The organism is Mesorhizobium sp. WSM4816 (assembly GCF_055811535.1).
The window spans coordinates 235,579-293,249 of sequence record NZ_JBVVQR010000001.1 but is presented as its reverse complement, the minus strand read 5'-3'; the positions used below and the strand labels follow the sequence as shown (position 1 = coordinate 293,249).

The following is a 57,671-nucleotide window of genomic DNA, read 5'->3' as shown; positions in this document are numbered from 1 at the left end:
CGGGCTTGGATCCTTTCGCCCCATTTTGCGGTACAACGATGCCCTGTCCCGACGCAGCGGCGCCCCGCCTCAAGAGCGGCGCGGATCCGGTGATGTCGACCCGATCACCAGAGAAGTTGCAGGCCGCAGAACGCACGCTCGGTTCAGATAGCCGTGTGAGAGCCCCCGCTGCGGACATGACGAGGGAGCGGAATTGTCGTGCGTCGCTTCGTCGACAAGGCAGAAATGCCAGGTTGACAGGTCGCCTCCCCAGAAAAACTTCAGCCGAAGGGAACCTCACGTTCGCAGGCAAGTTCGGTAGGCAGTGTGGGGGAGATTGCGCGTGTCGGTTCATCTCATCGGTTTCATAGTTGTCGTGCCCGCGATCTTCTCCTTCTTCGGATTCCATCATCCAGCCCGACAACGATTGGCGAGGCGCGGCTTCAGAGCGCCGGCCTGCCATCCTGAGGTCAACGTCTGCTCACCGACAACAGCTGGACTCGGCTCCCTCACGCTTGCTTGCTCAACATTCTACGCTTGCACGGCATTTACCGCTCAGGGGACCACCGTGATGGAGGCCCGAAGGAAATTGTGGCGGTCGAGACCGGCAATGGCCGGTCGCCTGGCGGGAGCGTCGGCGCGAGCCTGGACCGACGGGTCGCGCGTATGAGCGGCGATCCGGCGCGTTCGCCAGGCGAGTACCGGTCCGCGTTTGCCAGCTTCTTCATGGCTGGTTTCGAGTGTTCATCGCATCGGCGCGGCGACGGAGTGCGCCTCGATTTGATCCGCGCGACCGCCCACGACACGCACGCCCTCGGCGACTATCGCAGTTGTGCTGCCCTTGGGCTTCGCACGATTCGCGACGGCTTGCGCTGGCACCTGATTGAAACAGAGTCAGGAGTTTTCGATTGGTCGGGTTGGATATCGATGATCGAAGCAGCTCAGGCCGCCGAGGTGCAGGTCATCTGGGATATCTTTCACTACGGCTCGCCGGATCATGTCGACCAGGGTGGCTCAGGTTTCACCGAGGCCTATGTGCGATTCGCCGCTGAGGCTGTCCGGGTTCACCGCTCCGTTGCCGGGACAGCTCCCCTGGTATGTCCCATCAATGAAATCTCGTTCTTCGCATGGGCGATAGAGGTCGGCTATTTCCCGCGCGTGGGGCCGAAGAAGCGGGGATGGTTCAAGCGGCAGCTTGTGAGGGCAGCGGTTGCGGGCGTCAAAGCCATGCGGGATGCCGAACCTGATTGCAGGTTCATCTGGGCTGAACCGCTAATCCACGTCGCTCCTCGCGACCGCACTCGCGCCGAGCAGCGGCGCGCAGAAAATGTTCGTCAGGGCCAGTTTGAAGCCTATGACATGCTGACGGGCCGTGCCGAGCCCGAACTGGGCGGCAGCGAGGACTGTGTCGACGTCATCGGGCTCAACTTTTATCCGCACAATCAATGGTACTTTCAGGGGCCAACGATACCAATGGGTCACCACGAATACCGGGCACTTTCGGACATGTTGGTCGAGGTCGCTGAGCGCTACAGGAAACCTATGTTTATCGCCGAGACGGGTGCTGAAGGGTCAGGCCGGCCGGCATGGCTCCATTATGTCTGCGATGAGGTCCGCGACGCGATGAGCCTTGGTACGCCGGTCCAGGGCATATGCCTTTACCCGGTGACCGCGTATCCCGGCTGGGACAATTCGCGCCACGCGGAAGTCGGCTTGTTCTCGACGATACATGCCGACGGTTCGCGCAGCCTTCGCCAGCCGGTTGCAAATGAATTGGAGCGCCAGCGCGCATTGTTCGCGGCTTCGTAGCCGTTAAAAAAGGCGCGACGTGACGTTGGCCACTTCTCGCGGCGGATCACGGCAAGGCGCGACTTGACTTGGCTGCCGCTATCCGAGATCAGTATTGATGTTCGCCGCGAGCCGTGCCCGACGAACCGAGCATCGCTCGGTGCGTTGGCATCTGCGCGGCGCCGTTCGCCGGCAGGCTTTGTTGAATTCGCGCGAACGTCGCCAAGGCCTGACCGACGACCTGATCCATGTTGTAATAGCGGTACGTCGCCAGGCGCCCAACGAACCAGACGTCGGGGCACGCCGCAGCCAGTGCTTCGTAACGTTTGTACAGCGTCTCGTTTTCCGCCCGTGGCACCGGGTAATAGGGATCTCCGATATCGGTTGGATATTCGTAGGTCAGGCTGGTTTTCGGGTTCTGCTGGCCGGTCAGATGCTTGTACTCGGTGATGCGGGTATAGTTTTTCGTCTGCGGATAATTGACTACCGCGACCGGTTGAAACTGCTCGCAGTCAAGCGTCACGTGCTCGAACCGCAGTGATCGATAAGGCAGACGACCAAGGCTCCAATCGAAATATTCATCAATTGGCCCGGTGTAGATCATGCGCTGAAAGGGGATCGTGTCGCGAATTTCGCGATAGTCGGTTTGCAGCATGATCTTGATCTTTGGCTTGTCCAGCATGCGCTGGAACATGCGTGTATACCCGCCAGCCGGCATATTCTGGAAGATGTCGCCAAAGTAGCGGTCATCGCGGTTGGTTCGGGTAGGAACCCGCGCCGTCACCGACTTGCTCAACTGGGCCGGATCGACACCCCACTGCTTCCTTGTATAGCCGCGAAAGAATTTCTCGTAGAGTTCCCTGCCGACCGTGCTCACAACCACGTCTTCGGCGGTGCGAACTTCTTCGACCGTTTCCCTCCGGGAAACGAAGAACTCCTCCAACTGCTCGGAATTGAATTCAAAGCCGTACAGGCGGTTAATGGTGTCGAGATTTATCGGTATCGGCAGCAGTTTTCCGTCGACCGAAGCCAGTACGCGATGTTCGTAAGGCCTCCATTCGGTGAACTGCGACAGATAGTCGATTATCGATCGGGCGTTGGTGTGGAATATATGCGGCCCATAGCGGTGGATCAGAATTCCCGCCTCATCATAGCAGTCATAAGCGTTGCCGCCGACGTGATTTCGACGGTCGATGAGCAGAACGCTTTCATGCCGTTGCGATGCGATGCGTTCAGCAAGCACGCTGCCGGCGAAGCCGGCACCGACAATGAGCCAATCGAACATGGTCAGGCTCCCCTGCGCAACGGCACAATGCTCTTCATGGCATAGGCGCGCTGGATGTGGGCAGCCATTGCCTCCCACGTCCGCTCCCACGACATGTTGGCGAGGTAGGCGTCGACTTTGTTCAGCAGGAAGTCGCGCGGGCGCGATAAAACAGACCGAAGCTTGGGTTCGAGATCTTCGGCGTCGACGATATCGACCAGGCCTTCCGCACCATAGGTGCGCACGACATCCACAATCGCCGTGGACACCACCGGCAGTCCGGCCGCCAGGAACTCGGGAGTTTTGGTCGGGCTGATGTAGCGTGTCGCCTCATTGAGCGCGAAGGGCATCCAACCGGCGCTCCAGTGCCTGAGATAGCGAGGCAGATCGGCGTAGGACTTGGCACCCAGCCAATGCAAGTTAGCTGCGCGCGGCAGGCTTAGCGGGTCGATCTTGACCACCGGGCCGAGCATGACGAAATGCACGTCGGACATTGCCGCAGTCGCCTGCGCGATCATCTCGATGTCGAGCCGCTCGTCGATCACGCCGAAGAAGCCAACTCTCGGGTGAGGTATGTCGACCTGATCTACAGGGTCATCGCCGGGCTGTCTTGCCTTGTGAAAATGCGCCACGTCGATGCTGCTTGGGAAGGGAAAGATCGACTTGTGGAGGCATCGTTTGGCCTCGTACAGGCTCAGTCCGCCCGTGAACACGACATCGGCGCGTTGAAACAGCGCCTTTTCCATCTGCGTCAACTCTGCCGGCGCGTTCTTGAAGGCGGAGAGTTCATCCATGCAGTCGTAGACGCACACGTCGCAGCGGAGATGATCGCTGAAACGCAGCGCCATCGGCGTGTAATACCATACGGTAAGCCGGTCGTGCGGGGCTGAGGTGAGGATCTGGTCGACGAACCTGCGCTGGATGGCGTCCGCCTTTGTTGCGGAGATCCCGGCCGGAAGAACCGGGGTTACGGTTCGGATCATCGGCGTCTCATCATTCACCCGCATGAAGGGGTAGTGTCTTTCCTCGAAGACCGGTTCCTCAAAGTAAATTAGCTGCTGCTGTTTTGAAGCGAGCGTCAGAATGTGCTGTGGGCGTTGGTGTACGAAATTCCATCTTAGGTGAGAAAAGCAAAGTAATATTGACGATTTTACGGGTATGTTAGGTGATATTTGCTTGCCGCCCGCCATTTCCATACAAGTTATCCCTTCGTTATAGTGCGCTATTCACTCGAAGTAACATATGTTAATCGAGGCTCGTTGGACCTAAGGCCCGTAGGCGCACATCTAACTTCCATTGAAGTAAGTTGTTCCACAGAGTTGAACTGCGTGCGTGTCTGAGCAGTGGCGCCGCACTTGCGCGATTGATCCACCGATGAATGGAGCGGCCAGCCACAGATGCCCGAACCATCCTGACCACGCGGGCGCCTCGGCCACGCGTGATCTCAACAAATGTGGCGCATTGCCACAAAACGGTTGAGAACGTTTGGTCGTTCAACAAGCGTTAATCGGGGGAGCTATAAGTTAACGGTCTGTGAATCGATTCGGCCGAGTGGCGCACGGGCCCGCGACCGCCGACCAAACACGCCGTGAGCGAGCCAAGAGATGAAATTCAACTTCGAAACCGACGTCTTTCCGCTGTTTCACCCGCAGGCCGTGGATGATCTGAAGGATCCTTGTCCGGTGTTCGACGGCACGCTTTGGCACGTCTTCGGCTCGAGCGGCACCGTGACGACCGAGAGCTGGAAAATACTACATGCCACGGCTCCGGACCTTTATGGGCCGTGGACTGAGCATGAGGCGCTCGACTTGGCGGTAACCGGATCGGGCATAGCGGCACCCGGCGTCATTCATGAATGCGGCGTCTTCCATATGTTTATCCAGACCGAATTCATGAAGTCGGGCGGACGTTGCGAACATGCGGTTTCCAATGATGGCTTCAACTGGGTGGTGCTGAATCCGGCGATATTGTCGCTGCCGGACACCGATGAGGACGGTATCTACGATCCCCATCCGGCGGTTATCGGCGGCAGGCGCTACATCGTCTATTCAGGCATGCCTAAATTCACCAGGGTGCCGCAGCCTGACGTCTATCTGGCGCGCAGCCAATCCGATTCCTGGTTCGGGCCATGGAGACGTCTCGGCAAGATATTGGATCATCTCGACGTTCCCCATCACAATGCGCGCGAGCATCCGGACTACGAATGGGGGATCGAGGGCGCCCAACTGGTCGAATTGCCTGACGGTCGCGTGCTTCTCAACGCCACCTGCTTCCTTCCCGACGGTCCGCGCGGAAGTCGTCAGCGCGTATTCTTCGCCATAGCCGAGGACGTCCAGGGTCCCTACGTCTCGATCGGCCCCGTGCTCGATCCTGGTGAGCCTGGGGAAAACGGCCATTCGACGGTGATGATCGAGGGCGGGAAACTGACCTTGTTCTACCAGAGCAGACGTGAGGCAACGAACCATCGCTGGCGTTTCGGACTGGCTAGATGCGACCTGGATCAGCAAGCGGTTTCGCGAGTGGCCTAGCAGAAACGACCGCTCTGTCGCGCTTTGCCATCATGGTCCAGAGGACGAGGTGCCATGACGAACTTCAGGGCGATTGGGGGTTCTCGTCGGCCAGCTCTTGCTCTCGCCGCTCAAGCTCCTTCTGAAGCTTCAAAGCTAGTGCGGCAAGCCTCGGCGACAGGGTTTCATCTCCGTCCAGTCCTAATCGCTTGCGTAGTCTGCGACGATTGTCTTCCGAACGGACCAGCTCTCGGAAGCCGCGTTCGCTCTCTCGAGTTGCCATGACGGTCACCTTTAGCTCTGAACGCAACTCGCCGATTGCTAAAGGGTTCCCTTAGGGGGCGGATTATTTCGCTAGACCTTCCGAGCGGTGATCGGATTACTAAGCGGGATTGAGCGGATACTGCTCGTGCTCATCGAAAGCCACCAACAGGCCCAGGGCAGCAGCGACTTCGAGGATAGCTTCGGTCAGATCGTCATTGGATGCGACCAATCCAGGTGCAGCCTGCCGAACCTGGTTCAATGCCGTTGTGACCGAGACGGTGTCGCCATAGCCGGCCCTGTTGAGGACTGCGGCAATCGCCTGATCTAGAACTGGGCCGACCCTATGGACGATGCTCATCCACCTTCCCCCCCGGGAATGCGAGAAGGTGATAGTAGCGTGTCTGGGGCGGCGATGCAACCGACGCGCGAAATGGGAATTTTCAGCTTGCTGCCACTGATCGTTTAAAGACGATGGTGACCTTCGTCCCTTTGCCGGCGCTCGAGTCGACCGCGAGCCGCGCCTTGGCGTTCTCGGTCAGCGAGTGCGCGATCAGGGCTCCAAGCTTGCCTGGCTTGGGCCACGTCTCGCCTTCCGGCAGTCCAATTCCGTCGTCAGCCACTATGACCCGGCAGCCGTCGCCATCGACGATGCTGTGCAGCGTTATCGTGCCGCCTTCGCGCCCCTGGAAAGCATGTTTTAGCGAATTGGTCAGCAATTCGTTGACCACCAGTCCAGCCGGCATGGCGACGTTGATTGACACCGGATATGTGTCCACCCTCATATCGAGGCGGATCCCCTCGACTGCATGCGAGCTCATCACCGCGGACGCGATCTGGCTGAGATAGACGCCAAGATCGACCTCTTCCTTCTGCTCGTCGGCCGTCAGCGTCTGGTAGAGGATCGCCAGGGCGTCGACGCGACCGGCGAGCCGTTCAAACCGTCTCCGGTCGGCCTCAGTCGCATTGCGGCTTTCAAGCCGTATCAGGGCGGTGATCATCTGCAGGTTATTCTTCACCCGGTGCTGCAGTTCGCGCAGCAGCGTGTCTTTCTCGCTGACACGCTCCTCCACCGAGGGCTGATCCGCCGCTTCGCCATGGGCGGATACGTCGACCAGCGCCACCAACCGGAAGCAGATCTTGCCGTTGTCGTCCTCGATGACATTGGAATAAACGTCGACGATCGGCAGCTTGTCCTCGTTGTGCTCCAGCCTGTAGGTGCCGACCAAATCGGTCTCCCGGACCACGGCCTCGGCCAGCGGGCGGTCCTTCTGCTGGTAGAGGCCTGTGCCCGAAAGGGCCGACCAGTTTTCTCGAGTTAGCCTAGCGACCGTCAGGCCTGACAGTTTCTCGAACTCCGGATTGGCGTAGACTACACGCTCCTCAGCGGCCAAGTCTGCAACGGCTATGGCGATCGGCACCTGGTCAAGGAATTTCTTGAACTGTTCGCTTTCCAGTGCGGTTGCGAGTTCAGGTGTGTCAAGCAACTGCTCGACCGCATCGGCCTTGTCTGAAGTGGATGTCATTTGCGCGCCTGTTCTGGGCGTACAATATCAATAATGCAGTGCGCCCGCCATCGCCAAAGCTGGAGCTGCATCGCGCCGTGTCAGGCATCTGACCATAGGACGTGCCTCGCGCGACGGCCCCGGGTAAAACGACATCTTCCGATCGGCCGGCTCCGGCATGCTGACGGCGGGCCAGCGGCTCCGCGAAACGCACCGCGCAGCCGGTCCAGCCCGCCGAGTGAATCGGGTCCCACGTTCTGCTCAGCTATTCGAAGGAATAGGTGAAACCTCCTTCGGAGGCTCCGACCGTCACCTTCGTCATCTTTTCGCCTTCGAGCGACCGGTTCAGCACGCCACGGCTCAACTCCGGCAGAAGCGTGTTAGTCAAAATGGCGTCGATCATTCGCCCGCCGGATTCGATCTCGGTGCAGCGGGCTTTGACCAGATCCATGACACCGTCACCGATCACCAACTCGGCATCGTTGCTCGAGCGCAGGCGGCGGGCGATCTTGGCGAACTGATGGCGGGTGATCGCTTCGATCATCATGTCCGAGAGCGGGTAATAAGGGATGGTCACCACCCGGCCAAGAAAGGCCGCTGGGAAAACCTTCAGCAGCGGGGCGCGCAATGCCGTGTCGAGATCGTCGAGCCCCGCCCGCACCGTGCCGCTGCTGGTCCGGTCCATGATGACTTCGGAGCCAACGTTCGAGGTGAGCAGGATCAGCGTGTTCTTGAAATCGATCCGGCGGCCTTCACTGTCGTCCATCATTCCCTTGTCGAAGACCTGGAAGAAGATTTCGTGCACGTCCGGATGCGCCTTCTCGACCTCGTCAAGCAAGATCACCGAATAGGGCTTGCGCCGGACCGCCTCGGTGAGGATGCCGCCCTTGCCATAGCCGACATATCCGGGTGGCGCGCCCTTCAAGGTTGAGACGGTGTGCGCCTCCTGGAACTCGGACATGTTGATCGAAATGAGGTTCTGCTCGCCGCCATAGAGCGTCTCGGCCAGGGCCAGCGCGGTTTCGGTCTTGCCGACGCCCGAGGGACCGCAGAGCAGAAACACCCCCACCGGCTTTTCGGGCGCGCCGAGCCCGGCGCGGCTGGTCTGCACGCGCTTGGCAATCATTTCCATGGCGTGATCCTGACCGACCACGCGCTCGGACAGCGTGACGGCGAGCCGCAGCGCCTTTTCGGTCTGGCTCGACAGCATCCGGCCAGTCGGGATGCCGGTCCAGTCCTGCACCACCGCCGCCACGGCGTTGCGGTCGACCGACGGCAGGATCAGCGGCGTCTCGCCTTGCGCATCTGCCAATTCGGCCATCAGCTCGCGCAGCCGCGCGAGATCGGCAGCCGGATCGGGTGGAGAAGGATCGGCAGTGGCCGTCGCTTCCGCATTCGGTCCGGGCGCATCGGGTTCAGGCGCATCGGTTTCAGGCGCTTTGACCTCGGGGGCATCGGCGCCAGCGGTGTCGGCGACCACCCCCGGAGGCTCCACGGCGTCGAGCGGCACACCCTCGCCGCGCAGCCTGGCGCGCAGTTCGAGTATCTCGCCAACCAGCGCCTTTTCCCGATCCCAGCGTTGCTGCGCGGCAGCAAGCGTGAGTTCGGTCTCGGCAAGCCCGGTTTCGACCCGGGCCTGCCGGTCGGCCACGTCGATGCCGATCGCTGCCTCGCGGCCGATGATGGCGCGCTCGACCTCCAGCGCCTGGCGGCGGCGCATGATGTCCTCGACCTCGGCCGGGGTGGCATGCTGCGAAATGGCGACACGGGCGCAGGCGGTGTCGAGAAGGCTCACGGCCTTGTCGGGCAGTTGCCGTGCCGGGATGTAGCGGTGGGACAGGCTGACCGCCGCCTCGATCGCCTCATCGAGTATCTGCACCTTGTGATGCTGCTCGAGGACACCGGCGACACCACGCAGCATGAGAACGGCGACCGCTTCCGACGGCTCATCTATCTTGACGACCTGGAAGCGACGGGTAAGCGCCGGGTCCTTCTCGATGTGCTGCTTGTATTCGGCCCAGGTCGTCGCCGCGATCGTGCGAAGCTCGCCGCGCGCCAGCGCCGGCTTCAGCAGATTGGCCGCATCACCGGTTCCTGCCGCGCCGCCGGCGCCGATCAAGGTGTGCGCTTCATCGATGAAGAGGATGACCGGCGTTTCCGAGGATTGCACCTCGTCAATGACCGCCTTCAGCCGTTTTTCGAATTCGCCCTTTACGCTGGCGCCCGCCTGCATCAGGCCGACATCGAGCATGCGCACGCTGACGCCCTGCAGCGTCGGCGGCACGTCGCCCTCGGCAATGCGCAAGGCAAAGCCCTCGACGACCGCGGTTTTGCCGACCCCCGCCTCGCCGGTCAGGATCGGGTTGTTTTGCCGGCGCCGCATCAGGATATCGACGATCTGCCTGATCTCGGGATCGCGGCCGACGACCGGATCGATCTTGCCGTCGCGGGCGCGCTGGGTCAGGTCGGTGGCATATTTGGCCAGCGCCGAATCCGCACCCGGAGCCCGCCGCGGTGTTTCGGCGGCGACAACCGCAGTCGAGGCGCCGGCTTCGAGCGAACCCTCCATGACGTCCGCGAACCGCGCAATAACGGCCTGCGCATCGATCTTGTCGAATTCGCCGCTGATCTTCGACAGCAGGCCTTCCAGCACCGGCGTCTTCAGGCAGGCGAGCAGAATATGCGCACCGCGCACTTCCTCGACGCTGAATTCCAGTCCCGCCAGGCCCCAGGCCTCCTGGATGGCGTGAAAGATATGATCGGAAAATTCCTCGATCGAAGTGGCGCCGTAAGGCAGCTTGTCGACGGCGCGGGTCATATCGGCCGTGAGCCGGCTCGCATCCACCCCGGCGTCTGCCAGTATCAGCTGCACATCCGAGCGCTCTGAAAGCACCAGCTGCTCGATGAAGTGAACGAGCTCGACATAAGGATTGCCGCGCAGCTTGGCGGTGTCGGCCGCAGCCTTGAAGGCGCGCAAACAGATGGGATTGAGCTTGCCGACCAGTTCCTTGCGTTTAAAGCTCTGCGACGACCGGCGCTGTTCCATCGAACTTGCCCCTCCAATCTGCCAGCCAACAAACTGCCACATAAGCAGCGACTTGACAAAGAGCGTTTATGAGCGGGCCGTCCGAGTGTTCGATTCAGTCGATTTTATTCCGTCCCGGCAGGCGCCAGCGCCATCGGCTGCAACGCCATCGAACGCCCCGCCTGTCGGCGATGCATTCACCGACAGGGCTCGACAATCGAGCCAGCGCTTTCGAGCCCAGCGCGCCGGTTGCAGGCGCGTATTGAGATTGAGCATCAACTAAATTGTGGTAAAGTGTCGCAGTGTGGTAACGTTTGGTCAGGCACGGCCCAAGAGCCGCGCGCTGGGGGATGGTGTGCTTGATCTCGCACTCTGGCTGAATCCGCTGGACGGTGAAAATCCGTCAGGGGAGGATTTGCGCAACGATCCAGCCTTTCATGAGCTGGAGCGTCTCACCGAGCCGCAGGTCAAGGTCGTCCATGGCGGCCACAACCAGCCCTCGTCGCAAAGCACCATTCCGGTCGACTGGCCTGCCGTCCTCGACAAGGCGGAGGAATTGCGTGCGCATGGCCGGGATCTGCGCCTGCTCGTCATTGTCACGCGCGCGCTGGCCAATGAGCAGCGGCTCGCCGGGCTCGCACATGGCCTGACCCTTCTTGCGCGGAGCTTCGATCAGCATTGGGAGAGCATGCACCCGGCCCTGCGGCCCAGTGCTTCACCACGCGACGCCGCCTTGCGTCGCATCAACGCCCTGCTCGACCTCCAGAACGGCCAGGACGGGCTGCTGGCGGACTTGCGGCGAATGATTTTCTTCGCGCCGCGCCCTATGGGACCGATCAGCGGACGCGATCTGGAACAAGCCGCACTCGACGAACGGGTCATGCTTCTGGAAGCGGCTTCGGGATTGAATGCGGCGGAAAAGGCAACGCTGGCCAGCGCGCACGGTCAACTGCTGAACCGGGTTCATAGCGGGTGCAAGGCGCAGGCCGATCAAGCCAATGCGGAGATGATGTCGCTCATTGCCGATGCTCATGCGGCGATCACGGCTCTTGATGCGGTCGAGACGGCTCTCAACGGCCGTCTGCAGGGCGGAGGCGCCGCTGTTCCGGAATTGAAACGGTTTCTGCAGCGTTTGCTGTCGACCCTCGAACGGAATTCGGCAATCGAAACGGCGACGAACGGCGCGGCCGAGCCAGCCCCCACGACTGCAGATCCGGAAATGCCGGCTCGAAACGGTCAAATGCCTGCAAAGGGCCATGGAGCCGATACTATGGCAAGTGTGGCGAGTTACGCGGAACCGAGCACGAGGCTGCCGGAGCGGATTTCCTCGCGCGACGACGTCGTGAAATGCCTCGACCTCGTCGTCGCCTTTTATGACCGCACCGAACCGTCGAGCCCGATCCCGCACCTGGCCCGCCGGGTGCGCCGGATGGTGCATATGGATTTCGTTGAACTGATGGAAGATCTCGCCCCGTCGGGGCTGAAGGAGTTCCGGCTGCTTGCCGGCGTTCCCGATGCCAAGAAGACGGCCCAGAAGGATGAAAGGTAACGAGCCATGGCAGCTGAAAGCAAAGCGAAAGTCATCGAACGGAACCGCGCTCCGCGCGTGCAGATCGCCTATGACGTGGAAACCTATGGCAGCCCGACGACGATCGAATTGCCGTTCGTCATGGGCGTGATGGCCGACCTCTCCGGCGCTTCACAGACCAGGGAAGCGATGAAGTCGGTACTGGACCGCTCCTTTGTCGAGACTGACGCCAACCGCTTCCCCCGTTTCATGGAGGCGCTCGGGCCGCGCGTCAAAGCCCGTGTGAAGAATACGCTGCCCCAGGCTGAGGGCGCCGAGCGAGACGAAGAGCTAGCACTCGATCTTACCTTCACCAAAATGGGCGATTTCGCCCCGGACAAGATCGCCGAACAAGTCCCGCAATTGGCCGAGATCCTCAAGATGCGTCGTCAGCTCGAGGAGCTGCTCGGTTTCATGGACGGCCGTGTCGACGCCGAAAAGCGCATCGCGCAACTTCTGAACAACGAGCCGCTTCTCGGCAAGATCGCCAACCAGGCATTATCCGACGACGACAAGGTTCAGGAGTAAATCATGGCCGAACAACAAAAAACCGCAGCCGTCGCCGCTGAGGCGGAAGCCATAGACCTCGGAGAATTCAGCGGGCTCCTCGAGAAGGATTTCAAGGTCAAGAAGGACGACAGCGAGAAGCTGCAGCAGCTCGTCCGTAATCTCGCGCTGGCGGCGCAGTCCCGCTCCGATACCACGACCATCTCGTCCAACGCGATCAAATCGATCAAGTCGCTGATAGCAGGCATCGACAAGATGCTGACGACCCAAGTGAACGAGATTCTGCATGCGCCGGAAGTGCGCGAAATGGAAGGCACATGGCGCGGCCTATGGTATCTCGTCAACAACACCGAGACGGATCAGAAGCTGAAGATCCGGGTGATGAACATTTCCAAGGTTCAGCTTGCCGACACGCTTGAAGACTACGAAGGCCAGATGTGGGATCAAAGCCCGATCTTCAAAAAGGTCTATACGGACGAGTATTCGATGCTGGGTGGCGAGCCGATCGGCTGCCTGATCGGCGCCTACGAATTCTCGAACCATCCGCGTGACGTCGGCCTGTTGCGCAACATCTCGGGCATCTGTGCCTCCGCGCATACGCCGTTCATCGCAGCCGCCGACCCGCGGCTGTTCCGCATGGACAGCTGGCAGGAACTGCCGAACCCGCAGGACCTGCAGATGATCGTCTCCAACCCGGCCTATGCCTCGTGGCAATCGCTGCGCGAGAGCGAGGACGCGCGCTACATCGGCCTGACCATGCCACGTGTTCTGGCGCGACTGCCGTATGGCTCGGAAACCGTTCCGGTGAAGGGCTTCACTTTCGAGGAAGAAGTGCAGGGCGACCACAACAAATATGTCTGGATGAACGCCGCCTTCCCGATGGGCGTCAACATAAACCGCAGTCACAAGCTCTATGGCTGGGGCACGCAGATCCGCGGAGTCGAGAACGGCGGCACAGTGATCAACCTGCCGGTGCACTCCTTCCCCACGGACGACGGATCGATCGCGATGAAATGCCCGACGGAAGTTGCCATCGACGACCGGCGCGAGGCGGAACTGGCCAAGCTCGGCCTGATGCCCATTCTGCACCGCAAGAACACCGATCTCGCAGCCTTTATCGGTGCGCATTCGCTGCAGGACGACGAGACGCGCGCCGGGCGGCTGGTCGATCCCGACGCCCAGTCGAACGAGCGGCTGAGCGCCAACCTGCCCTATCTGTTCCCGGTTTCCCGGTTTGCGCATTACCTCAAAGCCATCGCGCGCGACAAGATAGGGTCGTTCAAGGAGCGGTCGGACATGCAGATCTGGCTGACCGAGTGGATCAACCGATACGTGCTGGCCAACCCGGCCTTTGCCGACGACAAGGCGCGCGCCAAGCGCCCGCTTGCCGCCGCTGAAGTCCAGGTGGACAGCGTCGAGGGGCGGCCGGGCTACTACAACGCCCGCTTCTACCTGCGCCCGCATTACCAGCTGGAGGGCATCAACGCCTCGCTTCGACTGGTGTCTGAACTACCGTCTGTAAAGGCATGATTTGCAGCAACATAATCCTGTTTGTTTTGAAAACGCTGGAGGAAGACAATGCCCGTGAAAATTGATGGTTTTCTAAAAGTTCCGGATATCAAAGGGCCAAGCGTTCGAGACGGCCATGAGGACGAAATCGAAGTCCACGGGGTCGATTACAAGATCATCGCGCCATTCGATCCGAATTCGCTCTCACGCCGCGGTCGCGTGTCGCTGGGGATGATCAAGTTCACCAAGCACTATGACAAGTCATCGCCGTATCTGAAAAAGGCGCTGTTCGACAACAAGGCGCTGGACGAAGTGGTGTTCTCCGCACGCCGGACCATCGATGGCGAGACCAGCGACTATCTGGTCGTCACCCTGACCGAGGCCTCGATCATGGAATACGACATGTCGCAGGCCAAGGACGAGGAAGACCTGATCGAGGAGGAGGTTAGCTTCGCCTACAAGAAGATCAAGTTCGTCTATGACAAGGATGACGAAATCGAAATGGATGTCTATGTCGGCAAGTGAGGCGCGGCGGCCCGGCGCCGACAAGCTGCAGGTCACCGGCAGTTCGCGGGCAAAACGCGAGGCGGTCCAGCCCTCTCTTTGGGACCGCCTCGTCAACGACCTGCCGGGCGTCACCTCCGAGATAGACGGGCTGCGCCATACCCTGCAGGACGAATTGGGCGCGGAGCGGCTGGACACGCTGCTTGCCGGCAGCGCGCGGCTTATCGATGCCGACGCGGAGCTGACATCCGATCAGAAGCGGCGTCTGCACCGCCTGGGCTTTCAGACCCAGCACCGCGCCGAGATCGAAAGCCGTGGCGTGGTCGTATCGGCCCGCGTCCTCAGGGAGGCGGTGCGGCGCGACATCGAGGCCTTGTTCAACACCGAGCGTTTCGAAGCCGTTCCGCTGCTTTCCGATTTCGAAACCGAACAGGCTGTAGACAATCCGCCATCGCTGGCCGATTTTCCCGAAGTGCGCCGAAGCGTGGTCAACTACGGCGTGCCGTCGTTTTCGGGCCGTTCGTCGCGCGACTTTGATCGCGATACCCTGGCGCGCGAGATCCGCTCGGTTCTTGCCACGTTCGAGCCGCGTCTCAAGGAAAGCGCAACCAAGGTAGCGGTGACCCTTGGCGACAAGAGTGCGGGCCTGAAGATCGAGATAGACGCTGTGCTGATCATGACGCCGACGCCGGAACGCATGCGCCTGCGCACGACAGTCAACCTCGACAACGGTTTGGCGCGGACCGAATTCAGGGAAAGCTGAGATGGATCGGGTCTTCGTAGAATATTACGAGGAGGAACTGACCCATATCCGCGGACTCGCGGCGGAATTTGCCGATATGCATCCGGCGGTGGCACGCAATCTATCTCTCGATACCGTCCCCTGCCCGGATCCGTATGTCGAGCGGCTGCTTGACGGCGTCGCTTTCCTTGCAGCGCGCACCCGAATGAAAGTCGACGCCGAGCGTTCGCGGTTTTCACGCAGCGTGCTGGATGTGCTTTATCCCGATCTGGTTACCCCGGCGCCGGCAACGGCGATGGCAGTGCTGAAACCCGGCCAGCAGGTCCAGTCGATGATTGCCGGCCATGTCATCAAGCGGAACACACGGCTGGTGTCCAGCCTGCAACCCGGCCTGTCGACGCGCTGCACATTCACCACCGCGCAGGAAATCACGCTGTGGCCGATAACCATCAATTCGGTCAGCTATTTCCAGGATCGCAGCGGGTTGGCGGCGGCCGGCATAACACCGATCGGCGGCGCAGGCGGCGAGGCGGCGCTGCGCATCACGCTGGGTCGGACCGGAAAAGGCAAGCTCGGCGAACTGGCGCTCGACCGGCTTGATTTCTATTTTGCCGGGCGCACCAAAGCGCCATTGCTGTTCGACGCGATTTTCGGCGCCTGCTCGGCGGTTGGCGCTCGCGCCGAGGGCAAGGCCAATCCGCTGTCGCGGTTGCCGGAACCCGAAATGGTCGGCATCAGCGACGGCGAGGCGTTGATGCCTCGTACCCGGCCGACCTTCGAAGGCTACCGCCTGCTGCGTGAATATTTCATGATGCCCGAGCGCTTTCACTACGTGCGGGTTTCAGGACTGCAACCGGTCGTGCGCCGATGCGAGGCCGGGGTCGAGATCATCTTCATGTTCCGGCGCCCGGTGCCCGAGCTTGCCGATGTGACGCCGGCGGATTTCGAACTTTTCGCGACGCCGATCATCAACCTGTTCGAGCGTGACTGCAACGTCATCGAGCTTGATCCGCGGAGAACGCGGCAAGTGCTGCATGCCGACCGCACGCGGGCGCGCGACTTCGAAATCTATCGGGTGACTCATGTCGAGGACGCAGATGCCGAGGGTCCTGACGCCGAAATTCCAGAACTCTTCAGCCTGGGGCAAAACCGCAGCAATGGCTGGGTCTATTCCACCGAACGGCGCCCTCGCCGGGCCACCGAAGATGAACGGCGCGACGGACTGACCCGCACGTCTTACACCGGAGACGACGTTTTCCTTTCGGTTTCACGGCCGGCCGGAAGCCCGGCGAACCGGCCGCTGAAACGTCTCGACATCATGGCGCTTTGCACCAACCGCGATCTGCCGATCCTCGACGACAACCCTACCTTGACGCTGGAGACGGGCGATCCGGTCGAAACGGTCCGGCTTACCGGTGCCTTGCGCCCGCCCCAGCCGGCGATCCCGGCGGCGCTGCCCGCCGGCGCCGAAAGCGAATCCCGAGCCGACAATCTCGCATGGCGGCTGGTGGCGCAGCTGGCCCTCAACTTCCTCAGCCTCGCCAAGGAAGGCCGCGGTGTCGATCCGCTGCATGCGCTGCTCGATCTTTACGCCGACCGGGGAGATCCGAGCCTGGCTCGCAACGTGCACTCGATTGTTCGCATCGACTCGCGCTCCGTCATCGAACGGCTGCAGATCGATGGGCCGATGTGCTTCGGACGGGGCACGGAAGTGACATTGCATGTGGACCAATCGGTCCTGGCCGGGCAAAGCACATTGCTGCTTTCGGCCTTGCTTGCACGGCTGTTTGCCCGTCACGCCGGAATAAACGGCTTTGTGCGGACCCGCACGCGGTTGCTGCAGAAGCAGGAGGATGTGCCATGGCCGATGACGCCCGGCAATCGCTACCTGATCTAGGTAAGCTCGACCCGGGCCGGGCCGAAGCGCTGGATGATACGTTCGACTTTTTCGAACTGTTGCGCCGGCTCGAACAACGCGGCGGGCTGTTCGGCTATTCCGGCCGCGCGGATCGCGAGCCGGCAAGGCTCGGACAGCATGTGCGTCTCAGCTTTTCCGCCAAGGACGTGGTTGAATTCCGCGAAGCGAAGGACAAGACGCCGGGGACGGACGGGACACCGGCCCGGGTCACCGTTGCAAATCTCGGGCTGATGGGACCGGAAGGCCCGATGCCGCTTCATTTGACACGCTGGGTGCTCGATCGTCTGTCGCAGCGCTGGTTCACCGGCGCTGATGCACGACAGACCGTCGACACGACGTTCGTGGATTTCGTCAATATTCTCCAGCACCGGATGATCGCCCTGTACTATCGGGCCTGGGCGGACGCGCATCCGGCGGTACAGGTCGAACGTGCGGTCGGCGGCCGGGTCAGGGCCATGCTTGAAGCCATGGCGGGAACCGGGCTTCCCGGCACCCAAAATCCCCATCTCGACGCAGTAAAACTTCGCCAGGCCGCGTCTCTGGCCAGCCAGGTCGACGGCCCGGAGCGGCTGACGCTGTTCCTGGCGGAAGCGTTCAAGGTGCCGGTCGCGATCAAGGAGTTCGTCGCCACCTGGATGACCATACCGACGACGCTGCAGACCCGGCTTACCCAGGCTTACGCAGTGCTCGGTCGCGGAGCGACGATCGGCCCGCGCGTTTTCAGCCGCCAAAGCAGGATCGAGCTGCGCGTCGGCCCACTCGGCTATGAGGAGTTCAAGACGTTCCTGCCGGGCGGCCAACGTCTGAAACTGTTCAAGCAGGCGGTTCGCGACATGGTCGGGGAATCGCTCGACGTCGATCTGCGGATCGTGCTGGCGCGCGAAGCTGTGCCGCCGCCGCGTATCGGAGCGGTGCAGCTCGGCCGAACCACCTGGCTTGCGCGGCCCGCCGAAAGGGGCGATGCTGACGATATGCGGCTGCGGACGATCGTCGGATGGCGGCCGGAAATGGCGGAGGTCGCGGCATGAGTCTGCTGCTGACGCTGGAGCACGGGCCACGCGCCCAGGCGGTACGGCAGACCCGGCTGGACGAGGGTGAACTGGTGATCGGCCGTAGCGCGGACGCGGACTGGCAGATCGACGATCCGGACATGTTCGTTTCACGCGCCCATTGCAGGATCACCGGCGGGCGGGATGGATATTTCGTCACCGACACATCAAGCAGCGGTTTGTTCATAAATGATTCCGACAGCCCGCTCGGCACCGGCACCTCGGCCCGTCTTCAGAACGGCATGCGGCTGAGGCTGGGCGACTACATCGTTTGCGTCGATCTGCAGACGCCGGCCGCTCACGCACCAGCGGCCAGCCAAGCGTTCGCCGAACCGTCACCGCCGGCATCGCGAGCCCCGGTAAGCATCGGCCGCGATGACTTCTTTTCAGCCACGGTCGAAGAAGAGCCGCGCCGGCCGCGTCCCGCCGATCTGCCGAACCCGTTCGAGCAACCCGTTCCAGGAGCGTTCGAGCGCGCCAACCAGCGCAGTTCGCCTGCCTTCGACGACCCGTTCAGCCTCGACCCGGTATCGACACCCGCGCCGAATGGCGCCGGCTATTCCGAACCACGTCGTGCGCCGGACACCGCAGACCCATTCAGCTTCGATCCGGTGCCTTCCGGTGCAAGCGAGCCCGTTCCAGGCCAGCCCGTTTCAAGCCAGCCCGTTTCAAGAAAGTCCTCCGAATTCGATGACGGTTTCGGTTTCGGGCCGGCCGCGTCGCCCGATTTGAGAAACGGCGCCGGCTCGGCCGGTCAACGCAAACATGGCGCCGGAGAGCCGCAGCCGGCGAACCCCTGGGATTTGCCTGGCCACGCGGCAGCTAGCCCTTCCCCGCCACGCGCTGCGCCCAGGCCCGCCCCCTCCCCGGCAGCGGCGCAACCGGCGAACACGGCGCTTCGCAGCGCATTCTTGCGCGGCATGGGTGTCGAGGAAGCCGATTTTCCCGGACGCGACAGCATCGCGGAAATGGAAAAATTCGGTCGCGAGTATCGGCTGATGATGGAAGGCCTGATGCAGCTGCTGCGCAAGCGGGCCGAGGAAAAAGGCAACGCTCGCGTCGCCCAGACGGTGGTTGGGGCCTCTGAAGTCAATCCGCTCAAGTTTCTGCCGACGGTCGATGACGCCATCGTGACCCTGATCGCCGAGCGCAGCCCCGGATTTCTGGCCGGCGAAGCGGCAATCGCCGACGCGGTCCGCGATCTCGCGCAACATCATGTGCGCGCCTGGCGAGGCGTGCAGTCCGCCTTGCGACGAATGATAGACCGTTTTGACCCGGCCGCGATCGAGCAAGAGCTCAAATCGAGTTCCGCGATCGCCACCGTGCTTTCGGGCGGGCGCCGCGCAAAACTGTGGGAGCTTTACCAGAAACGCCATCGTGACATCGCCCAGAGTGCGGAATCGAGCTTTTTGGGCGAAATCGGCGCTGATTTTCGGGATGCATATGAGGAGGAGTGAAACATGATCGATCGCCGCGAACTTATCGTTGCCCTGGGCGCAACCGGGCTGCTTGCTGCTTGCCAGAGCGGTCCGCCGAAACCATCCGCGGTGACCGTCAACTTGACCGGCGCGGCCGGCATGAACCCGGGACCAGGCGGCGGCGACCGGCCGGTGACAGTCCTGGTGATGCGGCTGCGCAGCACCGGTAAATTCAATTCGGCCGATTATTTCGCGCTGCAGGGAGATGCCGGCTCCGCACTGGCAGGCGATCTCATCGGATCCGACCAGATCTCCGTCGGGCCTGGAAAGACCGCATCCAAAACCATCACGGTCGAGCCGGACGCGGCTGCCCTGGGCTTCGTTGCCCTCGTTCGCGAGCCCGGCGGCCGGACCTGGCGTACAACCAAGTCGGTGTCGTCGGGATCAACAGTTACCGTCAACGTCACGCTTGGCAGCGGCGGCATTTCCGCCTAGCGGCCAGGGCAAGGGGTGCTCGATGCAGGAAGTAGCGGCATGAGCGATGCAAACAGGGTGCTGTGGTCCGAAGGCCTGTTTCTCCGGACCCAGCATTTTCAGCAGCAGGATCGCTTTTTCGAGGCGACCGTGCGCGGCGCGTTGCAGGCCGGGCAGCTGCATACGTTCGGCTTTCAGCAGCTGACGCTGGACCAGGCAATGCTCGATGCCGGCCAGGTCTCGATCCTGTCGGCCCGGGGCATCTTTCCGGATGGAACCCCCTTCTCCATCCCGGACCTGATGGACGCGCCACGACCGCTGCCGGTCACCGCCGATACGGGTGCGGGACCGATGCTGGTCGCCCTGCCGCTCGAGCCTGCCGGCGGTGTCGGCTTCGATCCGGCGCACGCCGCATCGACAGGGGCACGCTATCATGGGCGGATCGTTTCGGTGCGTGACGCCGTCCAGGGCGGTTCGGATCCTGAAGAAATCGAAATCGCCCGCCCGCAGGCGCTGCTGATTGCACCGGGAAAATCGGTAGGCGGCTACACCGCCCTGCCGATAGCCGACATCAAAGGGGTTCGCGCCGACGGCGGCGTCTCGCTGGACGAGACGTTCCTGCCACCGACACTGGTCACCGGGGCGGTGGCCTGGTACCGGCAGCTGCTTCTGGAAGTCGTCACCGGTCTCGACCAGATCGCCGAGGCGCATGGCAAAATGGTCATGGGCGGACCAGGGCGCAGCGTCGAAGACCTGCTGATGCTCAATCTCGCCAATGCGGCGCGTCCGCGGCTGGCGCACATGCTGGCTCAGGATGTCTTCCATCCGGCCGAGCTTTACCTGGAGCTTGCCGGTCTTGCCGGTTCAATGGCGACCTATGGGTCGAGCGCGCGGCGGCTGAGCGAGTTGCCGGCCTACGATCACATGGCCCCCGGCCCCGCCTATTCGGCGCTGGCCGACGCCTTGCGCTCGCTCATCCTGAGCCTGCGCTACATCGAGCCTAAATCACGCGCACTGCCGGTCATGCGGCATTCGACCAATGTCTGGAAAATCCGCATCGACAACCCGAAGCTGCTGGTGGCCAGCCGGATCGTCATCCGGGTCGGCTCCGAGCTGTCGGAAGATGCGTTGCGCAAGATTTTCGTCAACCAGGCGACCGTCGGTTCGGCCGATCAGTTCGAGGGCCTGTGGAAATCCCGTCTACCCGGCATTCCACTGAAGCCGCTGCATTCCCAGCCGCGCGAAATCCCCTACGATGGCGATCGGCTGTGCCTTGAGCTGGATCAGAAAAGCGAGCATTGGGCGTCGCTGCTCGATGCCCCCGGCTTCGTCATCGGCGTGTCGGGCGTGCTGCCGAGCGAGCCGCAGGTCGACTGCTATTCGGTAAACAGGTGAGATGATGAGCCGGGATGATCCTTTCGGACTGTCGGAGGATCGCGAACGCACGCGCATACGACTGACCGGCGCGCCGATGCCGCGACCGATGACGCCGCTGTTGTCGGGCGTGCCAATCAAACGGTCGCGCACCCATCCGAACACGCTGGTCAACGCATTCGCGCCGCTGCTCGAGTTCGCGCCCGAGCTTGAAAGCGCGCTGCCGCCGGAAAACCCGGAAGCGTTGCGCACCCGGTTGCTCGATGAGCTGGTTCGGGCACGTGACGCGGCAATGGCGGCGGGGTCCTCCCTGGAGCGCGCCGACCAGGCAGCCTGGGTGGTGGCGGCATTGCTCGATGACCTGGCCCTGAACACGCCATGGGGCGGCGCCAGCGCATGGCCGCGCCAGCCGCTTGTGGTGATGCTGCGAGGCGATGTCGATGCCGGCACCCAGTTCTTCACGCGTCTCGACGAACTGGAACGGCATCCTAACCGGGATCGCGAATTGCTCGAACTGCAATATCATTGCCTGGCGCTCGGCTTCCGCGGCAAATATCGCGTTCCAGGCCGGTCGGGCGACCGCTCGCTCAATGCGGTTCGCGTTGCTGCGGCGCGCTTTCTGCGCGATGCCGATGCCGACGGCGCGCCGCTGTCGCCGAACTGGAAAGGCGTGATCGCATCCGACGAGCCGCAACGCTTCATCGTGCCGATCTGGGTGATGGGGCTCGGCGCGGCGGTTCTCGCCACTGCAATCTATCTCGGGCTGTCGATGGGACTGAGCAGTCAGGCGGTCGAGCTTTCGACGCTGGTTCGTGCCTTGCCGCCGCCGGAGCGCGGCGAAATCAGCCGGACATCGCCACAGGTCGACGCGCCGCCGCCGGAGGCAGTGGATTTCGCGCTGGTGCCGGAGTTTCAGGCCGGAGCGCCGGCCAATCTCAGAGCCGCGCTCAGCGGCACCGAGAGCGTTTCGCTGGCCAGGCTGATCATCCAGGCCTCCAACCCCGAACTGTTCCAGTCGTCGCGGCCGACACTGACGGAAGGCTTCGAGCCGCTGATCGGTTCTATCGCCAAAGTGATCCTCGCCAATCAGGAACTCATCGGCAACATCACCGTGGTCGGCCATACCGACAGTATTCCCTTGCAACGGTCCAATCCGCTTTCCACCAACCAGCGGCTGTCGGAAGCGCGCGCGGCAACCATTACCGAGATGCTGGTCCAGAACGGTGTGCCGCAGGACCGCATTCGCTTCGAAGGACGTGCAGCTACCGATCCAGTGGCCGACGACAGCACCCGCGCGGGACGGGCCTTGAACCGCCGCGTCGAGGTGCTGGTCGAAAAGAGGCTGTGAGATGTTCATCCTGCGCTTCCTCTGGGCGGTTCTGACATCGCGCTGGCTGTGGACGCTGATCGGCATCGCGCTGCTTTCCCTGATTATCTGGGTGTTCGGCCCGATCGTCAGGGTCGGTGCTTACGAACCCTTCGCCTCGGAAAATGTCCGCATCGTCATCATTGCGCTGCTGGTCATCTTCTGGCTGATCTGGCTGATCGTCGCGCAGCGCCGGGCGATCCGGGCCAACCGCATGTTCGTCGCCGAAATCGCTGCGCCCGTGGTGGAAAAACCGCTGAGCCCCGGCGAAGAGAACGTCGCCGCCGTCGGCGCCAAGTTCGCCGAGGTGATGGTCGAATTGAAGCGCCGCAAGCTGGGCGGACGCAAGTTCCTGCGCGAGATGCCCTGGTACGTGATCGTCGGGCCGCCGGCCACCGGCAAGACCACGGCCTTGCGCCAGTCCGGCCTGAACTTTCCGATCGACCTCACCGACGACCTGCAGGGGGTTGGCGGCACCCGCAACTGCGACTGGTTTTTCTCCGAAAACGCGGTTCTGATCGACACGGCGGGCCGCTACGTGCAGCAGGAGAGCCAGCCGGACGTCGATGCGGCGGAATGGCTGGGCTTCCTCGACCTCTTGAAAAAGCATCGCGGCCGCCGGGCGCTCAACGGCGTGATCGTCGCGCTTTCGATCGATGCGCTTTCGGAGGGCGACGAAGCCATCAAGGCGCATGGCCGCAAGATCCGCCGTCGCCTGGCAGAGCTCAACGACCGTCTCGAAATCCGCCTTCCAGTCTATCTGATGCTGACCAAGGCCGATCTGATCAAGGGTTTCGAGGCTTTCTTCGGCGGCCTGTCGACGGCCTCGCGCGAGCAGGTCTGGGGGACGACCTTCGCGCTGGATGCGCGTGTCGACGCAAAGACCATAGAACGGGAAATCGCCACCCTTGCGACGGAACTCGAGCGGCGGCTGGTGCCGCGCCTGGAGGACGAGGACAAACTCGCCGCCCGCGCCGAGATTTTCAGGTTTCCCGCCCAGCTGACGAGCCTGTCCGAGCCTATCCAGGTGCTGGTCGAGGCGATGTTCGGCGAAAGCCGCTACGAGGAAGCCGCCTGGCTGCGCGGCCTCTATCTGACGTCGGCGACCCAGGAAGGGGCGCCCATCGACCGGCTGACCGCGGCGCTGTCGTCATCCTTCGGTCTTCCGCCGCGGCGGGCGATGCCGGCGCCGCGTGTCGAAAAACGCAGCTTTTTCCTGAAGAACCTGCTGACCGAGGTCATTTTCAGGGAAGCCGGCCTGGGAACATTCGATCCGCTGGCACAGCGCCGCCGCGCCTGGATCTGGCGTGGCGCCGCGGCCGCCTGTGCCGCCGCCGCCCTGCTGGCCGGTGCGATGTTCACCTGGTCCTACTATGACAACCGCAATGCAATCGCAGCGCAGGCGGGCCAGTTCGAAGCGCTGCAGGCGCCGCTGACCGCGGCAGCCGCGAGCCCGGCATCGGTGGAGCAGCCCGCCATCGACAGCGCGCTCTATGCGATGGCCGAGGTCGCAAACGCCCGTACCGCACCGCCGAGCAGCGCCCAGGACCTGCTCGGGCCGTCGGCGTCGGCAGAGCTGCTGCGGGCGCAGGCCGACACGTACGACCACGCTTTGCGCAACGTGCTGGAGCCGCACATGGTCGCCCTGCTCGAGGCGACCATGTGGCGGCAGATCCGCGATCCGGATTTCATGCTGGGGGCGCTAAAAACCTATCGCATGATGACCGGCCTGTCGCAGATGGACGCCGACTACGTCCAGAGCTGGTGGGTCAACGACTTGCCGGAATTCGCACCGGCGGCGCCGTTTCCGACCGCCGACGCCGAAGAGCACCAGCTTGCCGCGATCCGTCGCATGACGGTCGACGACAGCTACATATCAGCGGATCAGGCGTTGGTCGCCGAGGCGCTGAAGACGGTTTGCACGATTTCGCTGCCGGCGCGTGCCTACAGGCAGTTGCTGGCCGACCCGGCGGTGGCCGGCCTCAAGGAATGGATACCGGCGAACTTCGCCGGCCCCAACGGCGCCAAGGTCTTTGCACGGCGTTCCGACAAGACGCTGCGCGTCGGCATTTCGGGCGCGTTCACCTATGCTGGCTTCCACGATGCCATTCTCGAACGGGTCGAGGACGTCGCCGCCCAGGCCGCACTCGATCGGGCGGTGTTTGCCGGAGGCTGTTCGGAAAATTCCGAAACCTCTGTTACGGCGCTGTCCGAGGATATCCTGAAACTCTATTACGAAGACTACATCGCGCAATGGGACAGCATCCTGCGCGATATCAGGCTCGCGCCGTTGGCCGACCTGAATGTCGCCAGCGAGAACCTCAAGGACCTTTCGAGCGCCGACTCCGCGCTGAAGCGCCTGCTTACGGCGGTGGTTCAGGAGACCGAGCTGACCCGATCCGATGAAGCGCCGGCCGCCGACAACAAGGCGGCAGCCAAGGGCACCTCGAAACTGCTCGGCAAGCTGGGGAAGCTGGGAAAGATCGTGAAGACAGGGGCAAAACTGCTGCCGCGCGCAGGCTCCGCCAACGAGGTGGATCTTACCGGCACTCTGGTGGCCGAACACTTCAAGCCGCTCAAGGGGGCGATCGCCGAGGTCGACGGCCAGCCGCCGGCACTCGACGCCGCGGTGGTGGCGCTGACCGCGCTTTCGAACGTGCTGCAGACGGTCACGGCCAATCCCGACCCGCAGGACGCCATCAAGAAGCAGGGTGGCCTCGCCGAACTGACCGGAGCGGTCGCCAGGCAAGCGCAGATCCTGCCCGATCCGGTCGACGACTGGCTCGGCGGCATTGCCGGCGACACCAGCGGCCTGACACAGAAGGCGGTCACCTCGGAGCTCAACGCCATCTGGCGCGCCGACATCCTGCCGTTCTGCCAGGCGGCGCTGAACGACCGCTATCCGTTCAGCCCCGAAAGCGCGGTTGACGTCAATGTCCGCGATTTCGCCCGCCTGTTCGGGCCGGCCGGGATGATCGACACCTTCATCAACGACCATTTGATCAGCTATGTCGACACCGCCAGCCAGCCATGGAAATGGCGCGCCGATTTCGGCCTCGACGCGGCGGCCCTGGCGGCGTTTGAACAGGCCAGGCGGATCCGCGACGATCTGTTTCCAGGCGGTACCGGCCCGGTGATGAGTTTCACGCTGCAACCGACGGACCTGTCGCCCAACGTCACGCGTGTGACGCTCAATCTCGATGGCCAGAACCTCGTCTATTACAACAACGCGACGCGGCCGCAGCCGATGACCTGGCCCGGCAAGGACGGCACCGGCGTCATCTCGCTCGCCTTCCAGCCGATCGACGGCTCGCCCGAAGTCATGTTGAACGAAACCGGCAGCTGGGCGTGGCTGAGACTGCTGCGCAGCGGCCGCTTCACCGGCACCTCGCTGTCCGACGTCTACAGCCTGCGGCTGGGCACGCAAGGCATGTACGCCGATTTCGAGCTCAAGGCGGCAAGCGTCGAGAACCCCTACAATTTGCAAATGTTCAAGAAGTTCTCATGTCCGCCGCAGATATGATCCTTCCCGGGTTTTACGGCAAGATGCCTGCCACCGGCGATTTCGTCTCGCGGCGGCTGCCGGGGGATTTTGTGCGCATCTGGGACCGCTGGCTGGCGCAGCATCTCGTGCCGCTGATCGGCTCGGAAACCTGGCCGCGCAGCACCGCGCTGCGCTTCCTGGCCGGCCCGGCGTCTTTCGGCGCATCGGCAGGCATTATTCTGCAGAGCGCCGACAGGGTCGGCAGGCAGTTCCCTCTCAGCGTGGTCGCGCAGCTTCCTGACGCTTCCATTCAACTGGCTCGCGCCGATGCTTGGTTTGCCGGAATTGAAGAGGCTGCCATTGCCGCGCAGCGCGGCGAGATGACGCCCGACGAACTGGATGCCGCTTTGGTCACACTGCCGGTACCGCCCGTGGAGCCGGGCAGCGAGAGCATTACCGACCTGGTGATGTGGACTGCACATTCCGACATTTTCGACATCGACCCGCTATCGCCGAAAACGACAGTGGAGCAAATCTTCGCCGCCAGTTGGGAGACCAGCTGATGCAGGGGCAAGTCTGATGTTCGTCAGCCAGAACACCACGCCCTTTCTCGCGGAGACTTTTCCCTTCGCGGACAAGCATGCCGTGAAGTGGTGCGTAGCGGTCGTTCGCGCGACATTTGACGTCGACGAAGATGGCAACTGCACGCCGGCAAAGGAACAACTGCCATTCGTCTTCGCCGACACGCATTACGGCGATCCCGAGACCACATCGATCCGCGTCGAGACTGACTTCGTGCCGGTGAAGCCGCATTGCGAGGTGGTGCTCGATGCGATGGCGGTTGCGCCCGGCGGACGTCCGGCGGAAACCGTTGAAGTCGGCCTGTTCGGGCCAAACCTGCAGAAGCGGGCGATCGTCACCGGGCAGCGCCGATGGTTTCGAGGCGGGCTCGGCATCCAGTCCTCAAGTCCGATGCCGTTTATGTCGATGCCGCTGGCCTGGCATTTGACGTTCGGCGGCTGGGACCGAACCGATCCGGATCCGGCCAAGCACCGCAGCGACGCAATCAATCCGATCGGCAGCGGTTTCCTGGTCGGCCAGGGCAACATCGACGGTACGCTGCTGCCTTCGGTCGAGGACCCGCAATCGCGGCTGCGGATATGGAACGATCGCGCCAAGCCAATCGGGTTCGGCCCGGTGCCGCGTTTCGCCAGGGAGCGCGCTCGGTACGCCGGGACGTACGACAAGCACTGGATGGAGAACGTGCTGCCCTTCCTGCCGCAGGATTTCGACGACCGGTATTTTCAGACCGCGCCGCAAGACCAATGGGTCGAGAAGCTCAGCGAGGGAACGATCTTCGGGTGCATGAATATGAACGCGTCGGGCCGGTTCAAGGTCAGGGTGCCGACGCTTGGTACGCCCGTGAGATTCATGTACGACGATCACACGGAGCACAAGGTCGTGCAGCCGGACACGCTCAATCTGATCCCGCACGAAGGCAAGATCGTGCTGGTCGGGCGCGCGGCAGTGAAGCTGCCGCGCAAATTCGTGAGGCTGCAGCAGGTGCAGGTGGGGCCACCGCTTGAACAGCCCGCGGTCAAGCCGCACTACGCCGGACTTGGCGAGGCTGTCGCCGCGCTGACCAAGCTGCGGGGCCGCCGCCGATGACGGTCGTCAGCTGCGTCAGCCTTGTTTCGCCGGTTGGCTACAGCGCCGCCGCGACCTGCGCGGCGCTGCGCGCCGGCATCGCCGCCTTCGAGGAACTCGACTACCGTGACAGGCTGGCCATGCCGATCCGCGGCGCCCGCGTCGACGCCATCGCGTCCTCCAAGCGCGGGCGCGAACGGCTTCGCATGCTTGCGCGTCTGGTGCTGGAACACATCGAGCCCGATATCGGCGCGGCGCTGCCCTGGGCGCAGATGCCTCTGATCCTATGCACCCGTGAGAAGGAAACGCCGGGCGCGCGGCTCAACGGCATGTTCTCCGAGCTGCGTTTTCCCGATGGCTCGGCGGTGACCGAGCGGCGCACGGCGCATATCGCGGCCGGCCAGACCGGCGCCTTCGCGGCGCTGATGCAGGCGCGGAAAATGCTGGGCGAAGGCGCACCGGCCTGTCTCATTCTGGCGATCGACAGCCTGATCGACGCGCGCACGCTGGCCTGGCTCGACCGCCATATGCGGCTGAAGACGAGCGACACAACGGACGGGGTGATCCCCGGCGAGGCCGCATGCCTGGCGGTCGTGAGCAAGCGCCCGATGACGCCGCACTGTGTCACGGTCCGCGGTCTGGGGCTCGGCGCGGAAACCGCGACCGCGATCAGCGAGGAGCCTTTCCGCGCCAACGGACTGGCCGGCGCCTTGAAGACGGCGCTCGCCGAAGCGCGCACCGAAATGCACGAAGTGGCCTTCCGCTTCAGCGACGTGGCGGGTGAATCCTACGCCTTCGAGGAACTCGTCATCGCTCAGATACGCAACATGCGCCAGTCACGGCCGGAACAGCCGGTGTGGCACCCGGCCGACAGCATCGGCGACACCGGCGCGGCGGCGGGGCTGATCCAGTTTGCCTGGGCGGAGCAGGCGTTCAGCAGGGGCTACGCGCCGGGCGATCTGGCGGCGCTGCATGGCAGCTCGATGGCTTTCGGCGGCCGGGCCGCAGCGATCGTTTCGGCATAGGATAGCGAGATGACCAGGAACGTCTTTGCCGGAAAATGGGAGATCGCCGCCGAGAACGGCATGAACAAGTCGATCGCGCGGTTTCCAGATGTGTGCCTGTCGCCGCCCTCGCCGCCGGCGGGGCCGATACCGATCCCCTATCCGGACACGTCGTTCTCGAACAATCTGAAGTCCGCGTCGAGCACCGTAAAGATCGGCGGCAAGGGTGCGGCGCTGGCGCAGAAGTCCTACTACAAGGAGCCGGTGCTCGGCGACGAGGCGGCGACGCGCACGTTTGGCGCCAACGTCGTGACGCATCAGATCACCGGCAAGACCTACTTCCAGGCCTGGTGCATGGATGTGAAGTTCGAAGGCAAGAACGTCTGCCGGCATTTTGATATCACGACCAGCAATCATGCTTCGGGCGGGACCACGACAGCGCCTCTAACGTCGCTTGAGGTGCTGAACATCATGACTGCGCAGCAGATGCTGAATTCCGGTGTCTGCCCCTGCTGCGAAGAAGACGCCCATGAATGGCAACAGGATCCCAACACGGGTCGTCCGTTCAAACTGGTCCCGGAGGAGCAGTTCTTAAACAACAGGGCGACTGCATTGGATGACGCGAACCCGAAGAAAGCTGCTTTCGTAGCCGCCGCCAACAATGCAGTTGCTAAGAAGGCTGCGGCACGAGCGGCCGCCAAAACAAACCCATCCTCGGCATGCAACAATCTGCATCCGGATCGAACCGATCCATGCGCACTCTACTGTGACATACCGACAGGCACCAGGTATCCTGGAGGTAAGACACCCGCTCAAAAGTGCAAAGGCAATTTTAAGGAGAACAAGCGGAACGCAACGCTAGAGTACTGGGATAAGAAACTTGGTCGGCGCGTTCCTCGACAGGAATTGGATCCCAACTCGAAAGTAGCTGGAACGATGCGGCCTACCCAAATAAATCATATGACGCCGAAACTGGGCGCCGGCTGCAATAGTCCAATGAATACGGTTCCAAACAACGAAATGGGTGGTAGTCATTGTGAAGATCTAGAAAAAGCTCAATCCGAGGTTGAGAAAACCCTTAGTGCGATTGAACAGAATTTGAAACATGCGGCAGCAAAAGCAAGTGGCAGCTAGAGATACTCTTTCTAAATACGTTAAAATTGCTTCTGGCTTTCATTTTGAAGATGAAGGAAGCTTGTCACAATCTGTATCGAGTTTACTTGGAAGCAACGAAGACTTGGATGTGATTGCCGGCGTTTTGCTATCTTGTCAGAACGGCGACTTTTCACTACTTAGGAGGCTTTCTCCAATTCTGCGAAGAAATGATGGATACACCGTTTGGACTTCATGTATACATATTGTCAGTTACGCGGGTACGTGGCAAGATGTTAAAGAATTTTCAAGGTCAATAAGCGACATTGGAAATAGCGATTCCGAAAAACATTTTCAGGCAGTTCTGTTTGGCAACTCCAACGATCGAAGGGCGATATCGGAGCTTCTTAGTCTGTATTTTGAAACAAACTACGTAGACACGCTTTCTCAAATCCGCGCCTATATCTCGTATCAATTGGAGTCTGCAAATGACATCTTGTTTGACGGAATCGAGGACCCTGATGATGAAGAGCAGCCGCCGTCGATCGAAGATCGAGAACTCTATGCAAAGTTGGTCCGAGATCGTTTTGATGAAGTGACGTCGAGGTTACCTCGATCTGAGACACCCCTTTTTGAAGGATCGGAGTACAACGTCCTAGGCGTCGCAGACAGTCTCAGACAGCAGATCGAGGCCGGGTCCGAGCCGGACGAGCGCTTATTTCGAACCAAGATGATTTTCGAGGCGGCAACCGGCGCAGACTGCTCACGATTCTATGACGATATCGGGCGTTTCAATCGCCTAGCGGCAATGGCTACAGTTGAAGAATTCCTGGACCGTGATGACATGAGACACTTTCAGCCCGGCCAACGCTACTTTTTCGGCCACCCGATACCGCTTTAACCATCACGTCGCGCGGTTTGGGTCCCGCCATTCCTCCACCCGATCCTGCAACGCCACGCGGACGACATCATCCTCGAAGTGTTTCGCAAACGCCGGCCCCAGTTCCGTCGGGTCCACCGTAAAAAGCTTCGTCTCCTCCCGCGCTTCCGGAAAAAGCTCCAGAAAAGCCGCGCAGGCGGCGACGGCGACGTAGGGCTCCTTCATCCGCTCGATCAGCCAGGGCAGAATTGAGCGGTCACCCAGCATGCCGATGCCGCGCACCGCGAGCGGGGCGGTTGCGACGGACTGCATCAGCCCACCCATCCAGGCGCGCACGTCCTTCTCAGGGCCGGCCGTGATCGCGGCCCGCAAGGCAACCAGCGCGTCGGGTCCGCCGGCGACAGCGGTTTTGCGCAATTGGACCCGCGCCAGGTCGCCGGAGCCAAGTTGCGTCAGAGCCCATCCGGCCCATAGCCGCACGATCTCGTCGTCCGACTCCAGCGCTGCCGCCATCTCGCGCGCCAGATCGGCGCGTTTCAAGGTGCCGGCGAGACGCAAGGCGAAGGCGCGCGCCGGCGCGTTGGCGTCTTTGACCAGGCGCGCGAGCAATTGCCTCGGGTCGACGCCGTGCTCAAGGCAGGCGCCGACCGCCAAATAGCGCTTGAACGCGTCCGGTGCGACCAGCCAGTCGTGCACGAGGTGACCGATCTTCGGCGGCTGGTGCCAGGCCAGGGCGCCGACAAGGCCGCGCCGCTCGTCCAGCTCCTTTGCCGCCGCCACGGTCTGATCGATGCGCGTGGCGTCGCCCTGCTCGATCGCCATCCAGCCGACGACGAAAAACTCGCCCTTGTCGGGAAAATCCTCAAGCTGCCGTTCGGCTGCCGGCCATGCGGCCGCGCCGGCGATCCGGAGGCCGTCGAGATTGACCTCGACGCGTTGACCGATCTCGCCGATCACCGTCTCGTCCGGCGGATCCTCTTGGCCCCAGTTGTCACGCTGAGCCCAGAGAAATGCCGCCTGCTCGATGTGCTGGCGCACCGCTTCGGCCGCGATGCGGCGCTGCGGCGTAAAGAGCTGTTCTCCTGCCGACGCCATCAGCGCGGCGCCATCAGTTCAGGTTGATGGAGCCGCCGCGAATGCGCTGTGCGCCGCTGGCATGACTGGTAATGTGGCCGCCGCGAATGGTAATGCGGCCATCGCTGTCCATGATGATCGTTGCCTTGCCGCAACGCAGTTCCAGCCTGTCCTCGGCGCTGATGCGAACGTTTTTGCCGTCGCGCATGACATGGGGGACGGCAGCGGCGGGACGCACGGGTTCGACGATGCGTCCGACGATCAGCGGCTTGTGCGGATTACCCCCGTCGAAGAGCAGCGCCACCTCCTGACCGATCATGTCCGACGAGAGTTCGCAGAGACTCCGCGCCGGCAAGGCCGTCTCCTCCGGGCTCCCCGGAAAGACCACCAGCGGCGTCGACTCCTCGCCGAAGCCGAGGAAGGCTCCAATCACCACCCCTTCGATGCGATGCATGACGTTTTTCATGTCACCCTCTAATTTTCATTGATCTTCGAGCCCTTGATGATCACGTCGCTCGACGCCTTGATGTTGATCTTTCCGGAGCCCTTTACGGTGATATCCTTGCCTTCGATGACGATGGTGCCGTCCTTCTTCATCACGATTTGGGCGCTACCGGTTTTTAGGGTAATCTGATCCTTGGCGTTGATCGTCATCGTCTTACCAACGTCAATGACGCCGGACTCACCGATGTCGATCTTGCTCCCTTTGGCGATCTTGAGCATATGCCCGCCACCCACGTCGGTGCTGTCGTTCGACTTGATGTTCGCGACGCGCGAGGCGCCTACATCGGTCGCCTGTGATGCGGCGATCGCGACGGTCTGTCCGGCACCGATGCTGATGCTCTGATCGGCCCCAATGGTCCAGGTATCGCTCGTGCCTATGCTGTGCGTCTGGCTGATGCCAACGCTAACAGAGCGCGTCGCCCCGACGGTCCTTGTCTCCGCAGCGCCGACACTGTCGATACGGGCAGCGCCAACGGTCACCGTCTGAACGAGGGCCACCGTCTGCGTGTGATTGGCGCCGATGGTTTCAGTGGAGTTCGCCCCAATACGGATCGTCTCGTTTGACCCCACGGTCAGCGAACGGTTCACCCCCACCGTCTCGGTGTCGTTGTTGCCGATATCCGTGGTCTGGTCGACGCCGACCTTGACCGTCTTGTTGTTGCCGACGTCCTCGTCGAGGTTGTGGCCGACCGAGTGCTTGGCGTCGTGGTCGATGCGGTCGGACTGGTCGTGCTGCACCAGCTTGGTGCGGTCGTTCTTGATCAGAAGGTTGTGGTCCTTCTGCGCCTGGAAATTGACCAGTTCGGAGCCGGCCTTGTCCTCGAACATCAGCTCGTTGTAACCGCCGCCGCCTTTCGAGGAGTCGGATTTCCAGCCGGATTGCGTGGCGTTGCCCGGCAGTCCGTATGGCGGCATCTGCGAGGCGTTGTAGACGCGGCCGGTGATGATCGGCAGATCCGGGTCGCCTTCGATGAAGTCGACGATCACCTCCTGGCCGATGCGCGGTATCTGGATGAAACCCCAGCCGCTGCCGGCCCAGGTCTGCGAAACCCGCACGAAGCAGGAACTGTTCTGGTCCTTCTTGCCGAGACGGTCCCAGTGGAACTGGACTTTTACCCGTGCATATTTGTCGGTGAATATTTCCTCGCCAGATGGGCCGACCACCGTCGCCGTCTGCGGGCCGCGCATGATCGGCCGTGTCGTGACCCGCGGCGGGCGATAGGCCAAGGCGGTCGGCGCCACGCCGAGGATCACCTTGAAGTTCTCGCTTTCGACGTCGGCAAGGGCTCTGTAGCCCGGATCGAACAGCCTGTATTCGGCGCTGACCACCAGATATTCCTGGTTCTGGTCTTCCCTTGGGAAGCCGTCCAGCTTGAACGTGCAGCCCGAATACAGGCCGCGCACGGTGCCGACTGCAGCGATGCGCTGGTGCACGGCCTGGATTTCCTCGCGCCGTATCGCGGCCAGGCTGTCGCCGCGGCCGACGTCGAGATGCGCGCCCGGCTGGCGGTAGTTCTCGCCCGCGGCCAGCTTGTGACTGAACGGCTGGGCGGATTTGGCCATCAGGTCGGCGCCCGGCTTCTCGAAATCATAGTCGGTATGGACATAGGCGCCCGGCCGCACCGAGCTGCCCGGAATCCATTCGGTGATGTATTCGACATCGCGCCGGGAGCCCTGCCCTTCAAAGTGATAGGGCACCTTTTCATAGCCCGGCGCCGGCTTGAGCTTGCTCATGGCATCGGCCAGCACAAGCGTGTGCTTGCCTTCGTCATGCTCGAAGAAATACAGGATGCCTTCGTGCTCGAGCAGCCGCTGCACGAAATCGAGATCGCTCTCGTCGTACTGGACGCAGTATTCGCGCGGCGGATAAGATCCTTGCAGGCGCTTCTCGAATTTTGCCGTGCTGTATTTCGAGAAAACCTCCTCGACGATTTCGATGACGCTCATGTTCTGGAAAATACGGCAGTCGGTGGTATTGCCGAGAAACCAGAGCCATGGCCTGACGACGGCTTCGTAGTATGCCAGACGGTCCTCGATCCGGGTCAGCCGAAACTCGGAGACAAGGCCGCTGAACCAGCGTTTGGGATCGGATTCACCTTCGATCGAAACCGCACCGCCCAGCATCTTCAGCGGATCGATTTCGGGGCTGTTGCTTACGAACCCGACCGTATAGGCCAAACAACGACTGATCTCATCGCGCCCGACAAGATGCGTGAAGGTCAACAGCTCAGCGCCAACCGGCGTCTGCACAACCGTGGCACGTTCGTTCGGCATGGGTCGTGCCCCCTCCCGCCGCTCGTTTCTGTCTGAGCCTAGCACATGTCTTGCACCGACCAAAGGGGACCCTTGGCGGCTGCAGCCTGGTCGCCTGTGGAATCATCGACTTGAACGCTTCTGTGCCGCCGCGCTCAGAAATTGCTGGTATAATGGGGTGTCCTGGGCGAGTTTCCCGACAGGATCGACGGCGATTTTGAATGTTCATCAGGCTGCAGATCAACAATGTCGTCTCCCTGCCCGCCGGTATGTCGACCGGCTACTCCGCTCGTGATCGCAGCTTTGAAATCGGCCGCGAGGCCTGTGACTGGACCTTGCCCGATCCCGACAAGTTCATCTCCGCCAGACACTGCGAAGTGCGTTACCAGGCAGGCGCGTTCTGGCTGCACGACATCTCGCGTAACGGCACATTCATCAACGGATCGACGCAGCGCATGGCCGGCCCTCACCGGCTTGGTCAAGGCGACCGGTTGCTGATCGGCCGCTATGTCGTCCTGGTGTCGATTGATGACGAGCGCGCCGCGACAGGTGATCCTCGAAGCAGCCACGGTTCGACGCAGCGACAAATGCCTGTCGCAACCGGCCGGCCGCAGAATTTCGGAGACCAGGCTTTCTTCGAGCCGGTGGCGCAACGGCCCGGGCAGAGAGCACCGGTGTCGACCTCTTCGCCGCCCGCGCCTCTCGCTTCGACGCCCGCGCCTCTCCCTTCGACGAAACACGAGGTGCTGCGGGACATCGCTATCGCAGCCGGCATCGCGCCGGAACTGCTTCAATCGCGTGATCCGCATGAAGTGGGCGCCGAAATCGGCGCGGTGCTGCGGACGGTTGTCGAGGAGCTGGCCCAGTTGCTGAAGGCACGTGCGGCTGCGAAAATACTGGCCAAGAGCACGCACCGGACGATGATCAGCGCTGCCGACAACAATCCCCTGAAGTTCGTCCCGGGAACCGACGACATCCTCGAAATCATGTTTGCGCGGCGCAGATCCGGCTACCTGGATGCCAGGCACAGTGTCGAGGACGCGTTCCGCGATCTCAAGACGCACGAATTTGCCACCTATGCAGCCATGCAAGCTGCGCTCTCCCGGCTGCTTGACGATTTGTCGCCTGAGGCGATCAGCAAAAAACTCCCACCGACGTCGTTCACATCGAAGAAGGGCCTGGCCTGGGACGCCTTCGTCGCCAAATGGCGGACCATGGAGGAAGCACACGAAAACGGAATGCTGGACATATTCCTGGCCTATTTCAGCGAAGCCTATGCCAAAGCCGACAAGCAAAAGTAGACCGGAAACCTGGCAGATGCCCCGGAAATCGGACCGGTTTGCTGCGCTTGGCTTCGGCTGCGGAGAGTTGGAAAGTACTAGTTCCTAGACACAGTAGTTTTGACAGGTCGAGCCGATCGGCAGCGAACGTCAATAATTCCCATCGGTGGCAAATCTCAGTGGCAGATCGCAAGCGTGGAAGATTGGCCGAAACACTCCTCCACTTCGTCATCCCAGGGCAAGCAAGGAGCGAAGCGACGCGCGCAGACCCTGGGATCCATGCCGTTACCTCAGCCGAGGAATACAGCGGACCAGGATAAATGCTGATCTGTAGTGATCCTTCGCGCCCCCCTCTGTCCTGCCGGACATCTCCCCCACTTGGGGGGAGATTGGCAGCTTCGCTGACGGCCCCTGTTCATCAACGTTGGACATTGGCGAAAGCCGCAATGACGGCCGATCTCCCCACTTGTGGGGGAGATGTCCGGCAGGACAGAGGGGAGCGCCTCGCTCCGCGATCAAAGGTTCTGCACCGCAGCAACGCTCCGAGGTAACGGCATGGATCCCAGGGTCTCCGCGACGTCGCTTCGCTCCTGCTCCGCCCTGGGATGACGAAGGTGTGGTGGCCTGCGGCTAATCGCAGACGTTGGAGATTGTGCAGTTGGACCGTCGACAATCCCTTTCAGGCTCGCTCTCAACCAAGTCCTCTGTGCAGAGGAACTAGGGCGTCCTTGGCGAGCCCAAAGATACGGCGCTGTCGTTGGCGAAGAAAAATCCTGTCGCAGCGCTGCATCTGGTTCCAATCGACCGTTTCTAAGCTTACGATCATTTTCGACAGTTCGCCAGCGGGTAAGGCTGATTGACCTGGGGGTCTGCGGCACATGTCATGTTACGGCGGGTTAGAAAGATATAGTCGATCTTCCTCCAGACACTGCCCTCGTCGGCAGCGCCTGCAGGTCCTGCGCCTGCCGTCCCTGTGCCCGGCCGGGGACCGTTTTGCCCTGATGTGGCGCACACGCGGTACTGACGCGTGGACGGACGTTTGGCGATGAGCTCGAAGGACGATCCTTTCGGCCCATCGGGCAAGACAGTTATTCGCGCACCGCGCCGGGCTGAGAAATCAGCGCCCGATCCCCAGCGGGCCGTTCCCGACGGCGGGCGCCCCGGTCCCTCGCCGGTCAAGGATTCAACGGTTTTCGATCCAGTCGCTCGGCATGCACCGCCGGGCTGGACATCCGGAACCGTGATTTATCAGGGGGCAGACCCCGGCGCAGCGGCGACAGCCGGCTCCTTTGCGGCGGCGCCGGGCATTCAGCAGGACATCCTGCTGCAGGCCACGGACAGCGTCAGATATTGCGCAGCAAATCAGATCCTCGCCGCGGCCGCGCCTTTGCTGATGCTGTTTGGCCAGCTCAGGCTTATGGCTGTCGAAAGACAGGCGGAGCAGCTGGCGGAACATGTCGCAGAGGCGATCGAAAAATTCGACCGGACAATGGAGAAAGCCGGCGTTCCCGAAGAAGATGCGCGGATTGCGAAATTTGCTCTTTGCGAAACCGCTGACGACCTCATCGGCAACCTGCCTTGGCCCCAGACAGACGCCTGGGCGCAGCACAGCATGCTGTCACAGTTCTTTCACGTCGTGCCCGCCGGCTCGGGCTTCTACCAAGCGCTGAACAAGATACTGGCTGCGCCGGAGGCACACTACGATTTGCTTGAACTGATGCATGCCTGCCTGTCGCTGGGGTTCGAAGGCCAGTACCGAGGCCTTGCGCGCGAGGACAACAATCTCGAACGCGTTCGACGCGACGTCTACGAGACGCTTCGTTACTTCAGGGCGCGCGCCGACGACGACATCTCGCCCCACTGGCAAAGCCTGGCGGTGTCCAGCCCACAGTCGTCGGCCCGGTTGCCGCTCTGGGTGATTGCGGCGGCTGCGTCGGCGCTGCTGACGGCGGCATTCTTCGCATTGCGGGTCTTCATTACCGACGAGGGCGATGCCCTTGCCGGCAGGCTGCTGGCGCTCGATCCGTCGACGCCGATCGCCATCGAACGCGCCAGCGTGGTGCCGTCGGCTGCGCCGGTGAAAGTCGCTCCGCCTGTCGCCCCTACCCGTTCCCAGATCGATCGCATCCATGCCGCACTGGCCAAGACTATCGCGCGCGGCGGGCTGAGCGTCGGCACGCAGGGCAGGTTCATCATCGTGGAGATCAACAATGTCCTGCTGTTCCCGTCCGGCAGAGCCGAGATAAAACCGGAGTTTGGACCAATCGCCGCGGACATCGCCGCCGCGCTGGAGCCGGAGCCTGGACCGATCATGATCGTCGGCCACACAGACAATGTGAAGCCGCGGAAATCGAGCGAGTTCAAATCCAACTTCGACCTTTCCATCGCCCGGGCGAAGGCCGTCGCAGCTGTCATGGCGCCACGGTTCAGCAAGCCTTCGCGGATCACCGTCGACGGCAAGGGTGAAGACGAACCGATCGCCGACAATGCGACGCCGGAAGGCCGCGCCCAGAATCGCCGTGTCGACTTGATGATCCCCAAGGAGGAAACGCTGTGAGCACGGCCATCTGGAAGCGCCCATGACGGGCTGGCTGCTGCGGATATTCAGCGCGATCGCGTTGGCCGGTTTCGCGGCAGCCGTCTGGTTTGCCGGACCATTGATCCGCTTTGCCGACGCGCGTCCGCTGGCACCCCTCTGGCTGCGCGTGACGATCATCGGCGTGATCGTTGCGATCGCGACGCTGTTTTATGGCGTGCGTTTCTGGCAAAAGCGAAAGGCGCAAAAGGCGCTCGAGACGATAGTCGCCCGCAACGACGACAGGGATGACGACTCGCAGGTGCTCGAGACGCGGATGAATGAAGCCATCGCTGCGCTCAAGCGGTCGAGCGGCAAGCGCAATTTCCTCTACGAGGTTCCCTGGTACGTCGTCATCGGCCCGCCCGGTGCCGGCAAGACAACGGCGCTGGTCAATTCGGGCCTGAATTTTCCGCTTGCCGGTTCGGGGGACGCCCAGCCGGTGGCCGGCGTTGGCGGCACACGATCCTGCGACTGGTGGTTCACCGACCAGGCGGTGCTGATCGACACCGCCGGGCGCTACACCACGCAGGATTCCAATGCGCAGAGCGACAAGAAGAGCTGGCTCGCCTTCTTGTCGCTGCTCAAGGGATACCGCACCCGGCAACCGATAAACGGGGTTATTCTGGCCATCAGCCTTGCCGATCTCATCAGCCTCGATGATCGGCAGCTTGACGCCCATGTCGTCGAAATACGCAGCCGTCTGCGCGAAATTCACGAAACACTGAAAATCCAGTTCCCGGTGTACCTGCTCTTCACCAAGGCCGACCTTGTCTCGGGTTTCATGGATTATTTTGGCGGCTTCGACGAGCAGCGCCGCCGCAAAGTGTGGGGCGCGACATTCCAGACCGCCGATCGCAGCAAGAACATGGCCGGTGAGGCACCGGCCGAACTCGACGCACTGGCAAAGCGCCTGGCAGAGGAGATGGCCGACCGCCTGCAGGAAGAGGCCGATCCGGTCGCGCGCATAGCCATCTTTGGCTTTCCAGCTCAATTTGACGCGCTGAAAAGCCGTATTGCCGGTTTCGTCGCCGGCATCTTCGATCCGGCCCGCGGCCAGGTGAATGTCAGCCTGCGTGGTCTCTATTTTTCGTCAGGCACGCAGGAGGGCACGCCGATCGACCAGGTGCTGGGCGCAATCGGCCGCAGTTTCGGCAGCGCCTCTCGCGCCCATCTTTCCGGCACCGGCAAGAGCTTCTTCCTGCATGATCTTCTGACCGGCGTCATTTTCGCGGAATCCGGCTGGGTCTCATACGACAAATCGGCTGAAAGGCGTGCAGCGATCGCCAGGTATGGCGGCCTTGGCGCAATAGCATTGATGGCTGCCGCGGCTCTCGGCACCCTGGCCCTGAGCTTTTCAGCCAACAGGTCGCTGATCGCTTCCACCACGCAAGCGGCAAGCCAATATCGCGAGACGGCGGACCCGCTCCTCAAAAGCACTGAAGTCGCCGATGTCGACCTCGAAAACGTCATCGGCCCGCTCGACCAGTTGCGCGAACTGCCGGCCGGGTTCGACACCAGTGACTTGCCGACCCCGATCCAGGAGACATTCGGCCTCAGTCAGCGGGAAAGGCTGCTTTCGGCATCAAAGACAGCTTACCGGCAGGCGCTGGAGCGCATGTTCCGCTCGCGCCTGCTGCTTCAGGCCGAACGGACGATCCAGGCAAAAATGGCTGATCCCACCGCGCTCTACGAACCGCTGAAGATCTACATGATGCTTGGCGGCAAGGCGCCCAAGGTCGACGACGAGCTGATCGTGTCCTGGATGAGGCAGGACTGGGAGCAGAACCGGTATCCGGGTGAAAACAACCGCGAGGGACGGGCGCAACTCGAAAAGCATCTGCGGGCCATGCTTGCACTGGACGACGCCTATGATCCGGTTTTCGAACTCAACCAGCCGCTTGTCGAAGCCGCCCAACGCTCGCTCGGACGCATGAGCCTTGCCGATCGTGCCTCTGCCTTGGTCAAGTCGGCGGTATACGCCGCAGCGCTGGACGATTTTTCCGTCTCCGTCAAAGGCGGCCCGGAAGCGCAGCTGTTGTTCGAACGTGTCGATGGCGGCGATCTGTCAGGCCTTCGCGTTCCCGGTATCTATACCTATAGCGGCTTCAACGACTTCTATCTCGGGCAACTCTCGCGCATTGCGCAGATGCTTGTCGATGACCAGTGGGTTCTCGGCGGCGGCGCCGAGCAAGGTGGCATCGACCAGGAGTTGCCAAAACTCGGTCCCGAACTTGTCGAGCGCTATGGCAGGGAGTTCGCCGCGGCGTGGAACGGCGTACTCGACAGACTGAAGTTCAAGGCAATGCTGGAGGACAACTATATCGCGCTCTCCGCCGCCGCGTCACCAAGCTCGCCAATCGACCAGCTTTTTACCGCGATAGCCGATGAAACTGCGCTGACGCGAGACGCTGGTTCCAGCGAAGAGCCCGGCTCCGAGGCCGAAACCGGCGTGCTTCAAAACCAGCCGCAAAACGCTGCAGACATCGCCAGCGGATTGGCCCGCATCGGCATTCAAATCGCCGGCGGCAAATCGCAAAGCCGGGCCGGCACGGGGTCCGCTCGCGCGCAAAACCAGAACCCCGGGGCGAACATCGAAGCGCAATTCAGATCATTCCAGGCTTTGGTGAACGGTCCCACTGGGCGCCGCCCCATCGATGCACTGACCCAGAATTTCCGCGACATCCATCAAAGCCTGCAATTGGCGGCCGATGTCCCTTCGCAAACCGAACGCGCCAACATGAATCTGCAGCTGCAGATATCCACGCTTCGCGCCAACGTCTCGCGGCTGCCCAAGCAACTCGCCCAAATGGTTACTGCGACCGCCGACGAGCTTGACGGCAACGTCGCAGAAACCTCGCAGACCAATTTGAACCAGCTGCTCGACCAGACGGTGACGCGCGCCTGCGAGGAGATGGTCGAGGGCCGTTATCCCTTCGCCAGCGATGGCCCGGAGGATATTGCGATGGCGGATTTCGCGAAACTGTTCGCTCCAGGCGGCCTGATGGACCGGTTCTTCGCACAGAATCTGGCATCGCTGATCGACATGACCGGCCAGGACTGGAACTGGAAACAGGATGCGCGTTTCGGGCGCGACCTGTCGAAGTCGACCTTGAAAAGCTTCCAGCTGGCGGCGGAAATCCGCAACGCCTTTTTTCCTTCAGGTGGTTCGGTGCCGTCGGTCAGTGTCACCTTTACGCCGTTTTCACTGCATGGCGATGCCGATACGGCGATACTCGACGTCGATGGCCAGATCGTCCAAAGCAACCAGGCCGGCAACGCGCCAAGCACGGTGACCTGGCCGAGCGGCATGGCTTCCGCGTCGGCGAGCCTGAGCCTCATTCCGGAGATGCCGGGCCGTGAGTCCGCGATCAAGTTCGACGGCCCGTGGGCACTGAAGCGCCTGCTGGACAAGGCTGATATCACCGGCACCGGCGGCAACACCCAAGCCCGCTTCGTGATCGGCGGACGCGATGTCGCCTATACGGTCCAGGCCAGTTCGGACCAAAACCCTCTCTTTCTTCCTGCGCTTTCCGGGTTCAGCTGTCCAAAGGCGTTTTGAGATGAGCTCTAGATTTTCCAATACGGTGCGGCCGTCCATCGGCAACAGATGGGCGGACGTTGATTTCGATACTCTAACGTTCGAGCCTGTGGCAAACTGGCGCGAACGGGCGCCTGACGGTGCGCCGCAGAGGACGCTTGAGAAGCGCTTGGTGGCAAAGTGAACAATGTCGCCCTCCCCTTTGAAAGCTTCGGCGTCAGCCACAAAGGCTGTGTCCGTGAGCTCAACGAAGACAGCTATCTGGTCGAGCCGGACACCGGCCTGTGGGTGGTGGCCGATGGCATGGGTGGACACGATGCAGGGGAAGTCGCTTCGGCCAGCATCGTCGATCACCTGGCAACGATCGGCATTGCAAGCTCTGCACCGGATCTGCGCGCCCGCTTCGAGGACCGGCTGAGCCGGGCCAATGCCGAAATCCGCAGGATATCACAATCCCGCGGCGTAACCATTGGCTCCACTGTCGCCGCCCTGCTGGCGATGGATGGGCGGTTTGCCTGCCTGTGGGCAGGCGACAGTCGCGTCTACCTGATCCGCAACGGCTCGATCTCGCAGATTTCGAAGGACCATACCGAAGTCCAGGAACTTCTCGACAAGGGCATGATCAGCGCAGCCGAAGCGCTCGCCTGGCCGCGCCGCAACGTCATCACCCATGCGGTCGGCGTCAGCGACGAGATCGTCATCGATTTCCAGCAAGGCGAAATCATGCCGGGCGACATATTCGTGCTGAGCACCGACGGGCTGACAGCGCATGTCACAGACGCCGAGATCGAGGCGGCGGCGGTGTCGGCGACACCTCAGGCGGCATGCGAAAACCTGCTGCAGATGGTGCTGGCGCGCGGGGGAACGGACAATGTCACGATCGTGCTCGTCAAGATCGGAGACGGGCGCAATGGGGCCTATCCCGGTCCTTCCAGAGCGGAAGGCTGAGGCTGATGAGCGCCGACGACAAGACGCGGATATCGCCTGACGTGGCCAGCACAGCGGTCGGCACGCAACTCAGCGGCATCTATGAACTGGACGAGCGGATCGCATTCGGTGGCATGGGCGAAGTCTACCGTGGCCACAACATCCAGACCGGCGACCATGTCGCGATCAAGATCGTATTGCCCGAGTTCGCCCGTGACCAGACGATCCTGTCGCTGTTCCGCAAGGAAGCGACGATCCTCAATCATTTGTCGCACGACGCGGTCGTGCGATATCACGTCTTCACGATCGACCCCGGTATCGGCCGCCCCTACCTTGCCATGGAATTCGTCGACGGCCAATCGCTGTTCGATATCATGCGAAATGGCCCGATGCCGACGGAAGACGTGCGCAAGCTCTGCCATCGTCTGGCTTCCGGCTTGAACGCCGTGCACCAGGCGGGAGCAATACACCGTGACCTCTCGCCGGATAACATCATCCTGCCGGGAGGCCGGGTCGATCGCGCAAAGATCATCGATTTTGGCATCGCGCGATCGGCGACCGTCGGCGGCGAGACGCTGATCGGCGGAAAGTTCGCGGGAAAGTACAACTACGTTTCTCCCGAGCAACTCGGGCTGTACAGCGGCGATGTCAGCGAGCAATCCGACATCTACAGCCTGGGCCTGGTGCTGGCCGCTGCTCTGCGCGGGAAACCGATCGACATGAGCGGCTCCCAGTTCGAGATCGTGGAAAAACGCCGAACCGTTCCGGACCTCTCCGACATCGACGCCGATTTTCGTGGAATTGTCGAGGCCATGCTGCAGCCGGATCCACAAGACCGGCCGACCAGCATGGCCGATATCGCCAGGGCGACACGTGACGACACGGACGAGGAGACAAGGCCGCCAACGTCGATCACACCGCGCGACCGGACACCGCGAACCGGGGGAACCGCCGCGCCTGGCCCCAAGCTTCCCGGCCCCAGGCTGGCCGGTCCCAAGATGGCCGGTCCCAAGCTGGCAAGTCAGCCTCCGGCGGCTGCCGGTGAGCAGCGCTTCGTTCCGCATGTCCGGCCCGCACTTCTGTCCGAGCCAAGGCCTTCGCCAGCTGCCGGTCCTGCTCGGGCTGTCTCGCCAAAGGTCCCGGCAAAGTCGGCCAAGACCCGATCGATCGCAATCGCTGCGATGGCGATATTGGCTGTCGCGTCGGGTGCAGGCGCTTACCTGGGCGGCGTGATGACGCCTTCCACGCCGACCGCCGGCGACACCTCGTTTTTGTCGCCAAAAGCATCCAAACCGGCCCCGACGGACAGCGCTGCAAATTCGCCGGGCGATGAGCCGGCAAAGGCAGTTCCACCCGATCAGTCACAAACAGAAGCCACTGCGCCGCCAGCCGAAAGTCAGGCAGGTGCGGCGGCGAATCAAAAGTTGGAACCGGCACGGCCCGCCGAAGTCCTCTCACCATCCGAGGAAACCCCGGAGCCGGCGGCAGCCGCGGAACGATCGGAGCCGGCGGCAGCCGAGGCGCAGCCGCCAGTTGAAAGACCGGCAGATGCCGGGGCGGATCAAAGCTTGCAGCCGACGCGGCCCGCCGAAGTCCTCTCGCCAACCGAGGACATTTCAGAGCCGGCGGCAGCCGAAGCGCCATCGCCAGCTGAAAATCGGGCAGATGCCGCGGCGGATCAAAGCTTGGAGCCGACACGGCCCGCCGAAGTCCTTTCGCCAACCGAGGAAACCCCGGAGCCGGTTCCGCCGCGCATCCAGGTCGCGCCAATGCCACCGGCCGACAAGGCCTCGCCGCCCGCAGCGGTCCAGCCCGAAATGATGGAGAGCCGGAAGCCCGATCAGCCGGCCAGCCAGCACGCGCGGGCCGAAAACCAGACGGATGATGCGAATGCAAAACGGCAGCGGTACGAGCCGGCGCCAGGCAAACAGCCGGGCGAAGCCACTGTTGCCTTGAACGTGCCGAAACCGGACCTAAAACTGCCGCCGAAAAATGCCCTCGACCCCGCTGCGCAACGGGTCTCCTGGGTGCGCGACTTCAACGGCGGCGACTGTTTCTATGCGACGTTGACGTCGGCAACCGAGGCCGCCGTCGCCATCGAAGGATTGGGCACGGAGATCCAGCCGTTCGAACGAATGCTGTCCGATTTCCAGGCAAGATTCCGTGTCGAACCGGACATCAGCGTCCGCCTCATTGAGCCGGCTCAATGCGAAGTCACCAACTTTCTGCGCTTTCTGGACCAGATGCCGGCTGACAAGCCGCAGCTTGTTCTCGATCGAACGACGGTGCCGAGCGGCTCGCCGATCGGCGGCTCGCTGGTGACGCATCGCGGCCTTATTTCCAGCGTGCTGCTGATCGACCACAGGGGCATGGCATTCAGCCTCGACGATCTTATGCTGGCGCAAGCGGACAAGGCCACCTTCAACATTCCGATCGATCTCGGCGCAGCCGACAAGGCGGCCGGCAAGGTCGTGCCGCAGATCATAATGGTGATCACGGGCCCACAGGATATTCAGGCTGCGGCGTTCTCTGCGCCGACACCAGCCGCGCTGCTGTTGCCCAAAATTCTCGACGAGATCGACGCCAACCGAGCTGAGTACTCCGCAACGGCAAAGTATTTTCGGCTCGGCGGGTAGCATGGACGCCGATGGCCCACCGCCGCTCGCGCTTTTCCTTCCTGCCCGCTGTGCCGCCCAACAATCAGCGTGACCGGCTTCGCGGCCTGCTTGCCCTGGCAGGCCGTACCAGACTTACGGTGATATTGGGTGCGACGTTGCTGGCTCTCCTGTCGCCTCACGAAGCGCGCGCCGAATTCACCGTCTGCAATCAGACGCTCGACGTCGTCAATCTCGCCGTCGGCCAAAAAGTCGACAATGCCGACCAGACCGATGGCTGGTGGACCATCGGCGCAAATCAGTGCGTCAACGTCATCCGCGAGGAACTTTCGAACCGCTACATCTACATCTATGCAACGGACGTCTTTGGCCATGCGACCCTGACCGGGTCGACCGACATGTGCATCGACCGGCGGCGTTTCTCGATACGCGGCATCGATGAATGCTGGCAGCGCGGCCATATCGCCGCACGATTTCTCGAAGTCGATACGCTTGAACAGGCGCGGTGGACCTTCTTTCTGACCGGAAGCAATCCGTGACGCACAGTATCGACACAAGCTTCAAGTTGAAAAAGCAGGCCCGCGCCGCCCTGCGCAGACGCAGGCTGTGGCGCAGGCTGCTTGCCGGTCTTGCTGTGGCCGTGCTGTTGTCGATCGCTGCCGGCTTCTATCTCACAGCGGATTATTGGTCGTTTGGCGACGAGGATGAGGAGTTGCACGCCGTTGAGGGAACCGACGATGTGCCAGCCGACGCATCTGTCTATGTGCCTGCCATCATCGATCTCGCAGGCGACCCGATGTGGATCACGCTTGCGCCCGACACCGGCGGCGCAACAAAAAGCCAGGTGATCCCGCGGCCGGCAGAACTCGATCAGGCCGGCGTTTCTCCGCAGATCGAAATTCTGTCCGACGTGATGCTTAGCGCCAGCGAAAAGTTCATGACGACGATACCGTCCACGCAAGAAGATTTCGCCTTCTTCCAGGCGCAGCGGCAGACCGCGCCGCCATCCGACGAGCTGCAAAACGATGTTCAGCCACCGCCCGTTCCAAACGAAGCTCCGGTTGCTTCGGACCCTCTGGGGGGGGCCGATGATGCCGAAGCAGGTTGGGGCGAAACAATCGATTCAGGCGAGGCAGCCCTTCCCGCGTTCCAGAAAACCCAGATCGAAAACAACACAAGCGTTGCAAATGTCGTCAGTGAACATCAGAGATACGAGGCTACCGAGGACATTTTCGTAAAGATCCTCAACGACCGCAGCCTGGACAGCGTTGCGCTCGATGCGCATTTCTCCGCCGAGGATGCCAGGCTGGCAGGCGAAGCCCTGAAGGCGCTTTTCAATCGGGAGAGCCTTGAGCCAGGTCATGTCGTAGCCATGCGCGGGTTCAGGCCGACGCGCGAGACGACAACCATGTCCCTCATGCAGGTTTCGATCTACGCCAGGAACGTATTTGTCGGCACGCTGACGCGCAATGCCGCCGGTGTGTTTGTGTCTGGTGTCGACCCCTGGGTCCGCGAGGATTTGTTCAACTACTCGGGCGCACAGGCGCAAGGCACGCACAAAAGGCAATACCGGCTGCTCGACGCGATCTACTCGACAGCAGCGCGCAACAAGGTTCCAACCGGCGTGATCGGAGAAGCGATCATGTATCTGTCGCGAGGACAGGATCTGGATGCCTTCGCCAGCGAAGACCAGCGTCTGGTCCTGATCTATTCGCAAAAACCGCGTGGCAAGGGAGAGACGGCCGGACGGGTGCTGTATGTCGGCGTCCGGGGTAGCGAAAAAAGCCTCGACTGTTTCGTGTTCCAGCAGACCGACGGCCAGTTTGCATGCGTCAGCGGCGACGATCAGGTTCGCTCGCTGACAGTCGCCAACGGCATGGTCACCCCGGTCAACGGGGTCATGACCTCGACTTTCGGCCCACGCAAGCACCCGATCCTCGGAACCGTTCGTATCCACAAAGGCGTCGATTGGGCGGCGCCGCTGGGCACGCCGATAGCCGCCGCCTTCGACGGCGAAATCGTCTTTCAGGGCGATGGAAGCGGTTACGGCAATCTGGTGAAGATTTCGCACGGGGACGGCAGCGAGACGCGCTATGCGCATATGCAAAAATTCGCTGATAAGGCCGGTGTCGGCGCGAAGGTGAAGGCAGGCGATATCATTGGCTATATCGGCACCACCGGTCTTTCGACCGGGCCGCACCTGCATTTCGAACTCTATCGCAATGGGCAGGCGATCGATCCGCTGGGCACGGTTACGGCAATCGCGACGGACGCTTCCGCTGTCGAAACGCTGACCGAGCGTATCGTTCAAGTCGAAAGCGGCGGCAAGGCCCGCGCCAAGAACCCACTTTCTTCGGCGACCGGCGCCGGTCAGTTCATAACCAAGACGTGGATCCGGATGATGAACACCTACCGCCCCGAACTGGCACGGACACTGTCAACCGCCGACCTGCTCGCCCTGCGTTTTGACGCCACCATCTCGCGCGAGATGGTCAGCAATCTGGCGCGCGAAGGCGAAGCCTATCTTCGGGCACGCGGCCACCAGATCACAGCCGGCCGGCTTTATCTCTGTCATTTCCTGGGAATGGAAGGCGCCCATCAAGTGTTGTCGTCGCCGGGTTCGGCGCAATTGAGCGCCGTGCTCGGATCGGCCGTCATCCAAGCCAACCCGTTTCTCACCGGCAAGTCCGCCAGCTATGTCGTGAGCTGGGCCGAAAGGAAAATGGGGCGGAAGCTGAGCCCGGCGATGGTTGAAGCGAGCCAACAGACAACGACAACGACGGAAGTCCGGCAGACATCGCCCGAGTTCGAAAAATACAAGCAGGCGATCACGGCTCTCATAGGCTCGATGCAGAATACCCTTTGAACCTGCTTCTCGAGGCGCGCGAGTTTGCCGTTAGTCCATTGGTGTTCCTGCTGCCAAGTGCTACTATAGCCAACTTTTTGGCCTTTGTGAACCAAAACTGTGGTCGAGATCACATACGCCCAGGAGCCATTTTGGCATGCGCAGACATCGATAGTGCGCCCCGGCGGGGCGGAGGGCTGGACCATGAAAGCATTTGCCGTCTTTCTGAGCGGGTTTGTCCTGTTTGTCATCACGTCGCTTGGAGCCGAGGCTGCCGCGCCTGATGCCAAACGCGTGGCACTGGTCATCGGCAACAGTAAATATGTCCATGCCGTTGCCTTGCCCAATCCCGCCAACGATGCGCACCTCATCGCATCCACGCTACGCAATGCCGGCTTCCAGGTGATCGAGGGGCTCGATCAAGACAATGCAGGCATGCACAGCCTCATCAGTCGGTTTACCGAGCAATCCTACGATGCCGAGCTCGCCGTCATTTTCTATGCCGGCCACGGCATGCAGGTCGACGGCAAGAATTTCTTGATTCCGATAGACGCCGAACTGACATCGCCCGCTCATCTCAAGACCCGCACCGTTCAGATCGACGACTTCATGGCGGCGTTACCGGCCGAGCCGGCGATCGGCGTCATCATCCTCGATGCCTGCCGCGACAATCCATTGGCCAGAACGCTGGCCGCCTCGATGCCGAAGAGCCGTTCCGCCTCGTTTGGCTCCGGACTGGCGCCGATTGAAGCAAGATCGGACGGCGTTGGAACCGGCGGAGTCTTGATTGCGTATGCAACCGACCCCGGCGCCATCGCTTTCGACGGCAACGGCGTAAACAGTCCCTACTCCGCGGCGCTCGCCAGACACCTGACTGAACCTGGCGTTGAAATCCAGAGCGCGCTGACGCGTGTGCGCGGCCAGGTGACCGAAACGACACAAGGTCGCCAAAGACCTTGGCACAACGCATCACTGGGACGCGAGGTCTTCCTGGGACAGTCCAAAGCGGAAGCGGCGCCTGCCACAAAACCGATCGCTGGTGCGTCCGGCACGATGACACCGGCGCCTGCCCCGGTGACCAACGAGCCTCCTTCCTGGGAGGTTGAGCAGCGTCTGTGGGACGAAGCTTCCAAGCGCAATTCCATTCCGTTCTACGAAGCCTATCTTGAACAGTTTCCGAGCGGCCGCTTCGCCACGGTGGCACGGCTGAACATCGACCAGTTGAACGAACCGAAGGCCGAAGATCGGCAGCTCGCGGCAGTCGATGAGGACGAGGCCAACGCAATTTCCGGCTCAGCCGTTCGCACCTCGGTTGGAGTTTCGGACGAGGTGAAGCGGGCCCCGGGCACCGAGTTGACGGAAAGCGCGATCGGTCTCGATCGCCAGGGCCGTATCGATCTGCAGTTGCGCATCGAAGCCTTGGGCAACGAGCTTGGCCGTATCGACGGAAACATAGGCCCAAAAACCCGCCAGGCGATCGGCATCTGGCAAGCGAAAAACGGCCTGCCGCAGACGACTTTTTTGACACGCGAGCAACTGACGTTCCTGGTGATCCAGACGGATCCAATGATGGAATCGGTGCGCGCCAGCTACGCTGCCGATCTGGCTCGAGCACAGCCGAAGAAACAGGTGCAGCAGGCCCGCACAAAGAAGCCGGTGGCACAGAAGGCCCGCACACAAAAGCCGGTGGTGGCACAGAAGCCCCGCAGGCAGCAGGTCGAGGTTCGACGGGATGTTCCGCCGCCGGACAACAACGACTTCCTGACCAAGGCGCTGATTTTCGGCACCGGTGTGGCCGTGGGTGGCGTGCTCAACAACAACTGACGAGCCAGTTTCAGGCGTGTCGACGCGGGCCGTGCCTCGGTGGTCGGAGCGGCCCTACTCGGTCCTTATCCGCATTTCCACCCGGCGGTTTACCGGATCGAATGGATTGGGGTTGCGCGGACTCGCTTCGCCCAGGCCTGTCGCTTTGATGCGGGCAGGATCGATGCCGTTGGAGGTGAGGAAGGTTGTTACCGATCTGGCCCTGCGTTCCGACAGTCCCTCGTTGTAGCGCTCCGAGCCGGTTGCATCGGTATGACCCTCGACAACGAAGTTCAAAGTGCTCAGTCGGCGGTCCTTCAGTGCCTTGGCGAACTCGTCCAGTTCAGCGCGGGCAGTCGCATCGAGTTCCGCAGAATCAAGGCCGAAATTGATCAGCATGTCGAGGCTGGTTTTTTCGGCAGGCGCTGCCTTGTTCTTGCTGTTGCACTCTTCTTCGGTGCCGACGCAAATTCCACGCGGCGGGCCGAGCTCGCTCGCCGCGTCAAAAAACTTCACGATGTCTTCTGATTTCTGAAGTGGATCAGCAAAAGCGTGGGTCGAATAAAACGCGACCGTAAACACGAAGGCTAAACTGCCCGACCGCATAACGGTTACTCCTGTCTTGAGCATCGATTTCATCGACTGCGGACAATACCAAATTGCGAAGCGGTTGTCTGTCAAAACGTCGAGCATAGTGGGGGCAGTTGCATCTTGCTACTCGTGAAGACCTGACGCTTGGTACCCATGTAAAAGGACACGAGACGACCCTTTCCTGCCCTTCAGGATAGAACAAGCTATGACCGCAAATCGGCCGAATGCGGATTTTGTCTGGGTGCCGGCCGAGACAGCGATGTCGATCGGCTTGTTTCGGCTTACCAGAGCGTTGCCGAGGGATCCGATATCGCCGAATGGGGGCGACGGACCGCAGTGCCTCTGATCGAAGGATTCGCGGCATTCTGGCGTGGCGACTACGAGAGGGCCGCCGATCGCCTCCATAGCACACGGTTCATCGCCAATAGCTTCGGCGGCAGCCACGCCCAGCGCGACGTCATCGACTGACGCTGGCTGAGGCCGCTGCGCGCGGGCCTGACCCGCCTGACGGAAGCCCTCGCCAACGAGCGGTTGGCGCTGAAGCCCCACAGCCCCGTAAACCAGTCCTTCCTTAGGCGGGCCCGCAAGTGGCGCCTCGATAAGGCCGAGGAGTTGATGCACAAAGCCGGCTGAGGCTCGATCGAAATGCGCGAGCTGCCGCACGATGGTGGACGTGACGCGCCCGGCGCGGGCAAGGCAGACCTCGACCGAGGCACTTACATGAGAGGTATTGGCCCGGACGTCCATCTCGGAGGCGCCCATGAAAGATAGAGTCTCGCCGACACGACGTCGCACGGTTTCTAGCCCAAGGGGGAATGAGCATTGTGATACAATCGAAACATTTCAGCACCGCTCAAGAACAACGACTGAAACATCCGGGGCGTAGATTCCAGGCAAGCGGGAGCGCGCCACCAGAACGTGACGCCGGCGCGGCCCGCAATCAATGGGAGGCTCACATGAAATTGCGCAAGTTCCTGCCTGGCGCGGGATGGACCACACTCTTAGTCATAGGTTTCGGCGCCGGCGCCATCGCGTATGCGGCCGGCGGCCCGGCCAGTATTCAGCTTGCCGCCGCCACGCGAGTGCCGCTCCCGAAGGACTTGTCCATGTCGCACTGCGTCGCCGCGACGCTACCGCTCGAATCGCCCATCGCCGAGGCGGTCAAGGCCTACGAGGATGCCGAGCCGCCGCTTTGGGACAACCTCGGCACGCTCACCTGGCCGATCAGCACGAAGAACCCGGACGCGCAGAAATTTTTCGACCAGGGCCTGAGGCAGGCCGCCAACTTCAACCACGCCGAGGCGCGTCGCGCCTTCCGCCAGGCGCAGCGTCTCGATCCGGGTTGCGCGATGTGCTTCCTCGGCGAAGCACTTGTACTCGGACCCAACATCAACGTGCCGATGGACCCTGCCGCGAACGCACCGGCCGTCGCCGCGCTGAAAAAAGCACAGTCGCTCGCCTCAGCGGCGACCGACAAGGAGCGTGGCCTCATCGATGCCGTCGCCGCCCGCTACTCGGACGATCCCAACGCGGATCGCAAAGCGCTCGATGCGGCCTTCGCCGATGCCATGGCCGCCCTGTCCGACAAATATCCCCACGATCTGGAACTCGCCATGATCGCGGCGGAAGCGGCCATGGACACCCAGCCATGGGACTATTGGCAGCCCGGCGGCAAGGAGCCGAAGGGCCGCACAGCTGACGCTCAGAAGCGGCTGGAAGCCGTGCTGACGAATAAGCCCGACCATGCCTGGGCGATTCACCTCTACATACATCTGGTGGAGGCTTCCGACCGCCCGGAGCGGGCCGAGCCCTATGCCGAGCGACTCGCCGCGCTGATGCCGGGTGCCGGGCACATCGTCCACATGCCGAGCCACATCTACCATCGGGTCGGCCGCTACGCCGACTCGCTCGCATCTAACGTCGCCGCCGCGAAGGTCGACGAGACCTACATTGCCGATACCGGTGCGGTCGGTGTCTACCCGATCGGCTATTATTCTCACAATGTCCACTTCGTGATGGTCTCGGCGCAGCTTCTGGGTGACGCGCCGACGGTCTTAGACCAGGCCGAGAAGCTGGACACGCTGCTCACCAACGAGATCGCCGCTGCGATCCCGATCGTGCAGCCGGTCAAGGCGGCGCCTTATTTCGCCTGGGCGCAATACGGCGACCCAGACATGGTCCTAGCCAAGCCGGTGCAGGCGGACGCGCCAGCCTATGTGAAGGCAGTCCAGCATTATATGCGCGGCGCCGCCTTGGCGGCAAAGAAGGATATTGCCGCCGCGCGCGCCGAGGCCGACGCCATTCACCGCATCGCGGCGGAGACCGACTGGTCGACCCATGACGCCTGGGGAATCCCGGCGCTGGCCGTGCTGCAGGTAGCTGAGGCAACGGTGCGGGCACGCGCGGCCGAGGCCGACGGTGACCTGGAGGGCGCCGTGGCGATCTGGAGGAAGGCCGCCGAGGTCGAGGAAACGATCCCTTACATGGAGCCGCCCTACTGGTATTATCCGGTGAGGCAGTCGCTGGGCGCTGCCCTGCTGCGTACCGGCCATCCGGAAGAGGCCGAGAAGGAGTTCCGGGCCGCGCTCGACAAGGCGCGCGGCAGCGCCTGGGCGCTGTTCGGCCTCAAGGAAACGGCAAAGGCCAGGCGCGACACCGCCGCCGAGGCCAAGTCCGCCGATGAACTCGCCAAAGCCTGGCGTGGCGACCCCGCCACGCTGACGCTGGAGCGGCTGTGACGGGCCTTTCCCGCAGGGGATTTCTCTCCCTCCGGTCAACGGCCGGAGGGGGATTTCACTTCCCGCAGGGCTGCCGGCCAAAAATCCGGTCGAGGCGCGCGGCCGTTCATCAAGTCAATACGATACTCGGCCTCCACGCCAAAGATTGTGAGCGACTGTTAGGCCGAGGGACCACGCGTCCGCTGCGCGACGGTAGCGCGACATGCGAGCTCTGTGTCCTGCTGAAACAAACGAAACACTCTGGCGTCGATCCAGAGAAACTGCCGAAACAAGAACGGATTATGTCAGACGGAACTGCCGACCGCAGCAGCTTCCAACCGTTGGAGTGGTGCGAATGTTGCGAAATGGGAGCAGCACGGTCCAAGGTGTGACACATATTCAAGAAGGCGCTGCCGTTGGTAAGCGGGTTGCGCTCGGCTGAAAGAGCGACATGGCAAACGCCCCGAAGATGTGTGGCCGGCAGGCAATTTCAACTCGAAAGCGGAGTTTGGTTGATGGGAGACCTGCGATTCGCAACTGTTCGACTGGCGACGGGTCCACAGATTCACTACGCGGAACAGGGCAATGCTGACGGCGATCCGATCCTCTTTCTGCACGGGTGGCCGGACTCTTGGTTCTCGTTCAGCAGTATTCTGCCGTTGCTGTCGCATCGGGTTCATGCATTTGTCCTGGATCAGCGAGGTTTCGGTGACTCGGAAGCGCTGGATGCCGGTTACGGGATCGACGAATTCGCCGCTGATGCCGTCGCGTTTCTCGACGCTGTTTCCATCGAGCGCGCCACCATCGTCGGACACTCTTTCGGAAGTTTCGTCGCGCGACACGTCGCGATCACAAATCCCGAACGAGTCGCACGCTTGGTCTTGATCGGCACTGGTGTGTCGGCCGCCACTCCGGTCACGCGGGAGGTCCAGGCCACACTGATGGAGCTACCAGACCCGGTGCCGGTGGAGTTCGCCCGCGATTTTCAGGCGAGCACCGCGCACGTACCCCTGCCCGAATCGTTCTTCGAACGGATCGTTGCCGAAAGCCTGAAGCTGGCGGCTTGGCGTTGGCGCGGCGTGCTCGACGGTTTGCTCGCTTACGATGACACGGAGCAACTTTCTCGGATTGTCACACCGACGCTCCTCATGTGGGGCGAACGCGACGTGCTCTTTTCCAGAAACGATCAGGATCGCCTCGTGACCGCGATCCGAGGATCCAAACTGCTCAGCTACCCGGAGACCGGACATTGTCCGAATTGGGAACGGCCCCAACGCGTCGCAGCCGATCTCGAGGCCTTTATAGACCAGAGTTGACAAGCACTTCAGGCACGCGCGCGCCCTGTGCATGTTCTCGGTTACCTACGGCCAGTCGGTGAGAGACGTCTCCAGTGCCCAGTAGTTCGGCTGGAATGTCGGCTCCTGGCGCGCAATCCTGTCGTTCAGGTTAAACCTGCTGTGGGGCAACTTCCCACCCATTGCTGCAAATTCGATTTGGGTATCAACCGTCAGATTTTCACCACTAGGGACTGGAGACTTGACCCGCCCCGCCCAGGGCTTCAGTGTCGATTGTTCCCTAGGGAAAGCGTGGCGCCATGGCCAATGAGCTTCGATTCAAAACGGCACGGGACCTTTTCATGGCCTGCCCCGCTGTTTCCAGGGACATGGTGGCACTTCCGACCGAACAGCCTTCAATCGAATTTTGCCGCGCCCTGCTGGCCGGGCGGGTGCCAGAGGAGGCGATTACGTTCTGTGCCTATCTGCTTCCCGAGCGGGCTGCGGTGTGGTGGGCACATGAATGCTTGAGCCACCTCACCGTTCTGCTCGACAGCAGGGATCAGGAATTGCTCGCGGTTGTTCGTGACTGGGTCAGCGAACCGGAGAGCCCTCACCATCGCCCAGAAGTGAGCAAGGCTGCGGCAATGCCGCCAACAACGCCGGCCGCCTGGATTGCCTTGGCTGCAGGACGGCATGGCAACGGTTCAGCTATGGAGGTGCCAGCGCTATCGGCTTCGCCGCCAGCCGCCCGCGCGGTGAGTGCGGGGGTTCTGGCCGGACTGGCACGTGTTGCGTTGGAGGACCGCTTTTCAGTTCTTTCCACGTTTGTCGAAATGGGCATCCAGTTGGCAGAGACAGAGGCGCTGCGCCAGTCAGCGGATGCGAGTTAGACCGTAGCCGTGTCCGCGAACGGGATACGTCCAAATTGAACGAGAATCAGGCTCTAGCTATCTGATTTAGCTGCATTGTGCGACGCCAAGTGACCCCACGTGGCTGCAGAATGCTCTAGTTGTTTGGCTTACTTGCAGCAGCCATTCAACGCTATCCTCCCCAGCCGCCGCCGCCTCCGCTGCTCCCGCCGCTCCCGCCACTTCCGGCACCCCCGCCTCCTCCCGAAGAAGGAATGATTACGGGACGTGCGGCAGCAGGCTCGTCCGCGGCCGGACTAACCACTTTCCTGGCGGCCACCTTTTTGGGAGCGGAATTGACGACCTTCCGCGGCGCCGCGGCTCTGCGAACGACCTTCGGCGCCGGCTCGGGCGTCGCCACCAGCGGCGTCGGTTGAAGGGGTGGCCAGGATGTGCAGCCCATGACCCCGGCCAAGGCGATGGACAGAGTTATCCCGATTGTTGCCTGCTTCAGATTTCTGCCCACCATTGCCTCCTAGTTGATCAGAACAAATCCCGACGCGGATTGGCTTGTTCCCAGACTGCCCTCGCCACTTTGACCAGTTGCTTGTCGACAGAACCGCTCAACGGAATCTTCGACTTGAGTTCCCCACGCAGCTGCTTCAACGCCGCCGCTTTCGGCTTGGCCCCGAATTGCGCCAACGTCGCCCGGGCGTCAGGCAGCTCATTGCGAAGATCGAGCGCAACTGTGAATGCCAGGAAACGCACGGCGACGGCCTGATCGGCGTTGTCGCCCTTTTGCATCTCGAGGGCCGCGCGGTCGTAGGCGCCGGACTGATCACCGCGCGAGGTTGCCAGTTCAAACAGCCGTTGGGCTTCATCAAGGTCCTGCTCCACGCCAACGCCATCACGGTACATGCGCGCAAGACTGGCCGGCGCATAGGGCTGGCCGAGGTCGATGGCCTTCTGAAAAAGCGCCAGCGCAGCCTTCGGATCCTTCTCGACGCCCCTGCCGCTGAGGTAATTGCGACCGAGCAAGTTCATCGAATACATGTCCTGGCGCTGGACGCCGGCCTCCAGGAAGGCAACCGCGCGGGCCTGATCGGCGGGCACGCCGTTGCGGCCTTCGGTGAAGATCGCCGCGAGATCGTTCATGGCATAGGTGTGCCCCATCGATGCCGCCTTGAGCAGCAGGTCCAGCCCCTTGCCGGTGTCGCTCTCGACGCCGTAGCCATGGAACAAGGCACGGCCCCACGACGTCATCCCGTAGGGATCGCCCTTGTCGGCCGCAGCGGCGTAGAAGGTGTTGGCCTGCTTGCGGTCGACAGCCTGGCCCGTTCCCGTCGCATGGAGGTAGCCGAGCTCGAACACCGCGCGCACATGCCCCCTGTCGGCGGCCTGCTGTATGGCTTTCCTGGCCTGGTCGATCTTGCCGGCTGCAAGCAGCGCGCGTCCCAGTTCATAACGGAAGCGGGCGACATCGGGATACGCCTTCACCGCAGCCTCGCACAGCTTTACCGCGTCGGCGCCGATTTCATTTGGCAGCAGGCCGGGGACGACGCCTTGAAGGTCGAGAGGTTCGCCGGCAGCCAGGTCGCACGGATCGACGCTTGGCGACAGTTTCATACTGGCGGGTTTGGCTGCGCCGCTGTCCGCCCGAATTTCGAAGGCGATCTCGACCGGTGCGCTGGCTCCGATCTGGGGTTCATAGCGCAGCTCCTCGACTTCGCCGACCGTCAAGCTCGATTCGGGCGACAGGGTCCGATCCGGCAGGGAGAGCGTCCCCGTTGCCGGATAGTTTGTGACTTTCAGGCTGACCGCCGCATCGTCTGTCGGGACGTCGAGGTTCAGGGCAACGGCGCCGACGCCGACCCGGGCGGGGGCCGCCCCGGTATAGATAGCCACCGCCGCCCCCGGGGCATAAATGCCGCGCTGCAGCCCCCGCTGCGTGTGCGCG

General features: G+C 62.2%; 42 protein-coding genes. 32 read left to right on the top strand and 10 right to left on the bottom strand.

The window, feature by feature from the left end; translation table 11 throughout:
- Positions 1-570: 570 nt before the first annotated feature.
- Positions 571-1,788, top strand: coding sequence for a glycoside hydrolase family 1 protein (locus AC0L3H_RS01260; RefSeq protein WP_287052254.1), 1,218 nt, complete (start codon positions 571-573; stop codon positions 1,786-1,788).
- Between the two features lie 88 nt (positions 1,789-1,876).
- Here AC0L3H_RS01260 and glf read toward each other — a convergent pair whose 3' ends face one another.
- Entirely contained in the window at positions 1,877-3,052 is a 1,176-nt protein-coding gene (glf, locus tag AC0L3H_RS01255) for a UDP-galactopyranose mutase (protein ID WP_473491519.1), read from the bottom strand.
- Between the two features lie 2 nt (positions 3,053-3,054).
- Positions 3,055-4,227, bottom strand: a complete 1,173-nt coding sequence (locus AC0L3H_RS01250) for a glycosyltransferase (protein ID WP_473584203.1) — start codon at positions 4,225-4,227, stop codon at positions 3,055-3,057.
- 408 nt (positions 4,228-4,635) lie between these two features.
- Between AC0L3H_RS01250 and AC0L3H_RS01245 the strand changes: the two genes are divergently transcribed.
- On the top strand, positions 4,636-5,559 hold the full coding sequence (locus AC0L3H_RS01245) for a glycoside hydrolase family protein (protein WP_473584202.1): 924 nt from the start codon (positions 4,636-4,638) through the stop codon (positions 5,557-5,559).
- A 361-nt stretch (positions 5,560-5,920) separates the two neighbouring features.
- Here the strand turns inward: AC0L3H_RS01245 and AC0L3H_RS01240 are convergent, their stop codons facing one another.
- The 3 genes from AC0L3H_RS01240 to tssH form a co-directional block, all read right to left on the bottom strand.
- Positions 5,921-6,160, bottom strand: a complete 240-nt coding sequence (locus tag AC0L3H_RS01240; RefSeq protein ID WP_473519915.1) for a hypothetical protein — start codon at positions 6,158-6,160, stop codon at positions 5,921-5,923.
- Between the two features lie 82 nt (positions 6,161-6,242).
- Positions 6,243-7,325 (bottom strand): sensor histidine kinase, encoded by a 1,083-nt coding sequence (locus AC0L3H_RS01235; protein WP_473584201.1) that lies wholly within the window; start codon positions 7,323-7,325, stop codon positions 6,243-6,245.
- A 244-nt stretch (positions 7,326-7,569) separates the two neighbouring features.
- Complete coding sequence (gene tssH / locus AC0L3H_RS01230; RefSeq protein WP_473584200.1) at positions 7,570-10,350, bottom strand: type VI secretion system ATPase TssH; 2,781 nt, start codon at positions 10,348-10,350, stop codon at positions 7,570-7,572.
- 334 nt (positions 10,351-10,684) lie between these two features.
- Here tssH and tssA point away from each other — a divergent pair, with 334 nt between their 5' ends.
- Genes tssA through AC0L3H_RS01145 form a run of 17 tightly spaced genes read left to right on the top strand, consistent with a single transcriptional unit; the run spans position 10,685 to position 30,885 of the window.
- A complete protein-coding gene (gene tssA, locus AC0L3H_RS01225; protein ID WP_473584199.1) occupies positions 10,685-11,878 on the top strand; it encodes a type VI secretion system protein TssA in 1,194 nt (397 codons plus the stop codon).
- Positions 11,879-11,884: 6 nt separating this feature from the next.
- On the top strand, positions 11,885-12,424 hold the full coding sequence (gene tssB / locus AC0L3H_RS01220) for a type VI secretion system contractile sheath small subunit (RefSeq protein ID WP_023801313.1): 540 nt from the start codon (positions 11,885-11,887) through the stop codon (positions 12,422-12,424).
- A gap of 3 nt (positions 12,425-12,427) precedes the next feature.
- Positions 12,428-13,933, top strand: a complete 1,506-nt coding sequence (gene tssC / locus AC0L3H_RS01215; protein WP_023801312.1) for a type VI secretion system contractile sheath large subunit — start codon at positions 12,428-12,430, stop codon at positions 13,931-13,933.
- Positions 13,934-13,981: 48 nt separating this feature from the next.
- Positions 13,982-14,437, top strand: coding sequence for an Hcp family type VI secretion system effector (locus AC0L3H_RS01210; RefSeq protein ID WP_473513072.1), 456 nt, complete (start codon positions 13,982-13,984; stop codon positions 14,435-14,437).
- Complete coding sequence (gene tssE / locus AC0L3H_RS01205; RefSeq protein WP_473584318.1) at positions 14,424-15,179, top strand: type VI secretion system baseplate subunit TssE; 756 nt, start codon at positions 14,424-14,426, stop codon at positions 15,177-15,179. Before AC0L3H_RS01210 ends, tssE begins: the two co-directional genes overlap by 14 nt.
- A gap of 1 nt (position 15,180) precedes the next feature.
- Positions 15,181-17,055 carry a type VI secretion system baseplate subunit TssF gene (gene tssF, locus AC0L3H_RS01200; protein ID WP_473584198.1) on the top strand — a complete coding sequence of 625 codons (1,875 nt, stop codon included), beginning with the start codon at positions 15,181-15,183 and terminating at the stop codon, positions 17,053-17,055.
- A complete protein-coding gene (gene tssG / locus AC0L3H_RS01195; RefSeq protein WP_473584197.1) occupies positions 17,019-18,104 on the top strand; it encodes a type VI secretion system baseplate subunit TssG in 1,086 nt (361 codons plus the stop codon). Before tssF ends, tssG begins: the two co-directional genes overlap by 37 nt.
- Positions 18,101-19,582, top strand: a complete 1,482-nt coding sequence (tagH, locus tag AC0L3H_RS01190) for a type VI secretion system-associated FHA domain protein TagH (protein WP_473584196.1) — start codon at positions 18,101-18,103, stop codon at positions 19,580-19,582. The genes tssG and tagH (AC0L3H_RS01190) overlap by 4 nt, the downstream gene beginning before the upstream one ends.
- Before the next feature lie 3 nt (positions 19,583-19,585).
- Positions 19,586-20,038, top strand: coding sequence for a type VI secretion system lipoprotein TssJ (tssJ, locus tag AC0L3H_RS01185; RefSeq protein ID WP_091590252.1), 453 nt, complete (start codon positions 19,586-19,588; stop codon positions 20,036-20,038).
- A 39-nt stretch (positions 20,039-20,077) separates the two neighbouring features.
- Positions 20,078-21,412, top strand: coding sequence for a type VI secretion system baseplate subunit TssK (gene tssK / locus AC0L3H_RS01180; protein ID WP_473584195.1), 1,335 nt, complete (start codon positions 20,078-20,080; stop codon positions 21,410-21,412).
- Between the two features lie 4 nt (positions 21,413-21,416).
- A complete protein-coding gene (gene icmH / locus AC0L3H_RS01175; RefSeq protein WP_473584194.1) occupies positions 21,417-22,739 on the top strand; it encodes a type IVB secretion system protein IcmH/DotU in 1,323 nt (440 codons plus the stop codon).
- Position 22,740: 1 nt separating this feature from the next.
- Positions 22,741-26,280: a type VI secretion system membrane subunit TssM gene (tssM, locus tag AC0L3H_RS01170; RefSeq protein ID WP_473584193.1), complete on the top strand. Its 3,540-nt coding sequence runs from the start codon at positions 22,741-22,743 to the stop codon at positions 26,278-26,280.
- On the top strand, positions 26,277-26,804 hold the full coding sequence (tagF, locus tag AC0L3H_RS01165; protein WP_473584317.1) for a type VI secretion system-associated protein TagF: 528 nt from the start codon (positions 26,277-26,279) through the stop codon (positions 26,802-26,804). The genes tssM (AC0L3H_RS01170) and tagF overlap by 4 nt, the downstream gene beginning before the upstream one ends.
- 16 nt (positions 26,805-26,820) lie before the next feature.
- Entirely contained in the window at positions 26,821-27,909 is a 1,089-nt protein-coding gene (locus AC0L3H_RS01160) for a DUF2169 family type VI secretion system accessory protein (RefSeq protein WP_473584192.1), read from the top strand.
- On the top strand, positions 27,906-28,913 hold the full coding sequence (locus AC0L3H_RS01155; RefSeq protein WP_473584191.1) for a hypothetical protein: 1,008 nt from the start codon (positions 27,906-27,908) through the stop codon (positions 28,911-28,913). The genes AC0L3H_RS01160 and AC0L3H_RS01155 overlap by 4 nt, the downstream gene beginning before the upstream one ends.
- Positions 28,914-28,922: 9 nt before the next feature.
- Entirely contained in the window at positions 28,923-30,026 is a 1,104-nt protein-coding gene (locus AC0L3H_RS01150; protein WP_287374487.1) for a PAAR-like domain-containing protein, read from the top strand.
- Entirely contained in the window at positions 29,998-30,885 is an 888-nt protein-coding gene (locus tag AC0L3H_RS01145) for a hypothetical protein (RefSeq protein ID WP_473584190.1), read from the top strand. Before AC0L3H_RS01150 ends, AC0L3H_RS01145 begins: the two co-directional genes overlap by 29 nt.
- A 3-nt stretch (positions 30,886-30,888) precedes the next feature.
- On the opposite strand, the gene AC0L3H_RS01140 is transcribed toward AC0L3H_RS01145, so the two are convergent.
- Genes AC0L3H_RS01140 through AC0L3H_RS01130 form a run of 3 tightly spaced genes read right to left on the bottom strand, consistent with a single transcriptional unit; the run spans position 30,889 to position 34,716 of the window.
- The gene (locus tag AC0L3H_RS01140; protein ID WP_473584189.1) at positions 30,889-31,959 is read right to left on the bottom strand and encodes a HEAT repeat domain-containing protein; all 1,071 of its coding nucleotides are present in this window, start codon (positions 31,957-31,959) and stop codon (positions 30,889-30,891) included.
- A gap of 13 nt (positions 31,960-31,972) precedes the next feature.
- Entirely contained in the window at positions 31,973-32,404 is a 432-nt protein-coding gene (locus AC0L3H_RS01135) for a DUF6484 domain-containing protein (RefSeq protein ID WP_473584188.1), read from the bottom strand.
- Between the two features lie 8 nt (positions 32,405-32,412).
- On the bottom strand, positions 32,413-34,716 hold the full coding sequence (locus AC0L3H_RS01130; RefSeq protein ID WP_473584187.1) for a type VI secretion system Vgr family protein: 2,304 nt from the start codon (positions 34,714-34,716) through the stop codon (positions 32,413-32,415).
- Positions 34,717-34,916: 200 nt separating this feature from the next.
- Between AC0L3H_RS01130 and tagH (AC0L3H_RS01125) the strand changes: the two genes are divergently transcribed.
- From tagH (AC0L3H_RS01125) to AC0L3H_RS01090, 8 genes are all read left to right on the top strand, one after another.
- The gene (gene tagH, locus AC0L3H_RS01125) at positions 34,917-35,996 is read left to right on the top strand and encodes a type VI secretion system-associated FHA domain protein TagH (protein ID WP_473584186.1); all 1,080 of its coding nucleotides are present in this window, start codon (positions 34,917-34,919) and stop codon (positions 35,994-35,996) included.
- Positions 35,997-37,020: 1,024 nt separating this feature from the next.
- Positions 37,021-38,532 (top strand): type VI secretion system protein TssL, long form, encoded by a 1,512-nt coding sequence (gene tssL, locus AC0L3H_RS01120; RefSeq protein WP_473584185.1) that lies wholly within the window; start codon positions 37,021-37,023, stop codon positions 38,530-38,532.
- A gap of 22 nt (positions 38,533-38,554) precedes the next feature.
- Positions 38,555-42,112: a type VI secretion system membrane subunit TssM gene (gene tssM, locus AC0L3H_RS01115; protein ID WP_473584184.1), complete on the top strand. Its 3,558-nt coding sequence runs from the start codon at positions 38,555-38,557 to the stop codon at positions 42,110-42,112.
- 159 nt (positions 42,113-42,271) lie between these two features.
- Positions 42,272-43,039, top strand: coding sequence for a PP2C family protein-serine/threonine phosphatase (locus tag AC0L3H_RS01110; RefSeq protein WP_473516933.1), 768 nt, complete (start codon positions 42,272-42,274; stop codon positions 43,037-43,039).
- 5 nt (positions 43,040-43,044) lie between these two features.
- Positions 43,045-45,654, top strand: coding sequence for a serine/threonine-protein kinase (locus tag AC0L3H_RS01105; protein WP_473584183.1), 2,610 nt, complete (start codon positions 43,045-43,047; stop codon positions 45,652-45,654).
- 11 nt (positions 45,655-45,665) lie between these two features.
- Positions 45,666-46,172: a DUF1036 domain-containing protein gene (locus AC0L3H_RS01100; protein WP_473584182.1), complete on the top strand. Its 507-nt coding sequence runs from the start codon at positions 45,666-45,668 to the stop codon at positions 46,170-46,172.
- Positions 46,169-48,499 (top strand): M23 family metallopeptidase, encoded by a 2,331-nt coding sequence (locus AC0L3H_RS01095; RefSeq protein WP_473584181.1) that lies wholly within the window; start codon positions 46,169-46,171, stop codon positions 48,497-48,499. Before AC0L3H_RS01100 ends, AC0L3H_RS01095 begins: the two co-directional genes overlap by 4 nt.
- Positions 48,500-48,682: 183 nt before the next feature.
- Positions 48,683-50,302, top strand: a complete 1,620-nt coding sequence (locus tag AC0L3H_RS01090) for a caspase family protein (RefSeq protein ID WP_473584180.1) — start codon at positions 48,683-48,685, stop codon at positions 50,300-50,302.
- Positions 50,303-50,356: 54 nt separating this feature from the next.
- Here the strand turns inward: AC0L3H_RS01090 and AC0L3H_RS01085 are convergent, their stop codons facing one another.
- Entirely contained in the window at positions 50,357-50,887 is a 531-nt protein-coding gene (locus AC0L3H_RS01085; protein WP_473491611.1) for an OmpA family protein, read from the bottom strand.
- A 321-nt stretch (positions 50,888-51,208) separates the two neighbouring features.
- On the opposite strand from AC0L3H_RS01085, the gene AC0L3H_RS01080 reads away from it, so the two are divergent.
- From AC0L3H_RS01080 to AC0L3H_RS01060, 5 genes are all read left to right on the top strand, one after another.
- Positions 51,209-51,340, top strand: a complete 132-nt coding sequence (locus tag AC0L3H_RS01080; RefSeq protein ID WP_473491485.1) for a hypothetical protein — start codon at positions 51,209-51,211, stop codon at positions 51,338-51,340.
- Between the two features lie 488 nt (positions 51,341-51,828).
- The gene (locus AC0L3H_RS01075) at positions 51,829-53,610 is read left to right on the top strand and encodes a tetratricopeptide repeat protein (protein WP_473584179.1); all 1,782 of its coding nucleotides are present in this window, start codon (positions 51,829-51,831) and stop codon (positions 53,608-53,610) included.
- Between the two features lie 494 nt (positions 53,611-54,104).
- Positions 54,105-54,905 carry an alpha/beta fold hydrolase gene (locus tag AC0L3H_RS01070; protein WP_128245361.1) on the top strand — a complete coding sequence of 267 codons (801 nt, stop codon included), beginning with the start codon at positions 54,105-54,107 and terminating at the stop codon, positions 54,903-54,905.
- 278 nt (positions 54,906-55,183) lie between these two features.
- Positions 55,184-55,756, top strand: a complete 573-nt coding sequence (locus AC0L3H_RS01065; RefSeq protein WP_473584178.1) for a DUF6931 family protein — start codon at positions 55,184-55,186, stop codon at positions 55,754-55,756.
- A gap of 233 nt (positions 55,757-55,989) precedes the next feature.
- Positions 55,990-56,151, top strand: coding sequence for a hypothetical protein (locus AC0L3H_RS01060; RefSeq protein ID WP_473584177.1), 162 nt, complete (start codon positions 55,990-55,992; stop codon positions 56,149-56,151).
- Between the two features lie 106 nt (positions 56,152-56,257).
- On the opposite strand, the gene AC0L3H_RS01055 is transcribed toward AC0L3H_RS01060, so the two are convergent.
- A partial coding sequence (locus AC0L3H_RS01055; protein ID WP_473584176.1) for a tetratricopeptide repeat protein occupies positions 56,258-57,671 on the bottom strand: 1,414 nt, incomplete at its 5' end.

Bases quoted from the DNA above. Each gene is read 5' to 3' on its own strand.
- glf (WP_473491519.1), bottom strand. From the start codon at position 3,052: ATGTTCGATTGGCTCATTGTCGGTGCCGGCTTCGCCGGCAGCGTGCTT.
- AC0L3H_RS01250 (WP_473584203.1), bottom strand. From the start codon at position 4,227: ATGGAAATGGCGGGCGGCAAGCAAATATCACCTAACATACCCGTAAAA.
- AC0L3H_RS01245 (WP_473584202.1), top strand. From the start codon at position 4,636: ATGAAATTCAACTTCGAAACCGACGTCTTTCCGCTGTTTCACCCGCAG.
- AC0L3H_RS01240 (WP_473519915.1), bottom strand. From the start codon at position 6,160: ATGAGCATCGTCCATAGGGTCGGCCCAGTTCTAGATCAGGCGATTGCC.
- AC0L3H_RS01235 (WP_473584201.1), bottom strand. From the start codon at position 7,325: ATGACATCCACTTCAGACAAGGCCGATGCGGTCGAGCAGTTGCTTGAC.
- tssH (WP_473584200.1), bottom strand. From the start codon at position 10,350: ATGGAACAGCGCCGGTCGTCGCAGAGCTTTAAACGCAAGGAACTGGTC.
- tssB (WP_023801313.1), top strand. From the start codon at position 11,885: ATGGCAGCTGAAAGCAAAGCGAAAGTCATCGAACGGAACCGCGCTCCG.
- tssC (WP_023801312.1), top strand. From the start codon at position 12,428: ATGGCCGAACAACAAAAAACCGCAGCCGTCGCCGCTGAGGCGGAAGCC.
- AC0L3H_RS01210 (WP_473513072.1), top strand. From the start codon at position 13,982: ATGCCCGTGAAAATTGATGGTTTTCTAAAAGTTCCGGATATCAAAGGG.
- tssE (WP_473584318.1), top strand. From the start codon at position 14,424: ATGTCGGCAAGTGAGGCGCGGCGGCCCGGCGCCGACAAGCTGCAGGTC.
- tssF (WP_473584198.1), top strand. From the start codon at position 15,181: ATGGATCGGGTCTTCGTAGAATATTACGAGGAGGAACTGACCCATATC.
- tssG (WP_473584197.1), top strand. From the start codon at position 17,019: ATGGCCGATGACGCCCGGCAATCGCTACCTGATCTAGGTAAGCTCGAC.
- tagH (WP_473584196.1), top strand. From the start codon at position 18,101: ATGAGTCTGCTGCTGACGCTGGAGCACGGGCCACGCGCCCAGGCGGTA.
- tssJ (WP_091590252.1), top strand. From the start codon at position 19,586: ATGATCGATCGCCGCGAACTTATCGTTGCCCTGGGCGCAACCGGGCTG.
- tssK (WP_473584195.1), top strand. From the start codon at position 20,078: ATGAGCGATGCAAACAGGGTGCTGTGGTCCGAAGGCCTGTTTCTCCGG.
- icmH (WP_473584194.1), top strand. From the start codon at position 21,417: ATGAGCCGGGATGATCCTTTCGGACTGTCGGAGGATCGCGAACGCACG.
- tssM (WP_473584193.1), top strand. From the start codon at position 22,741: ATGTTCATCCTGCGCTTCCTCTGGGCGGTTCTGACATCGCGCTGGCTG.
- tagF (WP_473584317.1), top strand. From the start codon at position 26,277: ATGATCCTTCCCGGGTTTTACGGCAAGATGCCTGCCACCGGCGATTTC.
- AC0L3H_RS01160 (WP_473584192.1), top strand. From the start codon at position 26,821: ATGTTCGTCAGCCAGAACACCACGCCCTTTCTCGCGGAGACTTTTCCC.
- AC0L3H_RS01155 (WP_473584191.1), top strand. From the start codon at position 27,906: ATGACGGTCGTCAGCTGCGTCAGCCTTGTTTCGCCGGTTGGCTACAGC.
- AC0L3H_RS01150 (WP_287374487.1), top strand. From the start codon at position 28,923: ATGACCAGGAACGTCTTTGCCGGAAAATGGGAGATCGCCGCCGAGAAC.
- AC0L3H_RS01145 (WP_473584190.1), top strand. From the start codon at position 29,998: ATGCGGCAGCAAAAGCAAGTGGCAGCTAGAGATACTCTTTCTAAATAC.
- AC0L3H_RS01140 (WP_473584189.1), bottom strand. From the start codon at position 31,959: ATGGCGTCGGCAGGAGAACAGCTCTTTACGCCGCAGCGCCGCATCGCG.
- AC0L3H_RS01135 (WP_473584188.1), bottom strand. From the start codon at position 32,404: ATGAAAAACGTCATGCATCGCATCGAAGGGGTGGTGATTGGAGCCTTC.
- AC0L3H_RS01130 (WP_473584187.1), bottom strand. From the start codon at position 34,716: ATGCCGAACGAACGTGCCACGGTTGTGCAGACGCCGGTTGGCGCTGAG.
- tagH (WP_473584186.1), top strand. From the start codon at position 34,917: ATGTTCATCAGGCTGCAGATCAACAATGTCGTCTCCCTGCCCGCCGGT.
- tssL (WP_473584185.1), top strand. From the start codon at position 37,021: ATGAGCTCGAAGGACGATCCTTTCGGCCCATCGGGCAAGACAGTTATT.
- tssM (WP_473584184.1), top strand. From the start codon at position 38,555: ATGACGGGCTGGCTGCTGCGGATATTCAGCGCGATCGCGTTGGCCGGT.
- AC0L3H_RS01105 (WP_473584183.1), top strand. From the start codon at position 43,045: ATGAGCGCCGACGACAAGACGCGGATATCGCCTGACGTGGCCAGCACA.
- AC0L3H_RS01100 (WP_473584182.1), top strand. From the start codon at position 45,666: ATGGCCCACCGCCGCTCGCGCTTTTCCTTCCTGCCCGCTGTGCCGCCC.
- AC0L3H_RS01090 (WP_473584180.1), top strand. From the start codon at position 48,683: ATGAAAGCATTTGCCGTCTTTCTGAGCGGGTTTGTCCTGTTTGTCATC.
- AC0L3H_RS01085 (WP_473491611.1), bottom strand. From the start codon at position 50,887: ATGCGGTCGGGCAGTTTAGCCTTCGTGTTTACGGTCGCGTTTTATTCG.
- AC0L3H_RS01075 (WP_473584179.1), top strand. From the start codon at position 51,829: ATGAAATTGCGCAAGTTCCTGCCTGGCGCGGGATGGACCACACTCTTA.
- AC0L3H_RS01070 (WP_128245361.1), top strand. From the start codon at position 54,105: ATGGGAGACCTGCGATTCGCAACTGTTCGACTGGCGACGGGTCCACAG.
- AC0L3H_RS01065 (WP_473584178.1), top strand. From the start codon at position 55,184: ATGGCCAATGAGCTTCGATTCAAAACGGCACGGGACCTTTTCATGGCC.
- AC0L3H_RS01060 (WP_473584177.1), top strand. From the start codon at position 55,990: ATGATTACGGGACGTGCGGCAGCAGGCTCGTCCGCGGCCGGACTAACC.